Origin of the sequence: Alcaligenes sp., assembly GCF_050255915.1 — a bacterium.
GTDB classification, from domain to species: domain Bacteria; phylum Pseudomonadota; class Gammaproteobacteria; order Burkholderiales; family Burkholderiaceae_B; genus Alcaligenes; species Alcaligenes aquatilis.
This window is the reverse complement of the sequence record NZ_JBFWIQ010000007.1, coordinates 115,344-173,014: the sequence shown is the minus strand read 5'-3', so window position 1 is coordinate 173,014 and position 57,671 is coordinate 115,344. Positions and strand designations below refer to the sequence as shown.

At 55.9% G+C, this 57,671-nt stretch carries 51 protein-coding genes and 1 riboswitch (2 of these 52 cut by a window edge); of the genes, 22 read left to right on the top strand and 29 right to left on the bottom strand.

Annotated features, from left to right (window positions below; translation table 11 throughout):
* From AB7E06_RS10945 to AB7E06_RS10900, 10 genes are all read left to right on the top strand, one after another.
* Positions 1-641: the 3' portion of a helix-turn-helix domain-containing protein gene (locus AB7E06_RS10945; RefSeq protein WP_125277847.1), read on the top strand. The gene continues 337 nt to the left of window position 1, outside the view; 641 of the gene's 978 nt are visible here — the last part of the coding sequence; its start codon lies off the left edge, out of view; the stop codon is at positions 639-641.
* A 316-nt stretch (positions 642-957) separates the two neighbouring features.
* Positions 958-4,143: a TonB-dependent receptor domain-containing protein gene (locus AB7E06_RS10940; RefSeq protein WP_108727368.1), complete on the top strand. Its 3,186-nt coding sequence runs from the start codon at positions 958-960 to the stop codon at positions 4,141-4,143.
* A gap of 64 nt (positions 4,144-4,207) precedes the next feature.
* On the top strand, positions 4,208-5,086 hold the full coding sequence (locus AB7E06_RS10935; protein WP_094196484.1) for a Slam-dependent surface lipoprotein: 879 nt from the start codon (positions 4,208-4,210) through the stop codon (positions 5,084-5,086).
* 115 nt (positions 5,087-5,201) lie between these two features.
* Complete coding sequence (locus AB7E06_RS10930; RefSeq protein ID WP_125277848.1) at positions 5,202-6,689, top strand: surface lipoprotein assembly modifier; 1,488 nt, start codon at positions 5,202-5,204, stop codon at positions 6,687-6,689.
* 458 nt (positions 6,690-7,147) lie between these two features.
* The gene (locus tag AB7E06_RS10925) at positions 7,148-7,750 is read left to right on the top strand and encodes an ATP-dependent Clp protease proteolytic subunit (protein ID WP_094196482.1); all 603 of its coding nucleotides are present in this window, start codon (positions 7,148-7,150) and stop codon (positions 7,748-7,750) included.
* 21 nt (positions 7,751-7,771) lie between these two features.
* Positions 7,772-8,392 (top strand): glutathione S-transferase family protein, encoded by a 621-nt coding sequence (locus tag AB7E06_RS10920; RefSeq protein WP_125277849.1) that lies wholly within the window; start codon positions 7,772-7,774, stop codon positions 8,390-8,392.
* A 112-nt stretch (positions 8,393-8,504) separates the two neighbouring features.
* Positions 8,505-8,912 carry an NUDIX hydrolase gene (locus tag AB7E06_RS10915; RefSeq protein WP_125277850.1) on the top strand — a complete coding sequence of 136 codons (408 nt, stop codon included), beginning with the start codon at positions 8,505-8,507 and terminating at the stop codon, positions 8,910-8,912.
* A gap of 77 nt (positions 8,913-8,989) precedes the next feature.
* Positions 8,990-9,415 (top strand): DUF2946 family protein, encoded by a 426-nt coding sequence (locus AB7E06_RS10910; protein ID WP_108727364.1) that lies wholly within the window; start codon positions 8,990-8,992, stop codon positions 9,413-9,415.
* Positions 9,416-9,467: 52 nt separating this feature from the next.
* Positions 9,468-10,004 (top strand): YcnI family protein, encoded by a 537-nt coding sequence (locus AB7E06_RS10905; protein WP_108727363.1) that lies wholly within the window; start codon positions 9,468-9,470, stop codon positions 10,002-10,004.
* Positions 10,005-10,051: 47 nt separating this feature from the next.
* Positions 10,052-11,674 carry a copper resistance CopC/CopD family protein gene (locus tag AB7E06_RS10900; protein ID WP_125277851.1) on the top strand — a complete coding sequence of 541 codons (1,623 nt, stop codon included), beginning with the start codon at positions 10,052-10,054 and terminating at the stop codon, positions 11,672-11,674.
* Positions 11,675-11,762: 88 nt separating this feature from the next.
* Here the strand turns inward: AB7E06_RS10900 and AB7E06_RS10895 are convergent, their stop codons facing one another.
* Entirely contained in the window at positions 11,763-12,149 is a 387-nt protein-coding gene (locus tag AB7E06_RS10895; RefSeq protein WP_108727361.1) for a hypothetical protein, read from the bottom strand.
* Positions 12,150-12,305: 156 nt separating this feature from the next.
* Complete coding sequence (locus AB7E06_RS10890) at positions 12,306-12,560, bottom strand: hypothetical protein (protein WP_094196473.1); 255 nt, start codon at positions 12,558-12,560, stop codon at positions 12,306-12,308.
* A 93-nt stretch (positions 12,561-12,653) separates the two neighbouring features.
* Between AB7E06_RS10890 and AB7E06_RS10885 the strand changes: the two genes are divergently transcribed.
* Both AB7E06_RS10885 and AB7E06_RS10880 read left to right on the top strand, forming a co-directional pair.
* Positions 12,654-13,448 (top strand): AraC family transcriptional regulator, encoded by a 795-nt coding sequence (locus tag AB7E06_RS10885; protein WP_108727360.1) that lies wholly within the window; start codon positions 12,654-12,656, stop codon positions 13,446-13,448.
* An 88-nt stretch (positions 13,449-13,536) separates the two neighbouring features.
* Positions 13,537-14,505 carry a LysR family transcriptional regulator gene (locus AB7E06_RS10880; RefSeq protein ID WP_208393614.1) on the top strand — a complete coding sequence of 323 codons (969 nt, stop codon included), beginning with the start codon at positions 13,537-13,539 and terminating at the stop codon, positions 14,503-14,505.
* A gap of 4 nt (positions 14,506-14,509) precedes the next feature.
* Here the strand turns inward: AB7E06_RS10880 and AB7E06_RS10875 are convergent, their stop codons facing one another.
* Positions 14,510-15,442, bottom strand: coding sequence for an NAD(P)H-dependent flavin oxidoreductase (locus AB7E06_RS10875; RefSeq protein ID WP_125277853.1), 933 nt, complete (start codon positions 15,440-15,442; stop codon positions 14,510-14,512).
* A 3-nt stretch (positions 15,443-15,445) separates the two neighbouring features.
* Complete coding sequence (locus AB7E06_RS10870; protein WP_125277854.1) at positions 15,446-15,991, bottom strand: cytochrome b; 546 nt, start codon at positions 15,989-15,991, stop codon at positions 15,446-15,448.
* Positions 15,992-16,581: 590 nt separating this feature from the next.
* Here AB7E06_RS10870 and AB7E06_RS10865 point away from each other — a divergent pair.
* From AB7E06_RS10865 to thiD, 4 genes are all read left to right on the top strand, one after another.
* Positions 16,582-16,959 (top strand): hypothetical protein, encoded by a 378-nt coding sequence (locus AB7E06_RS10865; RefSeq protein ID WP_125277855.1) that lies wholly within the window; start codon positions 16,582-16,584, stop codon positions 16,957-16,959.
* Positions 16,960-16,965: 6 nt separating this feature from the next.
* A complete protein-coding gene (locus tag AB7E06_RS10860; protein ID WP_094196468.1) occupies positions 16,966-17,355 on the top strand; it encodes a tautomerase family protein in 390 nt (129 codons plus the stop codon).
* 45 nt (positions 17,356-17,400) lie between these two features.
* A riboswitch (TPP riboswitch) is annotated at positions 17,401-17,519 on the top strand.
* A gap of 44 nt (positions 17,520-17,563) precedes the next feature.
* Positions 17,564-18,037, top strand: coding sequence for an NUDIX hydrolase (locus tag AB7E06_RS10855; protein ID WP_108727355.1), 474 nt, complete (start codon positions 17,564-17,566; stop codon positions 18,035-18,037).
* Positions 18,034-18,840: a bifunctional hydroxymethylpyrimidine kinase/phosphomethylpyrimidine kinase gene (thiD, locus tag AB7E06_RS10850; RefSeq protein WP_125277856.1), complete on the top strand. Its 807-nt coding sequence runs from the start codon at positions 18,034-18,036 to the stop codon at positions 18,838-18,840. The genes AB7E06_RS10855 and thiD overlap by 4 nt, the downstream gene beginning before the upstream one ends.
* Positions 18,841-18,942: 102 nt before the next feature.
* On the opposite strand, the gene hisI is transcribed toward thiD, so the two are convergent.
* The 8 genes from hisI to AB7E06_RS10810 all read right to left on the bottom strand — a co-directional run bounded on the left by hisI (position 18,943) and on the right by AB7E06_RS10810 (position 25,354).
* Complete coding sequence (gene hisI, locus AB7E06_RS10845; protein WP_125277857.1) at positions 18,943-19,458, bottom strand: phosphoribosyl-AMP cyclohydrolase; 516 nt, start codon at positions 19,456-19,458, stop codon at positions 18,943-18,945.
* On the bottom strand, positions 19,448-19,906 hold the full coding sequence (gene fur, locus AB7E06_RS10840; RefSeq protein ID WP_125277858.1) for a ferric iron uptake transcriptional regulator: 459 nt from the start codon (positions 19,904-19,906) through the stop codon (positions 19,448-19,450). The genes hisI and fur overlap by 11 nt, the downstream gene beginning before the upstream one ends.
* 25 nt (positions 19,907-19,931) lie before the next feature.
* Positions 19,932-21,326, bottom strand: coding sequence for a dihydroorotase (locus AB7E06_RS10835; RefSeq protein ID WP_125277859.1), 1,395 nt, complete (start codon positions 21,324-21,326; stop codon positions 19,932-19,934).
* On the bottom strand, positions 21,323-21,784 hold the full coding sequence (locus tag AB7E06_RS10830) for a SufE family protein (protein ID WP_208393616.1): 462 nt from the start codon (positions 21,782-21,784) through the stop codon (positions 21,323-21,325). Before AB7E06_RS10830 ends, AB7E06_RS10835 begins: the two co-directional genes overlap by 4 nt.
* A complete protein-coding gene (gene yidD, locus AB7E06_RS10825) occupies positions 21,777-22,052 on the bottom strand; it encodes a membrane protein insertion efficiency factor YidD (RefSeq protein ID WP_108727350.1) in 276 nt (91 codons plus the stop codon). Before yidD ends, AB7E06_RS10830 begins: the two co-directional genes overlap by 8 nt.
* Positions 22,053-22,182: 130 nt before the next feature.
* Positions 22,183-23,124: a GTP cyclohydrolase FolE2 gene (gene folE2 / locus AB7E06_RS10820; RefSeq protein WP_108727349.1), complete on the bottom strand. Its 942-nt coding sequence runs from the start codon at positions 23,122-23,124 to the stop codon at positions 22,183-22,185.
* Positions 23,125-23,186: 62 nt separating this feature from the next.
* Positions 23,187-24,404 (bottom strand): zinc metallochaperone GTPase ZigA, encoded by a 1,218-nt coding sequence (gene zigA, locus AB7E06_RS10815; RefSeq protein WP_166727098.1) that lies wholly within the window; start codon positions 24,402-24,404, stop codon positions 23,187-23,189.
* A 248-nt stretch (positions 24,405-24,652) separates the two neighbouring features.
* Positions 24,653-25,354, bottom strand: coding sequence for a helix-turn-helix transcriptional regulator (locus tag AB7E06_RS10810; protein WP_125277861.1), 702 nt, complete (start codon positions 25,352-25,354; stop codon positions 24,653-24,655).
* A gap of 71 nt (positions 25,355-25,425) precedes the next feature.
* Between AB7E06_RS10810 and AB7E06_RS10805 the strand changes: the two genes are divergently transcribed.
* Positions 25,426-25,791 (top strand): VOC family protein, encoded by a 366-nt coding sequence (locus AB7E06_RS10805; protein ID WP_094196457.1) that lies wholly within the window; start codon positions 25,426-25,428, stop codon positions 25,789-25,791.
* A 108-nt stretch (positions 25,792-25,899) separates the two neighbouring features.
* On the opposite strand, the gene AB7E06_RS10800 is transcribed toward AB7E06_RS10805, so the two are convergent.
* The 5 genes from AB7E06_RS10800 to metE form a co-directional block, all read right to left on the bottom strand.
* Positions 25,900-27,612 (bottom strand): acyl-CoA dehydrogenase family protein, encoded by a 1,713-nt coding sequence (locus tag AB7E06_RS10800; RefSeq protein ID WP_427956916.1) that lies wholly within the window; start codon positions 27,610-27,612, stop codon positions 25,900-25,902.
* A 21-nt stretch (positions 27,613-27,633) separates the two neighbouring features.
* Positions 27,634-28,281, bottom strand: coding sequence for a TetR/AcrR family transcriptional regulator (locus tag AB7E06_RS10795; RefSeq protein WP_094196455.1), 648 nt, complete (start codon positions 28,279-28,281; stop codon positions 27,634-27,636).
* A 445-nt stretch (positions 28,282-28,726) separates the two neighbouring features.
* Positions 28,727-29,755 carry a methionine synthase gene (locus AB7E06_RS10790; RefSeq protein ID WP_108728699.1) on the bottom strand — a complete coding sequence of 343 codons (1,029 nt, stop codon included), beginning with the start codon at positions 29,753-29,755 and terminating at the stop codon, positions 28,727-28,729.
* A gap of 29 nt (positions 29,756-29,784) precedes the next feature.
* Positions 29,785-30,762, bottom strand: coding sequence for a DUF1852 domain-containing protein (locus AB7E06_RS10785; protein WP_321278335.1), 978 nt, complete (start codon positions 30,760-30,762; stop codon positions 29,785-29,787).
* A gap of 238 nt (positions 30,763-31,000) precedes the next feature.
* Entirely contained in the window at positions 31,001-33,292 is a 2,292-nt protein-coding gene (metE, locus tag AB7E06_RS10780; protein WP_321352427.1) for a 5-methyltetrahydropteroyltriglutamate--homocysteine S-methyltransferase, read from the bottom strand.
* Positions 33,293-33,403: 111 nt separating this feature from the next.
* Between metE and AB7E06_RS10775 the strand changes: the two genes are divergently transcribed.
* Positions 33,404-34,318 (top strand): LysR family transcriptional regulator, encoded by a 915-nt coding sequence (locus AB7E06_RS10775; RefSeq protein WP_108727343.1) that lies wholly within the window; start codon positions 33,404-33,406, stop codon positions 34,316-34,318.
* Between the two features lie 252 nt (positions 34,319-34,570).
* Here AB7E06_RS10775 and AB7E06_RS10770 read toward each other — a convergent pair whose 3' ends face one another.
* Positions 34,571-35,536, bottom strand: coding sequence for an alpha/beta hydrolase family protein (locus AB7E06_RS10770; protein WP_427956909.1), 966 nt, complete (start codon positions 35,534-35,536; stop codon positions 34,571-34,573).
* 587 nt (positions 35,537-36,123) lie between these two features.
* Positions 36,124-37,710: a glutamine-hydrolyzing GMP synthase gene (gene guaA, locus AB7E06_RS10765; RefSeq protein WP_094198327.1), complete on the bottom strand. Its 1,587-nt coding sequence runs from the start codon at positions 37,708-37,710 to the stop codon at positions 36,124-36,126.
* A 161-nt stretch (positions 37,711-37,871) separates the two neighbouring features.
* Here guaA and AB7E06_RS10760 point away from each other — a divergent pair, with 161 nt between their 5' ends.
* Complete coding sequence (locus AB7E06_RS10760; RefSeq protein WP_395029878.1) at positions 37,872-38,762, top strand: alpha/beta fold hydrolase; 891 nt, start codon at positions 37,872-37,874, stop codon at positions 38,760-38,762.
* A 751-nt stretch (positions 38,763-39,513) separates the two neighbouring features.
* On the opposite strand, the gene guaB is transcribed toward AB7E06_RS10760, so the two are convergent.
* The 9 genes from guaB to AB7E06_RS10715 form a co-directional block, all read right to left on the bottom strand.
* Positions 39,514-40,974, bottom strand: coding sequence for an IMP dehydrogenase (guaB, locus tag AB7E06_RS10755; RefSeq protein ID WP_094196447.1), 1,461 nt, complete (start codon positions 40,972-40,974; stop codon positions 39,514-39,516).
* 43 nt (positions 40,975-41,017) lie between these two features.
* Positions 41,018-45,079, bottom strand: coding sequence for a phosphoribosylformylglycinamidine synthase (gene purL / locus AB7E06_RS10750; protein WP_125278091.1), 4,062 nt, complete (start codon positions 45,077-45,079; stop codon positions 41,018-41,020).
* A gap of 232 nt (positions 45,080-45,311) precedes the next feature.
* A complete protein-coding gene (greB, locus tag AB7E06_RS10745; protein WP_094196445.1) occupies positions 45,312-45,905 on the bottom strand; it encodes a transcription elongation factor GreB in 594 nt (197 codons plus the stop codon).
* 17 nt (positions 45,906-45,922) lie between these two features.
* A complete protein-coding gene (locus AB7E06_RS10740) occupies positions 45,923-46,771 on the bottom strand; it encodes a PHP domain-containing protein (protein ID WP_094196444.1) in 849 nt (282 codons plus the stop codon).
* Positions 46,772-46,777: 6 nt separating this feature from the next.
* Positions 46,778-47,674: an alpha/beta fold hydrolase gene (locus tag AB7E06_RS10735; protein WP_094196443.1), complete on the bottom strand. Its 897-nt coding sequence runs from the start codon at positions 47,672-47,674 to the stop codon at positions 46,778-46,780.
* A gap of 121 nt (positions 47,675-47,795) precedes the next feature.
* A complete protein-coding gene (locus tag AB7E06_RS10730) occupies positions 47,796-50,264 on the bottom strand; it encodes a DNA internalization-related competence protein ComEC/Rec2 (protein WP_427956902.1) in 2,469 nt (822 codons plus the stop codon).
* Between the two features lie 406 nt (positions 50,265-50,670).
* A complete protein-coding gene (locus tag AB7E06_RS10725; RefSeq protein WP_427956899.1) occupies positions 50,671-51,504 on the bottom strand; it encodes a TatD family hydrolase in 834 nt (277 codons plus the stop codon).
* A gap of 78 nt (positions 51,505-51,582) precedes the next feature.
* Positions 51,583-52,296 carry an ABC transporter ATP-binding protein gene (locus AB7E06_RS10720; protein WP_427956896.1) on the bottom strand — a complete coding sequence of 238 codons (714 nt, stop codon included), beginning with the start codon at positions 52,294-52,296 and terminating at the stop codon, positions 51,583-51,585.
* Positions 52,289-53,563 carry a lipoprotein-releasing ABC transporter permease subunit gene (locus AB7E06_RS10715; protein ID WP_427956893.1) on the bottom strand — a complete coding sequence of 425 codons (1,275 nt, stop codon included), beginning with the start codon at positions 53,561-53,563 and terminating at the stop codon, positions 52,289-52,291. Before AB7E06_RS10715 ends, AB7E06_RS10720 begins: the two co-directional genes overlap by 8 nt.
* A gap of 42 nt (positions 53,564-53,605) precedes the next feature.
* Between AB7E06_RS10715 and AB7E06_RS10710 the strand changes: the two genes are divergently transcribed.
* Both AB7E06_RS10710 and recJ read left to right on the top strand, forming a co-directional pair.
* A complete protein-coding gene (locus AB7E06_RS10710) occupies positions 53,606-54,553 on the top strand; it encodes a hypothetical protein (protein ID WP_427956890.1) in 948 nt (315 codons plus the stop codon).
* Positions 54,535-56,244: a single-stranded-DNA-specific exonuclease RecJ gene (gene recJ, locus AB7E06_RS10705; RefSeq protein ID WP_094196437.1), complete on the top strand. Its 1,710-nt coding sequence runs from the start codon at positions 54,535-54,537 to the stop codon at positions 56,242-56,244. Before AB7E06_RS10710 ends, recJ begins: the two co-directional genes overlap by 19 nt.
* A gap of 58 nt (positions 56,245-56,302) precedes the next feature.
* On the opposite strand, the gene AB7E06_RS10700 is transcribed toward recJ, so the two are convergent.
* Positions 56,303-57,217: a DMT family transporter gene (locus AB7E06_RS10700; protein WP_094196436.1), complete on the bottom strand. Its 915-nt coding sequence runs from the start codon at positions 57,215-57,217 to the stop codon at positions 56,303-56,305.
* 347 nt (positions 57,218-57,564) lie between these two features.
* Between AB7E06_RS10700 and AB7E06_RS10695 the strand changes: the two genes are divergently transcribed.
* On the top strand, positions 57,565-57,671 hold the start of the coding sequence (locus tag AB7E06_RS10695; RefSeq protein ID WP_427956886.1) for a bile acid:sodium symporter family protein. 826 nt of this gene lie beyond the right edge of the window; only the first 107 of its 933 coding nucleotides appear in the window; it begins with the start codon at positions 57,565-57,567; its stop codon lies off the right edge, out of view.

Sequence of the window (57,671 nt, the reverse complement as noted above, 5' to 3'; positions counted from 1 at the left end):
GCCACTATCAAGAGGACCAATCCGTATCGCAATTACGGCTGGTCATCAGCGAGGCGGCCTTGAACAAATACGTGGGCCCGGAACGCGCCACCCAACTGATGGATTGCGTAGGACTGCATCGTCTGTCTTTTCATGCCAGCAGCCAGGCCACCATGGCCCATGCGGCGGCACTGGCACGCTATATGCAGCCGTGCACCCCGGAGCAGCCCATTCATCACCACAGGCTGAACCTGCAAATCCATGCACTAAGCTTGCTGGCCGAGCAGTTCAACCGCCTGGCTCCGCCCGACGCCCCCAACAGCGCCCCGCTGTCGGTAGATGATATTCAACGGGTTGAGCGAGCACGCGATTTGCTCAGCTCGCAACTGGATCAACCTATCACGGTGGAGTATCTGGCCACGACAGTAGGTATTAACGAGCACAAGCTTAAAGAGGGTTTTCGCTATCTGTACGACAACACGCCTATCGGCCTGCTGCTGGAACTGCGTATGCGCAAAGCCTATACCTTGCTGGAGTCCGGCCAACAAGTGGCCCAGGCTGCCTGGCAAGTGGGCTACAAATACCCCAATAATTTTTCCGTCGCCTTTACACGCTACTTTGGCCGCTCACCCAAATCCATTTTTGGCAACAAGCGCGCCTAAACCCTTGTATTTCCGCTGTTTTCGGCCTCTTTATTCATAGAGGCCCACCCTTCTTTTCGGGCCGCCCCCTGCGGCCCTCTCCCTGAAAAGTTCCCCTTCTGCTTTGACAAGTTCCTGCCATTGCAGCGGATTTCCGGTTCTGCATAGGAATTGCTCCGTCCCGCATATCAATCTAAGTGATAATTATTCTCATTAATAGGAATAATATCCCCGTGCCATTCCCCACCTTTTGAGACAAGGGGTGAACCTGGCCAGCAAACGGGAGCCTTTCCCCACGACAGATTGTTATTTTTCACACGGAGCCCTGGTTCGTTCTATGTCCGCTACCCTTTCCCCCCTACACAAAAAACACGCGCTCAAGCCGCTGGTGTATGCCTTGATTCTGGCCTCCTGGGCCGGGCAGACACAGGCTCAAAGCGTGGGCAGCGCCCCACCCTCTTCCCGTCAGGACGAGAGCCAGGAAGACACGGACCGAGCCACTCGCCTGGACACCATTACCGTCGTGCGTGAAACCCGCGATGAGGCGGGTAAAACCGATGTATTTGAGAAAGACGTCTCCAATGTGTACGCCGGCAAGGAAGAAATCGAGCTGTACAAGGGCAGCTCCGTGGGGGATTTGTTCAAGGGCCTGAACGGTGTGTATGCGGGCGACTCGCGCAATAGCGGCGCGCTGGACCCGAACATTCGCGGTATCCAGGGTGAAGGCCGCATTCCACTGACGATTGACGGCACGGAACAGGCAACATCGGTCTGGCTGGGACCGGCGGGGGTCGCCAACCGCAACTATGTTGATCCCAATATGATCAGCAGCATTCTGGTGGAAAAAGGCGTGTCGGCGACGTCGGGCGCCAGCGGGATTGGCGGATCGGTGCAGATCCGCACGCTGCAGGTGGAAGATATTGTCAAACCGGGCGAGACCTTCGGGATTGAGTTGAAGGCGGAGACAGCGACGAATTCAACCAAACCGAATGAGCGGGCTTTTGGGATTTTCGGAAAGGACTATCGCGATATTCCGGGGGCGGTCTTTGATAGAGGAGGCCTCAACAGCGTTGTTCTACCTGAGTACATTTCTGCAGACCGTATGCCGAAAGTCGGGAATAGCGGCAAGAACTTCAACTTTGAAGATCACTCCTATCGTCTGGCCATCGCCACGCAACAAGAACATTTTGACCTGTTGGCCGCCTACAGCTACCGCAGTCGCGGCAACTATTACAGCGGTAAAAAGGGTAGCGAGAAGTACGAGAACGACACTTGGCAAGAGGACGCAAATAGCGACTACAACCCGTCGTACTCCTTCCCCAGAGTGAGCTACATCGCCAAGTACTACCGTCCTGGTGAAGAAGTTCTGAACACATCCAGCGAACTGGAAACCACGCTGCTGAAAGGCACGTTGCGCCTACCTCATGATCAAGCCATTGATATGAGCTACATGCGCAGCAACCATACCTTTGGCGAAAACGTGCCATGGAACGTGGTCTGGGCCATCCACGCCCTGGATGGCTATGGCGAAAAAAATATCCTCCAAACCGAAAACCCGTATAGCAAGGTCAAACAAGACACCTGGAACCTGAACTACTCCTGGAATCCCGAAGGCAGTCGTTTCATCAACTTGAAGGCCGGAGCCTGGATTACCCAAAGCGATAGTGAGCGTCATCAGAATGGCGACGTCATTTATGGGATTCAAGGCCAAGGTCTTAATTACGGACGCGATGGTGACTGGGACAACTACACAAATTGCCATGTCCTGGGCACAAACGGCTCTGAATGCGCTTGGGTACCGCCTACCGCCCCAGAAAAGCTGCCCAATACAGACGGACGTTTCAACATCATCCCCAGAGCCTTGCAAATTACCGACCATAGGCGTAGCGGGCTGAACCTTAGCAACGCCATGACTTTGCACCCAACTCTGGATCTGAGCTTATCGGCTGATTTCACACGAGAAAAGCTCAAGCAGCATGACGCGTCGGAGAAGCTCGAGCACCTGAATGAATTGACCTGGGGCGTGAACCACATGGGGCCTCGCTCGGGGACACGTCAGCAATGGAATTTTGGTTTTAACTTCGACTGGCGGCCTGTGGACTGGCTGCAGGTGAATGCTGGTGCACGCTATAGCGACTACTGGTCGTACGACGACAAGCTGGCCGAAATGCGTAGTCAGCAGCATAAAAACTGGGCAATTCAGCCTGCTCTGAAAGGCTATAACTACCAGGTTCAGCGCTTAATGAGCAACCAAGAAGTTGCTGATTACGAAGGCCAAATCATTGAAAGAGAACTCCCCCTGTACAAGCAATATGAAGAAGACTGGCAGTTCATTTCCGATTTAGATCCGAGCATGCTGGAGGCCGTTTTCGGGCATACAAGCAAAAAATCATTTGAAGAAATACTAGGCGATTCATTTCATAAAGGAAAAATTAACGGCTATCGCTATACCGAAGAAACGGTTTTTGTTCCCTCTGGCGAAAGTCACAAAGGTTTTACTGCCAATAACCCCTTTACCAATGGCGAAATTGACTCAACAGAGCAAGTCACCGATGCGCAGGGACAAAAAGGCACAGTAGACAAATACATTGCCTCGATAAGCAATCGCAAACCTGTTTACCAAGACGAATCTGAAATACCCAACAAATGGGAAGAACCTAAAAAACAAAAAGACCATGCTTGGGTTCCTCACATCGGGCTGACAGCCTTCATTACAGACGATATTCGTCTTTATGCCCGTTACAACGAATTTGTACGCTTTCCAAGCCTGTTTGAATCCTCCATGGCATTGGCTGGCGGCAGCAAGCGCTCGACCGGGGCAGCTACTCGTCCTGAACATGCCTACAACTGGGAAATCGGCTATGTCCACAATCTGAGCAGCTACTTCCCAAGCCTGGAATATGCAGACGTCAAGATCAATTACTTCAACAACCGGATCAAAGACTATATAGACCGGGACTGGGACTTCAATACCGTGCAGTTTGCCGAGAAGAAAATGTCCGGTATTGAACTGCAAGCTCGCGTGGATAGCGGTAAATACTTTGCGAACTTTGGCGGCACATACCGCTTGAAGCAACAGCTCTGCGACGCCGACTACGCCCAGACGTTTATGCCCATCCCTGGAGCCGCAGGAAGCGACAACATTCCTGCCTGCGTTGATGGAGGCTTCCCTCGCACCTTTGCCAGAACCAGTCTGCAACCGCAGTACTCCCTGAATCTGGATGTCGGTGCACGCCTGCTGGAAAAGAAACTACTGCTCGGAGCACGTGCGGTGTATCACAGCGCTGCGAAAAACAAAGATGAAGGCCATTTTGGTGGCCTTGGCTGGGCATTTAACAGAACGAACTACTGGAACCCCATTTTGGTGTTCGATGCCTACGCCAGCTATCAGGTACAGAAAAACCTGAATGTGGACGTGGCAATCAGCAATCTAACTAATCAGTACTACCTGGACCCTATGGCCCGCACCTCTATGCCGGCCCCTGGACGGACAGTGCGTGTCGGTATGACAGCACGTTTTTAAGTTAATCGGTTTTTTTGGTCGTTTTCGTAAAAACGCCCTTTTTCTTCACTTAATGGAGTTCGTAATGAAAGCAAGTCTGAATGTACAAAAACTGGCTATTGTTTCGGCTTTCCTGCTGGCCTCCGCCAGCAGCTTCGCTGCCCCCGTCGCTGGTGGTTCCTCGAAAGCATTTGTAGTGGCTAATAAAGAGTCCACAATGATGGCTCAAGGCGAAGCTGGTATCTCCATGCCAGGTACTGACCCATATGACGCCACCAAACAATCGGGTGTGGTGAGCTTCAAAAGCGGTCCTCTTTGGCAAACCAATCAAGTGCTGGGTGGTGCTGATGGCAACGGATATATTCAAATGCCCTTGGGAACAAACATTGCTGAAACATGGCGCCATACCATCACCAGCGGTGTAGGAACAGGCACTCAAATTTACGCCTATCGCCAACTGAACAATCCTCTGCCGGGCTACCCCCACTTCGGTGGCGAAGTAGTTGCCAAGGTTTCCGGCCAGGAAGTGTATTTTGGTGAGTGGGCTCCCCGCATAGCCGGCACACCTCCAGCAAGCAGCACGGATCTGAACCTGAGCCATGCTGACCGCACGGTGTTCTACACTGGCGAAAACCCAACTACAGCCATGCCTAACCTGGTCAATGCCAAGTACGATGTTGTAGGCGTCAACCAGTACAACCCTGGCACTCAAGCAGGTATCTCCAAAGGCACCCTGACCGCCAACTACGGTGGTGGTACAGGTACCCTGGCTGGTCTGGTTGGTACTGTTTTGTTTAATGGCACAACCATTGCTTCCGATGGCTCTTTCGCTAAAAACTTTAGCGGTAGTACAGCCAAAATTGAGGGCCAATTCTACGGCGCAGCCGCTGACGCCTTGGCAGGTATTTACTACAACCCAGCCAACGGTGCCAATGACATGGCCTTCGGCGGTGCAAAACAGTAATCCGCCTCTGACAACACCCTAGTGTTGCCATAAGAAAAGGGGGATCGACAAGCTCGATCCCCTTTCTCTCCGGACCCTGCGTCCATCTCCCCTTTTTCTTGCAAGGTTTTCATTCATGCATGGGCGAGCCCTTCCCCTTTTGTGCCTGCTGCTGGCCATGGCATCCAGCGCGGTGCAAGCCAACGACGACGATACGCGCCGACTTTTGAATCAAATCGACCGCAATCTGAACGAACGCGAACGCTCCCATTTAGTGGAAGAAACCCCGCCCGATGGGGACCCCTCGGCCCTGATCACCATCAACGGCACAACCTATAGCGTCGATGCCACGCTGACCGATCTGGAACCGGCCATTTATGTCGCCATCAATCTGCAACAGTGGGCCAAGGTGGATCAGTTTGTAGAAAAGTATCAGGAGCTGCCCGGCCACAACCCTGCCCTGGTGCTGATGGCTCAAGGGATGGTGGCCCGTAGCAAGGACAATCACAGCCTGGCGATCAGCAAGCTGCGCCAGGCTCAGGAAAGCGATCCCACTATGATGCGCGCCAAGCTGGAGCTGGCACGCCTGCTGTTCGAGGACTATCAATCCAGCGAAGCCAAGGAACTGTTCAGCCAGATTTCCTCTGCCGGTATTCCGGATGAAGTGCGACCCGTGATCGAAGGCTTTCAGGGTGCCCTGCAAGACCGCAATGCCTGGCACGGTTCAGCCTCGATTGGACTGGGCTACAACAGCAATATCAACAAAGAAAACGGCCAGGAAGACACCTTCTTTACCTGCTATTTCTTTGGGTGCTTTCCGTCAGTGCGCAAGATGCCGGACCCGGTCAAATCCACGGCCATGGTCTACGACCTGACCTTGAACCGGCGTTTCCAGCTAAGCGGCAACCACAATCTGCTTCTGCGCGGCCTGAGCTACGGCAATCTGTACGACAAGCACAAGGAAGCCAAGCCCAAGAACATTTATTACAGCGACAACACCAGCATTATTTACGCGGGCTACAACTATCAGGACGCTAAAAACGATCTGTCGATTACGCCCTTGTTCGAGAACAATTACACCAACCGTCGCACCAGCTATCAGTCCTGGGGCGGGCGCGTGGACTGGAAGCACAATCTTAGCGACAGGCTGCAAGTGGGCATGAATGCCCAGCACAAGAGCCTGTCCTACAAAGGCGATTTACGGCAGTACTTTGAAGGCGTCAAAGAAAACCAGATAGGCTTGTACGGCTCGTATCTGATCGATGCAAAAACCGTGGTCTACGGGGGCCTGAATTACACCCGTAATCTGCAGTCTCAGCAAACCGCACAAAGCCGCAGCTATATGGCAAACCTGGGAATTTACAGGGCCTTTGATGCAGGCTTGAACATCAACGCCACGGCACTGTACCGGCAGACTCGTCACGATGCCCAAGACTTGTTCCTGGGTGGGCTGCGCAAGGACCGGCAACAGATTTATATCCTGAACGTGGGCATGCCACGCTTTGCGTTCCAAGGCATTACGCCCAATCTGTATCTGAAGCACACCTTCAACAACAGCAATATCGACTGGGCCTTCAAATACAAGCAAACCGAAGTCGCGCTGAAGCTGGAAAAGCGTTTTTAAGCAGGGACTTCTTCGACCTTGGCAACTGATCTGGTGCAGTCCCGTTTTAGCATCAAGCGCCTGAAGCGACAGGTATCTTTTTTAGTGACAGGGGGCGTCGTGTCACTGTTGAGAGAAGCGTTTCCAATGAGCTATCGGGGTTCTGTGGCAGGTCTCCAGGCCCAGCCACAGCTTGTAGATCAGCGCCTTTCTCGGATGCTGATCCAAGAAGCAGGACGATAGGGTCTTGTTCTCCCGATCAAATACCAAACAAGCATGAGACTATGACGAACATGCAGGGCAAACCACCCTGCTGTTGATTTGTCTGCCTGCTCGGAACGCGCTTGGGCGCCCCCAGCCCGGACAAAAAAAACCACAAAAATTGCCAAGTGAAAGCCCGGTTGATCATCAGTCGGGATATAGTCGAACAATCGATTTTCCTTAGCAGACAGAACACGTATCCCTTGGAGTCTTCACCCATGCTTGGCCAAGAAAAAGAAACTCGCTCTGATACCAGCCCTCAAGATAGCGCCTTTCTGGAAGAAAAAGCCTTCCGCGCCCGTACTGTGCTGGTCTTTGGCACCATCACGGATAAGCTCGCCTCGGAAACCGTGCGCAAGCTGCTGGCGCTGGATGCCGAATCCACCGCCCCCATCACCATGATCGTGTCCTCGCCCGGTGGTCACCTGGAATCGGGCGACGCCATCCACGATGTGGTGCGTTTTATTTCCTCGCCCGTCACCATGGTCGGTACCGGTTGGGTTGGCAGTGCTGCCACCCACCTGTTCCTGGGCGCGGCCCGCGAGCGCCGCGTGTGCCTGCCTCAAACCCGTTTTCTGATTCACCAACCCAGCGGTGGCGCCGGTGGTCAGGCCAGCGATATGGCCATTCAAGCCCAGGAAATCATGAAAGCGCGCGAACGTATCGCTCAAGTGATTGCCCGTGAAACCGGCCAACCTATCGAGCGTGTGCGCGACGATATCGAGCGCGACAAATGGATGAGTGCCGAGGAAGCCATAGAATATGGCCTGATCTCACGCATCATTGAACGCCGTGACGAACTGCTGCCTGCCAACAAATAATCTGCGCCTCAGAGCCCCCTCATGCTGACCATTCTTGGCAGAGAATCCTCCATCAATGTGCGTAAAGTCATGTGGACCTGCGCGGAGCTAAGTCTGGAGTTTGAGCGGCAGGATTGGGGCCTCGGTTTCAAGGACGTCAACACGGACGAATTCCTTGCGCTGAACCCTAACGCAAAGATCCCCGTCCTGCTGGATGGGGATCGCGTGCTGTGGGAGTCCCATACCATTGTGCGTTATCTGGCCAATCGCCAAGCGCCCACCGACTTGTATCCACAAGATGCCTGGCAACGGGCCAAGGTAGATCAATGGATAGACTGGCAGGCGTGTGAGCTGAACCCATCCTGGTCCTATGCGTTTATGAGCCTGGTACGGCAGTCACCTCAACACCAGGATGCGGGGCAGGTCCAGGCATCGTTATCGGCCTGGGCACAGATGATGTCCATTCTGGATAAACAGTTGGCTCAAACCCAAGCCTATGCAGCCGGACCGGCGTTCAGCCTGGCCGATATTATTCTGGGCCTGTCCATTCACCGCTGGCTGAATACGCCGTTTGATCGCCCGAAACTGCAGGCGGCCGAAGACTACTACCACCGCTTGGCCTCACGGCCTGCGTTTCTAGAACAATGTGCCGGTTTTCCCTAAGCGCTGCTTTGTCTTAGCTAAGCCAAGCCGCCCCCTGTGTTCGCGGCTTTTTTTACGTGTGATTGACGCTCGGGGCCACTTGACGCCCTTTTAACAAACTAGAGACGTAGACATGGACGAAACCATACGAGTGGGCTGCGGTGCAGTCATTATGCAAAACGAAAAAATCCTGCTGCTCAAGCGCGTACGTGAGCCGGAAGCCGAGCACTGGGGCATCCCTGGCGGCAAAGTGGATTGGCTGGAAACCCTGGAGCAAGCCGTCAAACGCGAAATTATGGAAGAAGTGGGGTTGCGTTTGGATAGCCTGGAGCTGCTGGTCAATGTGAACCAAATTGATGCCAACAAAGGAGAGCACTGGGTTGCGCCTGTCTATTGGGTGACATCTTTCACCGGCCAAGCGGTGGTGCAGGAGCCAGAAAAGCACAGCGGCATGGACTGGTTTGCATTGGACCAACTGCCAGGGCCTTTGACGGTGGCGACCCAACTAGCCGTCGCCGCTATTAAACAGCGTAAAGAGTGAAACACTTAAAGTTTGGCGCCAGATAACTGACAAACACCTCATCTGTCGGCCACCTCTTTTGTAATATACTTTTCCGCATGCGCGCCCTGGGTCCCCATTTCGTTTTTCGCGAAATCCGAGTCTGGCAATTTCTGTTTTGCCTGGCTCTGCTAGCCTACGTCTGTCGCGCCATCGTCCCAGCAGGCTATATGCCTAGCCACTCTGCACAAGATAATGGCTTTGCCATTACCTTCTGTACTGCGGGCAATTCAGCCAATACGCTCTGGATTGATCTGATCGGCCAGGATGGTCAAGCGGATTCCGATACACATCAAAACCAGCAGGATTGTCCCTTTGGTATCGCGGCGTCCCCCGCCTTGTTGCCGACCTTGGATGCGCCTGTCCTGATCAGCCTGATTACATATCGGCCGGTTTTGTTGGCCGAGAGCAATCAAACCCGGCCCCCGCTACCTGCACAAGGCCCGCCTTTAGGTTCACGCGCCCCGCCCTTACTCCTCGCTTGATAGGTCCCCGTCCTTTGACGGTCTCTTTTTTCTTATCTAGCCGAGGTTTTCAATGTCGATTTCTTCTATGTCTTCCCGTGCCATTCTGGGCATGGCTGCTGTGCTGTTCGCCTCTTGCGCTGTTGCACACGTTTCCCTGCAAACCAAGCAAGCCCCGGTGGGCAGCAGCTACAAGGCTGTTCTGTCCGTGCCGCATGGCTGCAAAGGCTCTGCCACCACCAAAATCCGTGTCCGTATTCCTGAAGGCGTGGTCGGCGTCAAACCACAACCCAAAGCAGGCTGGACGCTGGAAACCGTAAAAGGTGACTACAAGCAGGCCTATACGCGTTGGGGTGCCAAAGTCAGCTCCGGTGTTCAGGAAGTGGTCTGGGCTGGCGGCCCTTTGCAGGACGAGCACTATGACGAGTTCGTGTTCATCAGCTACTTAGGCGATGAGCTCAAACCCAATAGCACGCTCTACTTCCCGGTTGTGCAGGAATGCGAGCAAGGCGTGGAGCGCTGGATTGATCAAGCGGCACCGGACACCCAGAAAGCGGCTGACCATTCCGACGCCCCTGCTCCCGCGCTGCAACTGTTGCCCAAACCGTAGACACCCAGGCGGCGGCTGCCCTTGGACATCCGCCTAAAGGAGATCTTATGCAAACCCAGTCCCTGCATAGGCAGGCATGCTGCCACCCATTGCTTGTGCTGCTGATCGCCTTGCTTTTGCTGGCCTGGGTGCCAGCTCTGCATGCTCATGCGTCCTTGGTGGCCAGCAAGCCCGATAGCGGCACAATACTGGCCCAGTCGCCCAGAACCGCCAGCCTAAGTTTCAATGAGTCCGTCTCCCCCTTGCTGATGACCTTGATTCGTCCCGACGGTTCCTCCGAAGAACTGGGGGACGTTTTGATGCAAGACCAGCGGCTGGAACTGGCCTTGCCGCCCATGGAGACCGAGGGTACTTATGGACTGAGCTGGCGAGTCATCTCTGCCGACGGCCATCCCGTCGGCGGAACACTGACATTTGCCATTGGAACGCCCAGCGCAAACCTGATGGACAGCACCCGCAGCAATCCCGTCAGAAACGGCCTGATCTGGCTGGCTCGACTCTTGGGCTATCTAGGTCTGTTTACAGGGATAGGCTGGGTGGTCTATCGGGCGCTGACCTCAACATCAAACCAGACCTCAGCCCAGCAAAGTCGTCTCGCACCGCGCATGCTGGCTTTAGGTGCCATAGCCTTATTGCTAAACCTGGGTTTGGTCGGTGTCGATGCGCTGGACTTGCCGCTGTCCGCCTTGTTCGGCACGACGGCCTGGAAAACGGCTGTATCGACCTCGATGGGCGTGGCCGTGCTGCTGGGCTGGGTCGCCCTGGCCTGTGCCGCCCTTTCCTGGCAGGCAAGGAGTCCCACTAGCCAGAAATGGCTGGCCGCCTTAGCGCTGACTCTTTTGGGGGCTTCTCTGGCTTCCAGCGGTCATGCCAGCACGGCAGATCCCGCCTGCTTGTCCCGGCTCAGTGTCTGGCTGCATGTTGTGGCGCTGACATTGTGGATGGGTTCTTTCCTGCCTTTGGCCTACGCGCTTGAACAGGCTCAGGAATCCCGCTTGCTGACCCTGTTCTCGCGCTGGATTCCCGCCATCCTGCTGGTCCTGATCCTGAGCGGAGCCGCACTGATCTACGTGCAATTCGATCAGCTCGCCTCGCTATGGGAAAGCCGATATGGGCAAGTGCTCAGTGCCAAGCTGATTCTGGTTCTGCTCTTGCTGGCTCTGGGAGCCTACAACCGCTATCGCCTGACCCAAGCCGTCTTGCAGCAGCGTAGCAATGCTCGGCAAGCTCTGCGGCGTGTGGTTCGTCTGGAGTATGTGCTGGTGGTGCTGATCTTGGCCGTGGCCGCCTTGTGGCGCTTTACCCCACCTCCGCGCGCCTTGGCCCAGCTCGTCTCCCCCACCATTTCCAGTCATATCCATACTGAAGCAGTAAGGGCGGACCTGTTGTACATTCCGGCCACCGCCCAGCGCCCGGCCATTCTAACCGTCTCTTTATACGAGCCCGATTTCAGTCCCTTGAAGGCTCAAGAGGTGGAGGTCATTTTCAGCAACCCGCAGGCTGGAGTGGAATCCATTACCTTTCCGGCGAAACTCACGCGACAGGATCAATGGGAGGTGAGTAATGTCGAGCTGCCGCATCTGGCCAGCTGGGATATTCGTATTCAGGTGCTGATTTCAGACTTTGAACGCATACACCTGGATAGCACGCTGGATTTGCAAGCCAACTAAATCGCACACAAAAACAGGCCGCATCACACGGCCTGTGGTCCCTCTTTTGATCTGACTTCCTCTTTCTGGCAGCCATGCCGCCCGCAATTTAACGGGCCAGCAAACGGCTGGCTTCAAGCCGTGCCTCGCCCTCATCCACAACAAAACTGAATTGCAGGCCCAACACCCGGCCCAAGGTTTGCTGCGCCAAGCGTGCGGCGGCAGGGATGGTCCGCCCCTTGCTGATCACCACCATGCCAGCGCACAACGCCTTCAAACGCGGCTTGTTCTGCTTGAAAAACAGGGCACGTTGCTTGCGATCTTCATGGCTTTCTTCATGAGCAGGATCTTCACCGCCCATTCTGTCAGTCAGCAAGACAAAGCGTTGGCCCCGATTCAACAAGGCCTCTAATTGATCCTGCGCCTGTTGCGGTGTTTGCTGCGGGCTGTGTTCTCTTAAAAACACCAATGGAAACTGCGTGTCATCGACTTGCATAAGCGGCTCCTTGCCATCAATAAAGACAGCCACTATCAAAGCGGCGCACGCCTAAATAGGGGATGCCTCCAAAGGCACGCACCAAGCCGCCGGATAAATACAAGCAGGCGGTATCGCACAGCCAATACGGACGAACCGTTGCGCCTTCACCTCTCATCACAGCCTGGACTCCACAAAATCACGCAATTGAGGGTCCCGAATCTCCAAGGCATCAAACAAGCCCAAGGCTTTCAAGGCTGGCAAGGCCGCCACAATATCGTTCAAGGCACGCTGACGTTGCGCATCACTGACACCAGGCTGGCGCAACGTCGCTGCATTGGCCAGAAAGGCGCCAACCGTGCCTTTGCGAATAGTGGTGCCAGCAATCTGAACTTCGCTGGCGTGATCGGGAAGAATGTCATGTGCTTGCATGTATCGCTCCTTTGTTCATCAAGGCTTTCAGTGTAAGCACAAAGGTTTTGGCAGATGTACACTGTATCGGTCAATGAATAACAAAATTACGCCATGCCTGAACGAAAAATAGGTCTGCATGATTTTCTGAACTTCCCCGAGCATCCTGTGCTGTTCGCCGTCACCGGTAATCACGACTCGGAGCTATCCTCGCGCCCCCATCAGCACGCTCGCGGGCAGTTGTTCGGTTCTCTGCGCGGCTTGCTTTCCGTCGGGGTGGAAGACGCCGTTTGGGTGGTGCCCGCTATCCATGCCGTCTGGTTGCCGCCGCATGTCCTGCACTCGGGCCAATCGCACGGCCCTTATCATGGCTGGAGCGTTTATATAGACGAAGCGGCCTGCGCCGACCTGCCCGCCCACGCCTGCACCTTGCGTACCTCGGGCCTGTTGCGTGAAGCCGTGCTGCGCGCCTGCTCCTGGGAGTTAATTCCCGCTGCCCCCTTGCCCCAAGAACAAGCGCATATTGCCTCCGTTATCCTGGATGAAATCCGTACCCTGCCCGTCGAGCCTTTTGGGCTGCCGCTCCCCCGGGACCCGCGCTTGCAACGCATTGCTCGCGCCCTGATTGCCGACCCCAGCAACAACCAGGGCATGGAGCACTGGGCGAGCTGGGCAGCGGTCAGTCTGCGTACCTTAAGCCGCCGTTTCGTGACAGAAACCGGCTTTAACTTCACCGCCTGGCGGCAACGTGCCCGCCTGATGCGCTCCCTGGAAATGCTGGCGGCCGGTGTTCCAGTAGCCACCATTGCCTATGATCTGGGTTATTCCAGCCCCAGCGCCTTTATCAGCCTGTTTCGGCGCAGCTTTGGGCATACCCCGGCCAATTACCGTCACCAACTTTCAACCTAGCCCCTTCTGCGCTGTACGACGCATCGGAAATGTCATAAAGTGATTGAACGAAAACCAAAACATCACTTTTAGACATAGGACAGCCGGTATGGAAATGCGCCAATTACGGATTTTTTGTGCGGTTGCCGAGCATGGCAGCTTTACGGCCGCTGCCCAGAAGGTACACACCGTGCAATCCAATGTCACCATGCGCGTCAAAGAGCTGGAGGCAGAGCTGGAACAGCAATTGTTCATACGCCAGAAAAGCGGCGTGGTGCTAACTGCGGCTGGCCATACTTTTCTGGACTACGCCCGCCGTATCTTGCAACTGACCGACGAAAGCCGTGCGGCCCTGCAAGACACGGGCACGCCCAGCGGTCTGCTGCGCCTGGGTTCCATGGAAACCACGGCTGCCATCCGCCTGCCCCAGGTTCTGATCCAATACCGCGAGCGCTACCCCCAGGTTCAGTTGTCCTTACAAACCGGCACCACGGCAGAGCTGATTAAAGCCATCGAGACCCACCAGCTAGATGGTGCTTTTGTCGGTGGTTTTCATCAAAACCCGGCCCTGATTCAAGAAGAGGTGTTTGAGGAAGAGCTGGTGCTGGTCAGCAGCAAGACGGTGGAATCCTTGTCTGCCCTGATCGAAACAATCCCCCAACAAACGGTTCTGGTCTTTAGAACCGGCTGCTTTTACCGCTCTACGCTGGAACACTGGTTTTACCAGGCCGGGCTGGTGCCCAACCAGATCATGGAAATGGGGACGCTGGACGGTATTCTGTCCTGCGTGGCCTCGGGCATGGGCATTACCTTGCTGCCCAAAGCCATCGCCCAGAACAGCAGCTTGCGCTTGCCCGTGCAATGCCACGAGCTGCCGCCTGAGCTTGCGCGGGTGAAAACCGTGTTTATCCGTCGTGCCGATACCAATCCTGGCTCGGCCCTGCGCAGCTTTGTGGCCCTGGCTCAAGCGCAGTTCGCCCAATTGCCCAAGCCAGATCAAGGCCATGCCGAACTGTCTGATCTCACTGAGCAACCTGTGGATCTGTTCAACAGCGTCGCACAGACCTTGCCACAGTAAGCCATCAAGGCAGCCCCAAAACCAGCTCCGCAACCCGCTCTGCCGCTGGCACAATGCTGTGAATCTTGCCCACGCCCTGACCAGCATACAAAGACAGTTTCCTGGCCATTCTGTCCTTGTCAATCGCCCGCGCCCCGCCCCCGACCCAACGCAGCACATTCCACTTGTCGCGGTTGGGAATCACACGATGCGGGGTGCCATAGGGCCAGCCAAAGGAATAGCCGGTGCGATATTGCGTATCGTCCGTACTGGCTTGCAGAATCTTTTGCTTGTAGAGCGGGTGTGCATTGGACTCCTCGCTGGCCAGAAAGGCCGTGCCCACCAGTACACCAGAAGCCCCCAGAGTCATGGCCGCCCTGACATCCTGGCGGGTAACAATTCCGCCTGCTGCCAGTACGGGACGGCCCTGCGCACCGTCCAGAATTGCAGGTAGTAAAGACATCAGGCCAATCGTGCCGCGATTCAGGTGACCACCGCCCTCACTGCCTTGGGCGACGATAATGTCGGCCCCCTGCGCCATCGCTTGGCGAGCCAGTGCCACCGTGCCGGTTTGCACCATCACGATCATGCCGGCGTCTTTGGCGCGGGGAATCAGGTCGGCGCAATAGTCCTCGGCATAGAACAGCGACAAGATGCGGGGCCGCTCCTGCAAGATCACCTGGAACTGGGCCTCGAACACTTCCGGGCCACCAAACTGCGGCACGATATTCACCCCAAAAGGCCGGTCCGTCAGCGCTTTGGTTTCCCGCAGCCAGTTACGCAGCATCAAGGGAGCCAGACGCAAGCTGCCCAGCACGCCCACCCCGCCCGCATTCGCTACCGCCGCCACCAATGGTGGCCCTGAAATCGCAGCCATGCCCGCCAAAAAGATCGGGTATGGCACACCACACATCTGCGTGATGACATTGCCCGCAAAGACTCGGTTTGCTTCGCTCATGATTTACAACTCCACCTGTTTGCCCAGCATGCGCCGCAGGGCCAGATTTTTGAGCACAACATGGTTTTTGAATGCCCCGAAAAGGTGCAAGGCCAACCCCACTAAAAAGGCAGTGGCGCCAATATTGAACAACACATCGACCACGGCTTTGAGCTGCTCATTCGGGCTGATCAAGGTCGGCAAGGCCAGACCACCGGGCAGTTCCACCGCCACCCCCGCTGCCGCTCGGGACAGCCAGACAGCAACGGGCAGCAGCACCATCGCCAAGGCCAGGGCTATCGCCACTGAACGGGCCACTATCACCTCTACCGGATTGGGCGAGCCCACCGGCAAGGGATGAAAAGACGTCACCCGCGCCCAGAAACGGTAGATGGAGATCAGGAACAGCAGCGTCCCCAGCAGATTTTGCAACAGCACCAGCCGCGCCTCACCGGGGCTTTGGGCGATGGCCACCCCCAAACCCAGAATGGAAAACAGCAAGGCCGCAATAAGCCAGTGCAACACAATCGTGATGGGCGAGAACCTGAGTCCGTTGTCTCGCAGTTGCATGATTAGCTCCTTGAAAAGGTCATCGAGGACAAGTCCTTTACCGTGCAATACCCAACGTGATACGTCGTGGGCCGCCTACCCAACACGCACAAGCGGCCAGCTTCGGTCATCACCTTGCCTCCTGCTGGTCTGGGCCTGGGTCACGGTGTCCTCAGAGCCTTGGCTCTGCCAAGGACCGGCGTTTAAGAGCCTTGACGATAGGCGCAGCCATCAATCAAGTAAAATGATGAATATTGATAAATAAAATCTTTTTTAGTGATCGATGAACAGATAGTTTTCCTCATGCCCTCACGCGGCAGACGGGCAACCCTCATCATCTCAGCCCTCTGGCACTGGCTCCTACCTGCAGGCCGTCTGCAAGTACGCCTAAAGCTCGTCCAGACCACGCTTATAGGGATCGCCTTTTAATCATTATTAATGATCCATAAATTCACTATTCATCATTTTACTTGATCCACTCAGTCTTCTATCTTCCCTATGGATAGCGCCGCTATCTCAACCTCAAACTAGGAGACTGATACCGTGACTCACCCTGCTGCCTATCTCGTTGACTGTACAAATAGCCACGTCTTGCCTGGCTTTTGATTTGTATGTTGACAGACGCTCAACGCGACATCATCAAGGCGGCTGTGCCGCTGCTGGCAAGCGACGGTGAAGCCTTGACCACCTATTTTTATGAATTGATACTGCGCGACTCCCCACCGCTGAGTCCCTTGGCCAGCCAGATCACCAACAATCGCGTTGCTCTCCAAATCCAGTCCGAGCGTGCCCCACATGCGGACACTTTCCTGCTGCAAGCCCTACGCGAAGAGCTGAGCGAGAGAATGGCCAGCAACGAGCTTATCGATGAATGGGCCGCCGCTTACCAGCAACTATCAACCTTGCTCATCGAAGCCGAACGCCTGATGTACGACGATATGGCTATCACTCCCGACGGCCTTGCAGACCGCACTTCCTATCAAGAATGACCCACCATGCCACTACTGAAATTTGACCTGATCCAAGGCCGCAGCGACGACGAACTACGCCAGCTACTGGACACCACGCACCAAGCCATGGTGCACGCCTTTGATGTTCCTGCCAGCGACCGCTACCAATGCGTCACCCAGCACCGTCCCGGCGAGCTGGTGCTGGACGACACCGGCCTGGGTTACCCTCGCAGCGACAAAGTAGTGCTGCTGCATATCGTGTCCCGCCCCCGCAGCGAGAGTCAGAAAGTCCAGTTCTACCGTTTGCTGGCAGAGCGACTGGAACAAAACTGTGGCGTATCACCCGATGATCTGATCATCGCCCTGGTCGAGAACAGCGATGCAGACTGGTCCTTCGGGCGTGGGCGAGCGCAGTTTTTGACGGGGGAGTTGTAGGCGAAAGACAGGTATACTCGCCCAGACCGTTTTAACAAGAACGGTCTTTTCACCGAGGGGAGCCTGGCGAGCAGGCTGAGAAACTGCCCGAGCAGATTGCACCGCAGTGACCCGTTGAACCTGATCCGGGTCATGCCGGCGAAGGGACGGGTATGTACCTGCTCGCCGCTTGCTGCCGGATGGCTATCCTTGACTAGGAGTTGCTATCTTGTCGTCTGACCACTCTCCCGCCCCCGTCGGCCCGGTTGCCGCCACCCTGGCTGCCGTCATCCGTCAAGACCAGATTTTGCTGATACGCCGCGCCAATCGGCCCGATGCCGGACGCTGGGCCTTTCCGGGCGGCAAAATCCGCGCGGGCGAAACCATCATGGCGGCGGCCCATCGGGAGTTGGCCGAAGAAACCGGCATACAAGGCCAGGCCTTGCAGGTCTTTGATGCGCTGGATGTGTTTGACCGCGAGCCCAGCACCACACCCTTGGCCTATTCACACTTCATTCTGATTGCTGTGCTGTTTCGCTGGCAGCAAGGTGAGCCACAGGCAGGCGATGATGCCCTGGACGCACGCTGGTTCAGCAATGCGGAACTGAACAGTCTGGATGTGGCACACAGTTTTGACGTCGTCCGAGTTGCCCGTCAGGCATTGGCATTGGCTGCCACTCAAGATCAAGCAGGCCAAGCATGATTCCGAATGTATTGAGTATTGCGGGCACAGACCCGACCAGCGGCGCTGGTATTCAGGCTGATCTGAAAGCCATGTACGCCTTGGGCGCCTACGGCATGAGCGTAATTACAGCCGTGGTCGCGCAAAACACCCAGGGCGTGCGGCGTTTTGTGGCGCTGGAGCCGGACTTTGTGGCGGACCAGTTGGACGCGGTGTTTGAGGATGTGCGCGTGGATGCCATCAAGATCGGCATGATCGCCAACGTAGGGATTGCGGAAGCGATTGCAGACCGCCTGCACCATCACGGCCTGGACTGCCCGATTGTGCTGGACCCGGTCATGGTTGCCAAAAGCGGGAACCGTTTGCTCAGCCCCGAAGCCGTCTCCGTGGTGCGCGACAAGCTGCTGCCCATGTGTACCCTGCTCACCCCCAACTTGCCCGAAGCAGGCGATTTGCTGCAAAAACCGGAACCCGCCTCGCTGCAAGAAATGCACAGCACTTTAAAGGAGTTGTGCTTGCTGGGCCCTGAATGGGTGCTGCTCAAGGGCGGCCACCTGGACGGCCCGGACAGTGTGGATCTGTTGCAAGGTCAAGGGCAGAGCCATGCTTTTCAGTCGCCCCGCATCCCGACACGCAACACACATGGCACGGGCTGCTCACTATCTTCTGCCATTGCGGCCCTGCTACCGGGGCGCAGCGTGCCAACTGCGGTGGGTTTGGCCAAGGAATACCTGAATGGCGCTTTGGCCGCTGCCGACCAATTGCAGATCGGCCTGGGGCAAGGTCCGGTGCATCACTTCCATGCTTTATGGCCTCTCAAGTAAGCTCTCCCCCATTACAACTGATCGCTATGCGATATTCAGTCTGACTGCCCTGCGGTTTTACGAGTGCGAACAGTCAAGCGGCTCCATTGAATGAAACAAACACTACAGCACAGTGGGATTGGGCACATCCCCATACACTTCTTTGGGATCAAAGGTCTTGGCGGACTCCACAAAGACCAGATCCTGACCTTTGCTATGCTCGGCACCCACCGGCACCTGCCGGTAGAAACAGGAGTAATAGCCCACGTGGCAACTGGCTCCGGAACCGGCTACCCGCACACGTAGCCACACCGCGTCCTGGTCGTCGTCGATACGCATTTCCTCTACCGTCTGCACCAGTCCGCTGCTGGCACCTTTATGCCAGAGCATTTGACGCGAGCGGCTCCAGTAATGGGCTTGCCCTGTCTGTATGGTTTTTTCCAGGGCTTCCCGATTCATGTAACCCAGCATCAAAACCTCGCCATTGCTAGCGTCTGTCGTGATGCAAGCAATCAAGCCATGCTCATCAAACTTGGGAGCCAGTTCGTGGCCCTCTTCCACTTGCTCTACCGAAATTCGGCGTCTTATTTGTACTGCCGTATTTTCAGCAGACCTAGTTTCTTGTCCTTTAGTCTTCACGTTTCTTCCTTGTCATCATGGGTTCCGGGCGATATTCGCAATCCGGTGTCAGGCAACGGCCATACAGCACATGGCTATGTTCCAGAACCTGAAAGCCCCGTTCTTGAGCAATCGCTTTTTGTCGCTGCTCAATAGCTTGGTCATGAAACTCCTGCACACGTCCGCAGTCCGTGCAGATCAGGTGATCATGGTGTTCGCCGTCATCCAGCTCATACAGCGCCCGGCCAGATTCAAAATAAACCTGCTTTAGCAAGCCTGCCTGTTGCAACTGGGTCAACACACGGTAGACTGTCGCCAGGCCGATCTCGCTGCCTTGTCGTATCAATTGGCGATACACATCGTCTGCCGTCAAATGACGAATACCGGGGGCCTGGAATATCTCAAGAATCTGGATACGGGCTGTGGTCACCTTCAAGCCACGCTCTTTAAGCTCTTTTGAATCCGTCATGGCGCACTCCTGATTGAATGGGCGGCTAAGGGACGTCCAGAAAACGCAGCGGCCTGCCTTGCGCCTGCCCTTCCAAGGCTTCATCACGAACCACACAATGGCCGCGCACAATGGTGTGAATTGGCCAGCCTACAACGGGCATACCGTCGTAGGGAGACCAGCCGCTGACACTGGCAATCCAGTCATTGCGGATACGGCGGCGTGCCTTCAAATCCACAATGCTGAAATCCGCATCAAAGCCCACAGCGATGCGTCCCTTGCCTTCCAGACCAAAAATCCGGGCAGGCCCGGTACTGCTCAAATCCACCAGCCGTTGCAGACTCAAGCGACCTGCATGGACATGGTTCAACATCACGGGTAGCAAGGTCTGCACGCCGGTCATGCCGCTGGGTGAAGCGGGATAGGCTTGGGATTTCTCCAGCAAGGTATGCGGCGCGTGATCGCTACCAATGACATCCACCACACCCGAGCGGATCGCCTGCCACAGCGCATCTTGATGAGCTTGCTCGCGCACCGGCGGATTCATTTGCGCCAAACTGCCCAGACGCTCATAGCATTCAGGGGCTTGCAAACTGAGATGATGCGGGGTCACCTCTACGGTCACGCGGTGTTTGTGGGCGGCCAGAAACTGCATTTCCTCTGCACTGGACACATGCAGCACATGCAAGCGGCGATTCACCTCTGCCGCCAGACGAACAATGCGTTGCGTGGCCTTCAAGGCACTTTCCACATCACGCCAAACCGGATGTTGGCGCACGTCGCCGCTATCCAGAGCGATCTGTTTGCGCTCACGCAGCCTGGCCTCATCCTCCGCATGCACCGCCAGCCGTCTACGGCCATGACGCAAGATACGCCGCAGGACGTCGTCCTCATCCGCCAACAGGTCTCCAAAAGAGCTGCCCATAAAGACCTTGATGCCTGCGCAGCCTGGAAGCTGCTCCAACTCCTGCAAAGACTCGGCATTCAAGGCAGAGCCACCGATATAAAAGGCGTGATCACACCAGCTACGGCCTTGAGCAGCATCCAGCTTGGCTTGCAAGTCAGTGGCTCCCAAGGTCAAGGGATGGGTGTTGGGCATCTCGAAAACCGCCGTCACCCCGCCCAGGACCGCGCCCCGTGTACCCGCTTCCAGATTCTCTTTGTGCTCCAGCCCCGGCTCTCGGAAATGCACCTGGCTGTCGATTACCCCTGGCAATACGTGCAGGCCACTAAGATCCAGCACGCAGTCCGCACTCCAGCCGGGCTGCAAATCGCCCAGAGCCATAATCCGACCTTGCACACAGGCGATATCGATAGGCTCGGCCCCGTTAGGGGTCATTACCGTACCGCCACAGAGCAGCAAATCAGCATGGCGCAGATTATGCCGCTTGGTCGTTTCTGCGGTCCGGGAGAGAGGGGCCTTCGGGATTGCTGGTGTCATTGTTTTGCCTTTGCGGCTTCTGCATCCAAAGCGGCTTGCGCCTCCAAACGAATCCGCTCCATCATGTGAAACAGGCCATTGGCACGATTCGGTGACAAGTGCTGCTCCAGTTCAATTGCCTGTAAAAAGTCAGGGGGATGGGACAGGATTTCTTCAGGCAAACGCCCCGAATACACCTTCCTCAATAACGCCAACAAGCCGGTGACGATGGCGGAATCACTACGAGCTTGAAAAAACAGCTTGTGATCACGCAATTCAGAGATCATCCAGACCTGTGCCTGACAGCCATGCAAGCGGTTCGCCTGCGTACGCCATTTTTCTGGGAAGTCCGGCAAGGAGCGTCCCAGATCAATCAGATATTCGTAGCGCGCCACCCAGTTACCCAGGCACTGGAAACTGTCCACGATGGATTGCTGCGCCTGGAGTATGGACTCTTCTGGTACTGCCCCCTTATCCACGGCCATCTCCTGAATGCTTGGGCGTTTGGCTACCCTGATCGCCACGAGCCGGAACAGGGTCATGCCCGCCCGGATGCCAGGGGTGACAACGGACAATACGCCGTGCGGCCAGCCAGCTTCCTTTGAGTGGGCCGTGCGTCTGCAAGGCTTGGATCGCATATTGCGAACAAGTCGGATAAAAGCGGCAACGTGGCCCCAGCAATGGGCTGATAAAAAGCTGATAGCCGCGAACCAGCAAGATCAGGGCAGAGGCAAGAAAGGTTTTCATCGCCGCTCCGATACACGGAAGCGAACCACTCGCTCAGACGGATTAATCGTGATCTGGTTTGCCCTCTCCAGCGGCAAGGACGCCTGAGGGTGCAGTTGTGTTTGGCAAGGATTGATAAATACTAAAACACTCATGGCGCCACGCCCCCGTTCAATCGCGCAAAAGGCGTCTCTGACATCAAAGGCGTTTTAAACGCCACCGCATCATGGGGGTGCAAACTCTCCAGATGGCGGACCTGAATGCCAGCGTTCTGATAGTCCACCAAGGCCGCTTCTATACGACGCGCCGCGTCCTCCACAAACATCAGATTCTGGCCATTCAAGGCCGCAAAGGCTTGCTCATCGGCCCGTTTGACGGCCGTTTGCAAAGGTGTTGCCAGTGCCTTCTCGACACGATCAATCAAGGCTAAAAATCCGAAATCCTCGCTATCTTCCGATACCTGAACCTGAACCAGAGCCTGACTGCGCTGGCTGTGCGCAGTAGCCAGGCTGGCGTGCTTGTGCAGCCAGGCCGCTACCTCCTCAGCACGCAAGTCAGGCTGCCGTCCAAAGGCCTGCATAAAGCCCTGTTCAATCAATTGCCGAGCCAGCGCAGCGGAACAAGGACAGGTCGACGAATAGCCAATCTGAACCTGCATTTTGCACACAAAACTGCCGTCCACGAGACGGGCTTCCAGCACAACGGGATAGGACTTCCATCCTGCCAAGTCCTGCGTCACCAGGGCAGGCCGTCGCAGCAATAAATCAAAGCTGAAACCCAGTCGCGCACTGCGCGTGCCGCAGTCCTCCTGGCTATCCACCATGCTTTGCAAAAGACGCCGCAGCCCCAACAGCGACAAGGCCTGTTCTGGTGGCACGTCATTGAGCAAGCGATACAGCCTGGACATGTGTATCCCTTTCACATGTGCCAGCGGCAAATCAACCTGGGCATCGACACGCGCATGAAGTTGGCGCGTATAGCCCGGTTCGACCACGGTAATAGGTAAATCGATTCCCTCCATGCCCACCCAGGACAGCGGAGTCAGGCCATAAGTGGAATCGTTCAAAGCCGGGTCGGGAAGGACAACAGTCATACTCAACATCCAATCAAAAGGTCTTGCCCAAGCCGACAGGGACTAGGCAAGACCTCATTCCATCAAGGCCAGTCTGAGAACGGATTCGTCCATGTTGTCCAGGTGCTGGGACCGCTGGCCATTTCTTCATCACTTAACAGGCAGGCATCGAAACGGGCACGCAATGCGGCCTCGTCCATATCCATGCCAATCAGAACCAGCTCCTGACGCGCGTCCCCGACGCGCTCATCCCATTTTTCCTTGATCAGGGCTACCGCTTCGGGGTCTTCCGGCCAACGTTCGGGCGGCATGGAAGCCCACCAGTAACCCGCCACGTGATAGCGAGCCACCGCACCCGCCTGTGACCAGGAACCGGCCAAGGTCGGGAAATTCGCCAACCAGAAAAAGCCTTTGGAACGCACCACGCCGGGCCATTCGCTTTCAACGAGCTCCAGAAAACGCTGCGGATGGAACGGGCGGCGGGCGCGGTACACAAAATTGCCTATGCCGTACTCCTCCGTTTCCGGGGTGTGAGTGCCACGCAATTCCTGCAACCAACCGGGGGCTTTGGATGCCTCTTCAAAATCGAACAAACCGGTGTTAAGTACGCGATCCAAGGGCACCTTGCCGAACTCGGCTGTTTCAATACGAGCACGGGGATTAAGGCTATTCAGAATTGCCATCAGGCGTTCACGCTCTGGTTCGCTGATCAAGTCAATCTTGTTCAGAACCAGCACATCACAGAACTCGATCTGCTCAATCAGCAGGTCCACGACGGTGCGCGCGTCGTCTTCTCCCAGAGATTCGCCACGGGACTGAATACTGTCTTGCGAACTGTAATCGCGCAGAAAGTTAAAAGCGTCTACCACCGTGACCATCGTATCCAAACGAGCGACCTCACCCAGGCAACGACCATCCTCGCCTTCAAAGGTGAAGGTTTCAGCCACGGGCAGCGGCTCTGAAATACCGGTGGACTCAATGACCAGTTGATCAAAACGCCCTTCCTTGGCCAGACGGTCGACCTCCAGCAACAAGTCCTCACGCAAGGTGCAGCAAATACAACCGTTACTCATCTCCACCAGCTTTTCATCCGTGCGCGATAGCTCCGCCCCACCATCACGGACCAGAGCGGCATCAATATTGACCTCACTCATATCGTTCACGATGACGGCGACACGGCGGCCTTCGCGATTGTTCAGGATGTGGTTCAGCAAAGTCGTCTTGCCCGCTCCCAGAAAACCGGACAAAACCGTTACGGGAATGCGGGCCGAGGGATCGACCGGCGTGTTATCGGGGTTCATCGTCATTTCTCTTCGTCCTTGAGCCATCAATGGGCGGTTCCTTGCAAAGGACTCTCGCCAATTATGAGATGTTATAACATAACAATAATTGTTCAGGAAAAAACCCTCTTGTAAGGAGGGCTTGAAGAGCAGGACGGAGAAACTGGTTCTCACAAAGCGACGTAGCAGGGATCAGGAAGCAGGTGTCAGGTGTCAGGTGTCAGGTGTCAGGTGTCAGGTGTCAGGTGTCAGGTGTCAGGTGTCAGGTGTCAGGTGTCAGGCACATAGCTTAGCTCTGTTTGTATTGCGCGCCACTGCTTGAACAAATCAGCCCGATGCCGAGGATAAGACTCTTCCAGACTGACCAATCCTCGTATCCTGTCCGTGCGGAAGTGCCGGAAATCCCCTTTCAATTCACACCAGCCCACCAGAATCCGAAAGTGCTGAAAGTAGCCCAAGGAAAAAGGCCAGATCACTCTCTCCGATTCTTGCCCTGCCCCATCTATGTAGGTGATGCGCAGCTTGCGCTGCAAACGAATCGCTGTACGCGCAATGCCAAGATCAACACGCTCAGTATCCTGAATCACCCTGGGCCCAACCCGCAAAGCGGTACTGTCCAGGCTGTCTCTCAAGCTATCCGGCAAGACCGTCGAGATCTTGGCCATGGCATCGCCAGCCGCTTTGATCAGCGGTTCATCCGCGAACTTTTCTACCCAGCGAAAGCCCAGTATCAAGGCCTCCAGCTCCGCTTGAGAAAACATCAAGGGTGGCAGCATGAAACTGGGGCGTAGCACATAGCCCACGCCAGGTTCCCCTTCTATATCAGCACCTTGTGCCTGCAAGGAAGCAATATCTCTATACAGCGTCCGAATACTGATGCCCAGCTCTTGAGCCAGCCGCGCACCGCTCACCGGACGCTTATGTCGGCGTAGCACTTGTAAAAGGGAAAAAAGTCGTTCCGCTCGGGCCATGCTAGATACTGCCATTTTTTGGCAGTATGGTCACCCATAATGATCTGCTCAATAACCATGTTGGAGCGATCATGAATCACCCAAATCTTTTGCTACTCTACGTCCAAGACCCCGCCGCCAGCCGCCTTTTCTACGAAAAACTGCTACAAAAAGCGCCTGCTGAATCCTTCCCCACCTATGTCGCCTTTGAGCTGAACAAAGGCTTGACGCTGGGCTTGTGGTCTACCCAGGCAGCCAGCTTTGTATCATCCGGAACCGGCCATCGCTCCGAGCTCTCTTTTTTAGTAGACGATGATGCGGCTGTTGATCAACGGCATCAAACCTGGGTAACAGCGGGTATCCCCATAGAGCAGGAACCCAAGACAGCCGTTTTTGGGCGCACATTTGTCGCTCTGGATCCCGATGGGCACCGACTAAGGGTCTGCACGGCAGCGTAAAACGGAAGCTGCCTTGCCTGCAAAGCCGCCAAGATCAAGCAACAAGGGCTATCCAAGACTTAGTCCTGATAGCCCTTTGCTCACTCCATACTTAGTAAGCCGCACCAATCAATCTGCCACCATCGCTCTACGCATGATTTTCTGCGTGACTGACAAGGACGTTGTCATTCCCAAAGTGCCGTAATGCGCCCCCCAAGTTCCAAGCTCCCCGGAACTACGCGTACTTAAAAACACATCCGCCACTTCCTGCGGGCTATAGCGCAACAGCTCAGCGGCCTGCAAAACACGGGCGACGGCTTCGGTCATAGGGCGGGCCAGGAACTCATCCTCAATCGCGGCTCTCACCAGACGTTCAGTGTGCTGTACCAGGGCATCGAAGCGCTTGTCTTGCCCGGCCAAGGGTCTGATTTCATTGAAAACCGCCTCCACCGTGAGCGGATCTCTGATCATGGCGCGCCGCACATCCATACACATCATATTGGCCGTCCCTTCCCAAACGCTGTTCAAGGGGGACTCTCGATACACACGAGCCATGGGGTTTTCTTCAATAAAGCCATTGCCGCCGTGACACTGCAATGCCTCGTTCGCAATAGAGGGCGCGCGCGAGCAATTGAAGTATTTAGCCGCAGGCGTGGCCACCCGCGCCAGCAGCCTTTCGTGTTCACTGCCTTGCATCAGGTCAGTGGCCTTGGCGACTCGCAAGGACATCAAGGTTGCCGCTTCCACTTCTACCGCCATATCCGCCAGCACATTGCTCATCATGGGTCGGTCGGCAATAGAGGTCCCAAAAGCCTTGCGTGATGTGGTGTGACGCAGGGCCAAGGTCAGCGCCTGCCGCATTAACCCCGCCGAGCCAATCGCAAAATCCAGACGTGTCAAATGCGAGTGCGACAGAATTTCCCGAATACCGCGCCCTTCTTCCCCTACCCGAATTGCCAGCGTGCCCGCATACTCCACCTCACTGGATGCGTTCGAGCGATTACCCGCCTTGTCCTTCAGGCGCTGCACAAAAAAACGGTTATAGCTGCCGTCCGGCAAGGTACGGGGCAAGAAGAAACACGTGACACCCCCATTGACCTTGGCCAGCGTAAAAAAACCATCGGACTGCGGCACCGAACAAAACCATTTATGCCCCGTCAGCTCATACCAATGCGCCGTGGCACCGTGATAATCCACACTATGGGAGAAGCGCGCGGTCGTCTGCGTCTCGCGCAGATCTGAGCCGCCCTGCTTTTCTGTCATCGCATAACCAATCACCACCGAGGGCTTGTCCCCCACTTCGCGGCGACTGTATTCATAGCGTGTCCCTTTGAGCTTGTCCGCCCAGATCGCCAAAGCAGGCTCGGCCTCGAAACCGGCATAAGCCGCATAAGCCATGCCAGTCGGGCAGCCCGTACCGTGCTCCACCTGATTCCACAGATAGGACAAGACGGCGCGGGCGAAGTGGCCGTTTGCCTCTTGGGTACGCCAGCTTAAATTGGGCACCTCGTGCTGCCAGGCCAGGCCCATCAACTCATGCCAGCTAGGGTGAAATTCCAACCAATCAATCCGGTTGCCGAAGCGATCATGCGTTTTAAGCTCAGGAATATGGCGGTTCGCCAAACGAGCCAGTTCCTGCACATTCTCATCACCAGCTACCGCCCCCAAAGCCTGACAGCGCGATGCGGCCCAAGGGGCTTCACGGCTGATGGCATCACGTAAAACCTGATCGCCCGTAAAAGCATTGAAACCACTGGCGGGCAAGGCCTGATTCAAAACCTGATGTGTGCTGTAACGATCCTCGGGCGCATTCAACATGCTGAGGGAAAGCGGCTGGTTCATGGTTGTCTCCAAACTGTTTTTCTAAGACGTGGCAGAAAGGACTGCCACACTGGCACACGCCATCTGGGCAATCTGGTCAGCCAGCGCGGCCACTTGGCGCTGGTAACTGTCCGTGCCATCGTGCTGCTGACGGCTTAAAGGAGAAAGCGGGCCAATCAACCCTTCCATGAAACCGCCCACAATGACGGTCGCCGCAATATCGGGCTGCACATCCTGGCGCATTTCCTGCGCGTCCTGGCCTGTGGAAACAATGGAGTGGATGACCTGGCTGATCGCGGCGCGGTACACCAGACGAGCCGCGTCGATTTCCTTGTCGCAAGGCTCGGCAATCAAGGCATAGGCCAAACGAGGATTACGCATGGCACGTTTCACAAAAGTGGAGACAGCGGCATGCAGGCGCAACATGGAAGAACCATCGGCCTGTGCAATGTCCGTGAGCACATCGACCTCGCGCTGGGACACCAGCGACAGGACTTGCGCGAACAGCTCGGCTTTGGAGGGGAAGTAACGATAGACCGTCCCCGTGGCAATACCGGCAGCGGCCGCCACACTGGCCACCTGCGCTTCCTGCCAGCCTCCTTCACTGACCAAAGCGCGAGCGGCTTCCAGGATACGGCTGCGATTGTCTTGCAGACGGGCTTGAACGGCGGGGGTTTGACGGTAGGCCATAAAGAAGTGAACCAAAATTCATTACATGAGTGAATCCTAGTTCATTTCTTTGTCATGGACAAGAATTTCTTTAATCAGGGGTGTAAATAGACTCGCCTACTGGCATTGCAGGCTGCTCGGGAGCATCTGTTATTTGAAACCCAGTCCCTAGAGCCTAGGGTTTGGCGTTTGGGCAGTGGAATTACTCATCGCTCTGCCCTTTCTTCCGCCTGTCCTCCCTTTATGCCCGACCCGCCTTAACACCAGGAGCACTGAAGAAACAAACCCAAGACCCCCAGCAGACCTCCGAAACACGCAGCATTATGTTGCCAAGGCCGGCGCACATGGAAGGATCAACACAATCAGTCGCCCCAATAAAACTGCCCCCAGTCACAGCGATGGCAAAGCCATCAATACTGTTTGCTGAGGGCAGTCTGAACGAGCTAGCGTGCAGGCATCAAGCCTATCAGGCCGACAGTTCCTTACGAACGATTTCAGCACCGGCGCTCAGGGCGTGCAACTTGCCGCGAGCCACGGCACGTGGCAAAGGTGCCATACCGCAGTTGGTGCAGGGGTACAGCTTGTCCGCGTCTACAAACTTCAGCGCCTTGCGCAGTGTATTGGCCACTTCGTCAGCGGTTTCGATCACGTTGGTGGCTACGTCAATGGCGCCAACCATCACTTTCTTGCCACGGATCAGTTCGATCAAATCCATAGGAACATGGGAGTTCTGGCATTCCAGGGAAATGATGTCGATCTTGGATTGCTGCAGCTTCGGGAAGGACTCTTCGTACTGACGCCATTCCGAACCCAGCGTCTTTTTCCAGTCCGTGTTGGCCTTGATGCCATAGCCGTAGCAGATGTGCACAGCGGTTTCGCACTTCAGACCTTCAATGGCTCGTTCCAGAGTCGCAATACCCCAGTCGTTCACTTCGTCAAAAAACACGTTGAAAGCGGGCTCGTCAAACTGGATGATATCCACGCCTGCAGCCTCCAGCTCTTTGGCTTCCTGGTTCAGGATCTTGGCAAATTCCCAAGCCAATTTTTCACGGCTCTTGTAGTGGTTGTCGTACAGCGTATCGATCATGGTCATGGGGCCAGGCAGCGCCCATTTGATCGGCTGCGAGGTTTGCTGACGCAAGAATTTGGCATCATCCACAAACACGGATTTGGGACGAGTCACGGCACCCACAACGGTAGGAACACTGGCGTCGTAACGGTCACGAATACGCACAGTCTCGCGCTTTTCGAAGTCCACACCTTCCAGATGTTCGATGAAGGTGGTGACGAAGTGCTGGCGGGTTTGTTCGCCGTCGCTAATCAGATCGATACCGGCGTGCAATTGTTCTTGCAGGGACAGACGCAGTGCATCCTTCTTGCCTTCGACCAAGTCCTCACCGTCCAGTCTCCAGGGCGACCACAACTTCTCGGGTTCAGCAAGCCAGGAGGGTTTGGGCAAACTGCCAGCGGTGGAGGTGGGTAGCAATTTTTTCATAATTAAATAACCTTGTTGTTTTTGATGAATCAAAGCGCGTAACTGGCTGCCCATTGATCAAGAATCACTTTGTATGGCTTGATAAAACTTTCTTCGGTAAACCGGCCCTGCTCAACCGCCAGACGACTACGTTCTTCGCGATCGTAGACAATTTGCGTGATCGAGTGATCGGCATTTTTCAGGCTGGGCTGATAGCGCATTCCTGCGGCCGAGTTGGCATTGTAAATCTCGGGGCGATAGATTTTCTGAAATGTTTCCATCGTGCTGATGGTACTGATCAATTCCAGATTCGTGTAGTCACTGAGCAAATCACCACGGAAGTAAAAAGCAAAGGGCGCAACGCTATTTGGGGGCATGAAATAGCGAACCCGCAGTCCCATTTTTGCGAAGTACTCATCCGTAGGCGAAAACTCATTTTGCTGATACTCAATGCCCAATACCGGATGCTGGTTCCCCGTACGGTGGTAGACCTTGCTGCTGGACACGCTCAGGCAAATCACGGGGGACTTGTTGAAGTTTTCTTGGTACAGCGCAGAATTCACGAAAGACTTAAACAGTTTGCCGTGCAAATCACCAAAGCCTTCCGGGGCGCTGAAGCCATTTTTGTTCTTGTTGTGCTCCTGCAGAACCACGCTGAAGTCGTAGTCACGCACATACGAAGAGAAGTTATTGCCGACAATCCCGTCGATACGCTTGTTTTCTTTGTGATCGACGATATTGGTTTTCAGGATTTCAATGGTAGGGAAAGTGGAACCATTACCTTCAACATCAATATCAACAGAGACAATATCTAGTTCGACCGAATAACGATCGCCATTAGGATTGTCCCAATGTGCCAGATTGTTGAAGCGATTATTAATCATCGCCAGGGTATTGCGCAAGTTTTGCTGACGGCTTTCACCACGGGCCAGGTTGGCAAAGTTGGTGGTGATGCGTGTGTTATTGGATGGACGGTAGTTTTCATCAAAACGAATGCTCTTGATGCTAAACGCGAATTCTTTATTCATTTTTTATGTATGCCCTGATTTCTGATTTCAATCTCGAATTTATTTTTAGTTAATACGTTGATGTATAAAAATAAATTCATCTTATTTATGTATGCCTTGCGCTGATTGTCTGGCCGACTGCTGGGGCCACACTGTTTGCCCTCTTCTTCCTGGTAGAACCAGAACACAGTGTTGAATCGCCTCCAAAAAAAGTCCCGGCTTTGGCCGGGACTCACCGCCAAAACGGTTCCCGACTCAATCAGGCACTTGCCCGCAAGACTTTGGCTGCCGCCACCATATTGGTCAAAGCCGGAATCACCTCAGCCCATTGACGTGTCTTCAGACCGCAGTCGGGGTTCACCCATAGACGCTCTGCTGGCACGCGCTCGGCGGCTTTCTTCATCAAATTCACAATGTGCTGCTCGGTTGGAATATTGGGCGAGTGAATGTCGTACACGCCGGGGCCGATCTCGTTGGGGTACTGGAAAGTCTCGAAGGCTTCCAGCAACTCCATGTCCGAACGGCTGGTTTCAATGGTGATCACGTCCGCATCCATATCCGCGATGGAGGAAATGATGTCGTTGAATTCCGAGTAGCACATATGTGTATGGATTTGCGTCTCGTCACCCACGCCGTTGGCGGCGATGCGAAAGCTCTCCACCGCCCAGTCCAGATAGCTTTGCCATTGGGATTTACGCAGTGGCAAGCCTTCACGCAAAGCAGCTTCGTCGATCTGGATCACATGCACACCGGCCTTTTCCAGATCCAGCACTTCTTCGCGAATGGCCAGCGCCAGTTGCAGGCAAGAAGCCGAACGAGGCTGATCATCACGCACAAAGGACCAATTCAAAATCGTCACGGGGCCGGTCAACATGCCCTTCATGGGTTTTTGAGTCAGCGACTGGGCGTAGGTAATCCATTCCACCGTCATAGCCTGAGGGCGGCTGATGTCGCCAAACAGGATGGGTGGTTTCACGCAGCGCGAACCGTAGGACTGCACCCAAGCAAACTGAGTGAATGCGTAACCGTCCAGTTGCTCACCAAAGTATTCGACCATGTCGTTGCGCTCGGCTTCGCCATGTACCAACACGTCCAGACCCAGTTTTTCCTGCTCACGCACGCTGCGCTCAATCTCGGCACGCATGGCGGCCTGGTAGCTGTTTTCGTCCAGACGACCCGCCTTGAACTCACTACGAGCACGACGGATTTCTACTGTTTGCGGGAAAGAACCAATCGTGGTGGTGGGGAATGCAGGCAACTTCAAGAACTCAGCTTGCTTGGAAGCGCGCTGTGCGTAAGCACTCTTGCGCTTGCCCAGCTCGGCCGAAATGCGAGCCACCGCCGCCTTCACTGCAGGATTGTTCACTCGAGGCGAGTTGCGACGGGCCGTCAACGCGGCCAGGTTCTCGGCCAGCTCCTCCTTGACAGCCTCACGGCCTTGGCTCAAGGCTTTGCCCAATACGCGCAGTTCGTCCAGCTTTTGCAAGGCAAAGGCCAACCAGGACCTCACATCGGCATCCAACTGTTGTTCGCTGTCCAGATCAACTGGCACATGCAGCAGCGAGCAGGAAGGAGCAATCCACAGACGATCGCCCAATTGCTTGGCGATAGGCTCAACCCAGTCCAGTACGGCGGTCAAATCTGTTTTCCAGATATTGCGACCATTGATCACGCCCAGAGACAAGACTTTCTCGTCACCCAAAAGCTTAAGCAATGCCTCCACGCCATCACGATCGTTGATGGCATCCACATGCAGACCGGCAACAGGCAAGCTGGCGGCCAAAGCAGCATTTTCCAGCAGCTGACCAAAGTACGTCGCTACCAGCAACTTCACGTCAGCAGACTTCAACTGCTGATAAGCGGTCTTGAACGCTTGCTGCCAATCGGCATCCAGCTCGGTAACCAGAACAGGCTCATCAATCTGCACCCACTCCACGCCTGCTTTGGCCAGCGTATCCAGCAATTGAACATACACAGGCAACAAGCGATCCAGCAGGGCCAGCTTGTTGGATTCATCCTTGGCCTTGCCCAGTGCCAGATAAGTCACGGGGCCAATAATCACAGGCTTGGCTTTCACGCCTTGAGCCTTGGCTTCAGCCAGTTGCTCCAGCAAACGCGAGGCATCCAGCTTGAACTGGGTATCAGCCGTAAATTCAGGGACGATGTAGTGATAGTTAGTGTCGAACCATTTGGTCATTTCACCAGCAGCCACACCACCGCAGCAGGCGCCGTGATCTTCCAGACCTTTGGCCGATCGACCCCGTGCTACGCGGAAGTAGTTATCCAGCTCGTCACCCTGAAAGCCCTGAACACGCTCAGGCAAGTTGCCCAGCAAGAAGCTGGCATCGAGCACCTGATCGTAAAAAGAGAAATCGCCCACGGGCACCAGATCCAGACCGGCCTGATTCTCCCAATGACGCTGGCGCAGTTGGGCACCCAGAGCCTTGAGTTCGTCACGCGAAGACTCGCCCTTCCAGTAGGACTCCAAGGCGAACTTCAGTTCCCGTTTGGCGCCAATGCGCGGAAAGCCAAGATTATGAATCGTCGTCATGTGCTGCTCTCAATAGGCCAGTGGATTAAAGAATGACTTGCATTGTAGGAAGCCCAATCAATGAAGTAAAATGGTCTTATCTCACCAACCCATGAATCTCATTCACGTATCATGTTAGAGCGCATCCATCTGGCCGTCGTCCAGCAAGTTGACAAGCAAGGCTCCCTGACCGCCGCCGCCGGCGTGCTGCACGTTACCCAATCCGCCCTTAGCCACACCATGCGAAAACTGGAGCAGCAACTGGGCACCGAAATCTGGCGCCGCGAAGGCCGCAACCTGCAATTGACGCAAGCTGGGCAGTATCTGCTGGCCGTTGCCAACCGCGTCCTGCCCCAGTTGGATCTGGCCGAAGAACGCCTGGGCCAGTTCGCCCAAGGCGAGCGAGGATCACTGCGTATCGGCATGGAGTGCCACCCCTGCTATCAATGGCTGCTGAAGATCGTCTCGCCGTATCTCAGCGCCTGGCCAGACGTGGATGTGGATGTGAAGCAGAAATTCCAGTTTGGCGGCATCGGCGCGCTGTTTGGCTATGAAATTGATCTGCTGGTCACCCCAGACCCGCTCTATAAACCCGGTTTGAAATTTGAGCCCGTGTTCGACTACGAGCAGGTACTGGTGGTCAATAAAGACCATGCCCTGGCGAACGTGGACTATGCCAAGCCCAAGGACCTGGACCGGGAGGTGCTGATCTCCTATCCGGTGGACATAGATCGGCTAGACATCTACAACCAGTTTCTGCTGCCCGCCGGCATCGCCCCCCGACGCCACAAAGCGATTGAGACAACAGACATCATGATGCAGATGGTAGCCAGTGGACGAGGGGTCGCAGCCCTACCCCGATGGTTGGTGCAGGAGTATGCAGAGAAACTGGATGTGGTGCCGGTAAAGCTGGGCAAGCACGGCATCGCCAAGCAAATTTTCCTGGGAATGAGGGAAACGGAAGCAGTGATTGATTATCTGCAGGCGTTTATGGATCTGGCTCGGGGGGCTGGGCCGGACGGCGTGCCAAGCAGTCCTAACGCCTAAGCTCAGGCAGTCAACGCTAAGGCATAAGATGGGCTGCCAATGAGCGGGGTGGCCTCGTTACAAGCCCTCGGCGGGATAATCCGATTGTCAGCGTCCAGGATATTAGGTTTCGTTTGGCAAGATTGAGGGCCTGACGTTGCCAAAGAACAATAGCGATCTGTCAGCTTGCTAGGATGAGGCATTCCGTGTCCTGCACACCCATTAACATGAAACCATCACTGCCGTTTTCAACGATCGTATGCGCCAACGCAATCAGGGAACTGGCTTTTCATCGTTAGCGAGATTCTTGCGAAAGAAAGCAAGCACTGTGCTATTGAGCTCCGTATGGAAGACCTGACGGTCAAACCCAGGGGGATCTGAACAAATTTCGGGGGCCCGCTTCGCCATTTCGGGAGTGCACGGCGCTAAGAAAGCAAAATGTTCGGCAGCAGCCACGGTATGAAACTCGACTCTCTCTGACAATGCGTGAGCGATGGCAGCAACGCTTTCGGGCGTTACGCCATCACCACCCTGCTCAGAGCGCCAGAGTTGCACGGGCACCTTCACATTTTTGAAACTCTCAACCGTGAAAAAATCGCTGAGCGGATCAGCGACCACGGCAGCCTTGATGCGCGGATCATGGGTAAGTGTCAGCAATTCCCCCTGTTTCGCCTGCTCGCAGGCCGGGTTGTCTTTGTGTTTGCATAACAACTCACCAAGTGGATTGGCACCGATGCTAACCAACCCGGTGTAGCCGCCACGTGAAAACCCAAAAAAACCGACACGCTGGGCATCAAGCTTGGAAGCATCGGGCCATGAGTCAAGCATGAAGTCAATCAAACGCCTGATATCAGTTGGCCTTTCGATCAACACAGACAGGTCTCCGTAACGCCTTGGATTCAGTGCATTGTCACCATGATTAATGGCTGCAACGACAAAACCCGCATTCGCCAAGGTCTCGGCGATGCCCCAATGACCAAGAAACGTGCCACCCCAACCGTGCGAGATCACCACGAGCGGAAGATGGCGACCGACGACTGGGCAATCCTTGGCAACGGACATGACGTAAGGACCAATCTTTACCTCCTCCAAGGGCTGCGAACATGGATACCAGACAGCACCTTTTAGTGCAGGACTATCCGATTCGGCCGGAATTTCAATACGATGAAAGCCAGCCGCATGGGCAACGATCGTCGTAAAGCTCAAAGCAGCAGCAAGAACAAGTTTTAGAGGATGCATTTATGTATTTTATTCTGAATATGAATCATCCTTAGCGCAAAACTGGACTTCGATTTTTATCTATTTGCTCATGATGTAGGCTGTTCACAGGGAGCTAAATAATTTCACTCTGTCTGAACGCAGCTCACCCCGCGACGATAGGTGCCTATACCCGGCCCACCTCGCTACGCAAAGCTCTTGGCATGGATCGCAGACCTCGATGTCGCACTACCCTATTACCATTTCCGACGCCAAACAGCCCGCCATTGGCATTGGGTGACAGAAACCCAAAGGAGGCCTTTCTTTGGCGAAAGTGACGCACAACAGTTCCTGAAGGGTAAGAACACGCCGAGTCAGAAATGCAGACAAGTGCTCACACCGAGCTGCCCACCGCCTGGGCGCCTTCGCGTAGCAATGAAATTGATAAGCAGCCAAAAGAAAAGACAGGCAAGACGGGGAGCTGCTTGAAAACAGAGAAACAGCAACACTTATGTTTGAAACTGACTCACTCTGCCGAGCAGCACCACTCCAAACACAAAAAAGCCCGCAATTACGCGGGCTTAGCGGCTTTTTATGCCTTCAGGCGCCTAGCCGTGCCAGACGCGGGATCATTCCCACTCAATCGTCGCTGGCGGCTTGCTGCTTACGTCGTAGGTCACACGATTAATGCCGCGTACTTCGTTGATGATACGGCCAGAGGTACGCTTGAGCAGCGAGTATGGCAGTTCAGCCCAGTCAGCCGTCATGAAGTCGGTTGTCTGTACTGCGCGCATGGCAACAACGTATTCGTAGGTACGGGCGTCGCCCATCACGCCTACGCTTTTCACGGGCAGGAAAACAGTGAAGGCCTGAGAAGTCAGGTCGTACCAGTTCTTGCCGGTTTCTTGGTCGACGGTGTTGCGCAACTCTTCGATGAAGATGGCATCAGCTTGGCGCAGCAGGTCTGCGTATTCGCGCTTGATTTCACCCAGGATACGGACACCCAAGCCTGGGCCTGGGAAGGGGTGACGGTAGACCATTGCGGGTGGCAGGCCCAGGGCTACGCCCAGTTTGCGCACTTCGTCTTTGAACAGTTCGCGCAGGGGCTCCAGCAACTTCAGGTTCAGCGTGTCTGGCAGGCCGCCCACGTTGTGGTGGGATTTGATGCCAGTGGCTTTACCGGATTTGGCAGCGGCAGATTCGATGACGTCCGGGTAGATTGTGCCTTGGGCCAACCAGCGGGCGTTGCTGAGTTTCGCGGCCTCTTCCTGGAAGATTTCCACAAATTCGCGGCCAATGATCTTGCGCTTGGCTTCTGGGTCGGTAACACCGGCCAGTTTGCCCAGGAAGCGGTCGGAAGCGTCGATATGGATGATTTTCAAACCCATATTGTCGGCGAAGGTGCTCATGACTTGCTGGGCTTCGTTCAGACGCAGCAGGCCGTGATCCACGAATACGCAGGTCAGCTTGTCGCCGATAGCCTGGTGGATCAAAGCGGCAGCAACGGAGGAATCCACACCACCGGACAGGGCCAAGATAACTTCTTCGTCGCCAACTTGTTCACGAATATTGGCAATAGCCTCTTGCACGTAGTCCGGCATGTTCCAGTCGCCCACGCAACCGCAGATGTCGCGCACAAAGCGTTGGAACAAGGCAGCACCTTGGACGGTATGGGTGACTTCGGGGTGGAACTGGACAGCATAAAAGCCGCGATCTTCATCGGCCATACCGGCGATGGGGCAGGTGGGCGTGGAAGCCATGAGTTTGAAGCCAGGGGGCAGCGCGGTGACCTTGTCACCGTGGCTCATCCAGACTTTAAGCATGCCGTGGCCTTCTGCCGTGGTGAAATCCTGGATACCGTCCAGCAGCTTGGTGTGGCCGTGAGCGCGGACTTCGGCGTAACCGAATTCACGCTTGTCCGAGCCTTCCGTAACGCCACCCAGTTGGCGGGCCATGGCTTGCATGCCATAGCAAATGCCCAGAACGGGTACGCCGGCATTAAAAGCAGCAGCGGGCACTTGAAGGGCGTCTTCGGCGTAGACAGAAGCGTGGCTGCCCGACAGAATGATCCCTTTCAGGCCTTCTTGGGAACGGATGAATTCATCGCTGACATCACCGGGGTGAATTTCACAGTAAGCACCGGCTTCGCGTACACGACGCGCAATAAGCTGGGTGACCTGGGAGCCGTAATCAAGAATCAGAATTCGCTGGTGCATGAAAGTATCGAGCCAATAATAAAGCGGTAAAGGATCTATTTTACGCTGTGTAGCGCCGCTTAGGGAGCCGCAGAAATACTCCAGGCTGAAATTGTCCTGCATCACTGGTATTCATGCGGCAAGGCAGCTACAGTACATGCAGCCATTTTGGGAGTTTCAGCATGTCTTCGAGTCGTACCCCTCATCCGAGCGAGCTCAATGAACACCATGAATCCCGACCTGCACAGGCCGGTCCACAGCAAAGCGGCGGCAGCTATATCCCTGTTCCCGGTCCCGCCAGCGATCGCTCGCACAGCTTTGCCTACGAATGCCAGGAAGATACCGACGAGGTATCCGACAGCCTGACGTTTGTGCTGGTTCACGGCGCCTGGCATGGTGGTTGGTGTTGGTCCCGACTGGCCTCACGGCTGCAGGCCAAAGGCCATAAAGTCTATACCCCTACGCTGACCGGCCTGGGCGAACGCAGCCACTTGCTCAACCCAAACATCACCCTGAATACCTTTGTGGACGATGTCGCTAATTTGATACGTTGGGAGGAACTGTCCAATGTCATTTTGGTGGGCCACAGTTTTGGTGGACTGGTGATTAGTGGTGTGGCCGATGTCATGCCCCGTTGCATACGCCATCTGATTTATCTGGATGCCTTTATCCTGCCCAATGGTACGAGCACGTTTGATACCCTACCTGAAAAAATGGTGGAAAACATGATCGCCTCGGCCGGTCAAAGCACAATCCCCGCCGTCCCTCCTCCTCCCCTTAGCGCGTTGGGCTTGCATGCTACAGAGGATTTGCACTTCGTTGGAAACCGCCTGACGCCGCAGCCGCTTAGCGTTTACAAATCGGCTTTGCTATTGCAGAACCCGGTTATCGGCAATTTCCGGCCCTGCTCCTATATTTCCTGCACGCAGCCGACTTTTCGCGGCGTAGACACGTCTCGCGAGTGGGCCCGCCAGCAGAAGGATTGGGAGTTCCGTGAATTGGAAAGCGGACATAGCGCGGCGATTACCCACCCGGATCTGCTGAGCCGCTTGCTGTTAGAGATTGCAGACTAGTCAGCCTGTGGGAAAACCTGGCCGCCAGGACAATAGAATTTGCGTGGAGCACTTTCTCATGTCGCCGGACAGCGGCGGCCCTCATGCACTCAATGGTATCGACCTGGAGCCAAGCCTCTGAATAACAAGCTTACGGCCCAACTTTTCAAACCCTACCATAAGCGCTATTCCCCAAAACGGCTTCTTCAATAAACTAAAAAACCTGAGTCCTTGCACTGGACTCAGGTTAAAACACATCATGACCAGAATCGGCTATTGAATCGATTCAATCCTTCTCCCACGCAGCGTCTGCGATATGGAAAAGCAATCAAAGCGAAAGAAGCTATTTCTTAGGCTTACTAGGTTTAAGGGCTGACGTATTTCCAGGGGTTTGTTTGTTGTCACGACGACGCTGATCGAGCTTACCCGTTGATTTGGCAACAGGTTTAGGGCCAGGCTTAAGTTCCATACATACTCTCCTTTACATATCTGAATGATGAGTAAAAACAGGAAAACAAGGAGCGAAGCTAGTCATGAAAATCGCGTTAATTGTGCAGGCCGCTAGATACATTACCCGCACGGTGCTCCACACGATAAGCCATGGTAATAGAATTTGACTGTTGTGCCAGCATCTCCAAACAGTTAGCTAGCCACCTTCACGCCCTGATCAAAAACAAGACCACCCTCTATCATCCGATCAGCCAAATTTGACATAAAAAAAACCGCCAACCCAAAGGCTGGCGGTTTCTGGCATGCAAGAGACTGGCTAAGATCAGTCCGCGCGGTAGTTCGGCGCTTCCTTGGTGATCTGCACATCATGCACGTGAGACTCACGTACGCCCGCAGCCGTAATTTCCACGAACTCAGCCTTGGTGTGCAATTCCTCAATGGATTTGCAACCGCAGTAGCCCATGGAAGCACGGATGCCGCCAATCAGTTGGTAAATAATGGCAATAACACTGCCCTTGTAAGGTACACGGCCTTCAATACCTTCTGGAACCAGCTTGTCAGCGTTGTTCGAAGGATCCTGGAAGTAGCGGTCAGCCGAACCATCGACCATGGCACCCAAGCTACCCATACCGCGGTAGGACTTGTACGAACGGCCCTGGAACAGCACCACTTCGCCGGGAGACTCTTCGGTACCGGCAAACATACCGCCCATCATGCAAGCGGATGCACCCGCGGCCAAAGCCTTGGACACATCACCGGAGAAGCGGATACCGCCGTCAGCAATCAAAGGTACGCCAGTACCTTCCAGTGCCTTGGCAACGTCAGCAATTGCTGTAATTTGAGGGACCCCCACACCGGCCACGATACGAGTCGTACAAATAGAGCCAGGACCGATACCGACCTTGACGCAATCTGCACCGGCCTCGACCAGAGCGCGAGCGGCATCAGCGGTAGCAATGTTGCCGCCAATAACCTGAATGCGAGGGAAATTCTTCTTGACCCAGCGAACGCGTTCGATAACACCACGGGAGTGACCGTGGGCAGTGTCCACCACCACCACGTCCACACCGGCTGCGGCCAGTTTCTCGACACGTTCTTCGGTACCGTCACCCACACCGACCGCAGCGCCAACGCGCAACTGACCGTGGCTGTCTTTGCTGGCCAGAGGGTGCTCGGTGTTTTTGACAATATCCTTAACCGTTGCCAGACCACGCAGCTGGAACTGATCGTTAACGATCAGCACGCGCTCCAGGCGGTGGCGGTGCATCAGGGCCTGCGCCTCGTCCAGCGTGGCGCCTTCGTGCATGGTGATCAAACGCTCTTGAGGCGTCATGACATCACGCAAAGGCAGATCCAGGCGGTCTTCAAAGCGCAGATCGCGGTTGGTAACAATACCTACCAACTTGCCGGCTTCCACCACAGGCAGACCGGAAATTCCGTGCTGACGTTGCAGATTGATGGCATCGCGCACCTTCATGGTGGGCGTGACAGTAACCGGGTCAATCACGATACCGAACTCGTGACGCTTCACACGTGCAACTTCACGTGCCTGGGCATCAGCCGTCAGGTTCTTATGGATGATCCCGATACCGCCTTCCTGTGCCATGGCAATAGCCAAGCGCGCTTCGGTTACCGTATCCATGGCAGCCGAAACCAGCGGAATATTCAGGGTGATGTCCCGCGTAAAGCGGGTGAGCAAGGATGTATCACGAGGCAGAACCTCGGAGTAAGCGGGAACCAACAACACATCGTCGAAGGTCAGTGCTTTCTTGATGAGACGCATGCTTTTATAACTCCGTCCAAAAATCGATTATACGCGTAAGCAATTACGCAATCCAGACCCGAGCGTTGCGAAACATCCGCATCCAGGGAGTAAATCCACCATTTGCCATCTGATCAGCCCCCTGATCGGCGGCGCCCCACTGCTCTGGCGTCCAGGACATCATGACGTTACGCGTCACGCGTTCCGGGTGAGGCATCATGATGGTAAAGCGGCCATCTGCCGTGGTGACACCCGTCAAACCGTAAGGGCTGCCGTTGGGGTTCAGTGGGTATTGCTCGGTGTGTTGACCACGGTGATCCACAAAGTGAACCGCAGCGGCGACCTTGGAGACATCGCCTTGACGCTGGAAGTTGGCAAAGCCTTCACCGTGAGCAACAGCCACGGGCAGGCGCGTACCTTCCATGCCCTTGAAGAACAAGGATGGCGAAGCAGCGATTTCCACACTGGAGAACCGAGCCTCATACTTTTCCGACTGGTTACGGGTAAAGCGTGGCCAGAACTCCGCACCTGGAATCATGGGAGCCAAGGCAGCCATCATCTGGCAACCATTACAAATACCCAGACCGAAGGTGTCGCTGCGACCGAAGAAGGCTGCAAACTGGTCGGACAATTGATTGTTGAAACGAATGGTCTTGGCCCAGCCTTCACCCGCGCCCAGAACGTCGCCGTAGCTGAAACCACCCACAGCCACCATGCCCTGCATGCCTTCCAGCGATGCGCGACCCGACAGCAAGTCGGTCATGTGTACGTCCACAGCCTCGAAACCGGCGGTGTCAAATGCCCAGGCCATTTCGACTTGGCTATTGCACCCCTGTTCGCGCAAGATTGCCACGCGGGGGCGCTTGCCGGTAGCGATGAAAGGAGCAGCAATATCTTCCTGCGGGTTGAACAGGACGCGCGGCGTAATACCGGGGTCTTGCACGTCTTCCCAGCGATCAAATTCAGCCTGTGCGCAAGCGGGGTTATCGCGGCGCTCCATGATGCGGCGGCTAACTTCACTCCACTGTTGCGCCAGTTCCACACGAGGGGCCTGGTAAATGCAAGCGCCATCACGGTAGAACTCGACCTGATCGGTCTTGTTCAAGCCACCAATCACGTGGGAGTGGGCCGACAAGCCCGCTTCACGCAGGGTTTGCATGACCTGATCACGCTGGGCCAACGGCACCTGAATAACCGCACCCGCTTCTTCATTGAACAAAGCACGCAAGGTGATTTCATCACGCTGTACGGAAACCTGTTCGGCGCGAATCTTGTAATCACCCCAATCGGCAGCATGCGGATCGATGGTCAGCATATCCAGGTTCACGGACACGCCTGTGTGACCGGCAAAGGCCATTTCGGCCACAGTCGCGGCCAAACCCCCGTCGGAACGGTCGTGGTAGGCCAGAATCAGATCCTGATCGGCCAATTGGCGAATCACCTTTACAAACGCCAGCATGGCTTGGGCATCCTGCATATCCGGTACGGACTGGCCAACCTGATTGAAGGCATGAGCCAATACGGAGGCGCCCATGCGCTGCTTGCCCTGCCCCAAGTCGATCAAGACCAGCGCGGTGTCGCCCACATTGGTCTGCAGTTGAGGGGTCAGTGTGCGACGCACATCGGCCACTTGGGCAAAAGCGGTCACAACCAGGGAAACGGGCGAGATCACCTGACGGGATTCACCGTCTTGTTCCCAACTGGTACGCATGGACAAGGAGTCCTTGCCCACCGGAATGGACAGACCCAGGCTCTGGCACCACTGGCTGACAGCCTGAACGGTGTCGAACAAGGCAGCGTCCTGGCCATCTACACCGCAAGCGGCCATCCAGTTGGCGGACAATTTGACGTCTTTCAGGTCACGCACATCGCTGGCGACCAAGTTAGTCAGGGCTTCAGCCACAGCCATACGGCCCGAGGCAGCAGCGTCGATCATAGCGCTAGGGCTACGCTCGCCCATGGACATGGCTTCGCCACGCACGCCTTCAAAATCGGCCAGCGTCACAGCACAATCGGCCACAGGCACTTGCCAAGGGCCAACCATCTGATCGCGGCTGCACAGGCCACCCACACTGCGGTCGCCAATGCTGATCAGGAAAGTCTTGTTGGCCACGGTGGGGTGGCGCAGCACCCGGTGCATGGCTTCAGTCAAGGGAATAACGGTCAAGTCCAACTGTTCGGCCACGCCGTCCAGACGCTTGACGTCACGCTCCATGCGCGGGGCTTTACCCAGAATCACATCCATAGGCACGTCAACAGGACGCTCCTCGATGCTTTTGGGAGTGTGCACGTCGTCCACACCCGGCAGGCCCTCGCCGAAAGTTACGCGCAATTGACGCTCTTCGGTTGCCACGCCCACCACAGCAAAGGGACACCGCTCACGCTGAGCGATACGCTCGAAGCGCGACAAGTCCTTGGGCAGAATGGCCAGGACGTAACGCTCCTGGGATTCGTTGGACCAGATTTCAGCAGGCGACAGACCCGACTCTTCCAACGGAACGCGAGTCAATTCAAAAATGGCGCCACGCTCGGCATCGTTCACCAGTTCAGGGAATGCGTTGGACAGACCACCCGCCCCCACGTCGTGGATGGCAATAATGGGGTTGTTCTGGCCTTGCTGCCAGCAGCGGTCGATCACTTCCTGAGCACGGCGTTCCATTTCCGGGTTGCCACGCTGCACGGAGTCAAAATCCAGTTCGGCACGGTTCGCCCCCACACCCATACTGGAAGCAGCACCGCCACCCATACCAATACGCATACCGGGGCCACCAAGCTGAATCAGCAAGGCGCCCACGGGTAGCGGGTCTTTGTGAGTCAGGCGATCGTCAATCGAGCCCAGACCACCGGCAATCATGATGGGCTTGTGGTAACCCCAGCGCTGATCGCCTGCCGTTTGTTCAAAGGTACGGAAGTAGCCCAAGAGGTTGGGACGACCAAATTCGTTATTGAAGGCAGCACCACCAATCGGGCCTTCAATCATGATGTCCAGCGGGCTGGCGATACGGTCAGGAATGCCATGGGAGTCTTTTTCCCAAGGTTCCATTTGCTCAGGGAAACACAGATTGGACACGGTAAAGCCAGTCAAACCCGCTTTGGGCTTGGAACCACGACCGGTTGCGCCTTCGTCCCGAATTTCGCCACCGGCACCGGTAGACGCACCAGGGAATGGAGCAATTGCGGTGGGGTGATTGTGGGTTTCCACCTTCATCAAGGTATGCACCAGCGCGTCATGGCGCTGATACACGGGCTCGTTGGCCTGATCGTTGATACCAGCGTGGAACAAGGTGGCAGGGCCACCCGTCATGATGGCAGCGTTATCCGCATAGGCCACCACGGTGTTTTCAGGCTGAGCGGCGTGAGTTTCGCGGATCATGCCAAACAAGGTCTTGCCCTGGTTTTGACCGTCAATTACCCACTGCGCGTTAAAAATCTTGTGACGGCAGTGTTCGCTATTGGCTTGTGCGAACATCATCAGCTCCACATCGTGCGGGTTACGACCCAGACGTGTGAAGGCATCCATCAGGTATTCAATTTCGTCCTCGGACAGCGCCAGGCCCATTTCCTCGTTGGCCTGCTTCAAGGTTGCCACGCCACCGCCCAGCACATCTACGGTCTGAATAGGTTTGCCTTCCAACTGCGTGAACAGGTCCTGACCGTCAAAATCCAGGCCCACTACCGTCTCGGTCATGCGATCGTGCAGCAAGGCAGCCAGTTGCTCCAGTTGCGCCTGATCCAGCTCTTTAGCGCCTAACAAGCCACGCTTGGGAGTAATGATGTAGCGCACGCCACGCTCGATACGGCGTACCGCTTGCAAGCCACAGTTATGGGCGATGTCAGTCGCTTTACTGGCCCAGGGCGAGACGGTCCCCAAACGAGGAACGACTCGCAGAACCAGGGCGCCTTTAGGCGGCTCAGGGTCCAGCGCAGGCAGACCATCGTCCAGCAGATCGCTCAGGTGCTGGCGCGCACTGGCATCCAGACCGGACTCTTCAGTCCAGACATAGTATTCGTGCAAGGCAAGAATGTCGGCAACAGGCAGTTGGCGCTGCTCGACACGCTCTAGCAAACGCTCACGACGAAATGCGGAGAGCACGGACGAACCGGGGAAGTACAGGATTTGGCTCACGATACGGGAGGGGCAAAAAAGGTGGGAGAAATAGAAAACACGCCATTTTAACCGGAAGCGACACAAGAGGTCACATCGGCAAATGGCGTGCAGAAAAAGGGAAGATTCAGTTCAAACAAAGGTGACACGACCCGGGCTGAAGACACAGCGCACCCGACAAGCTCGACAAGACGTCTTGAGGGGCCGGAGCGATTGGCGCCCCGTAATCTCCAATACGGACCCGGTACGGCGTTCAAATCGGGCTGTCTCCATCCAGATCAGGGGCTGGCGCAGGCTCGGGATAGGACACTTCCAGAATATCCAGCTCTTCCTTGCCAGCCGGGGTGCGCAGCACCACGGTGTCGCCTTCACGCGCTTTGATCAGAGCGCGGGCCACCGGAGAAATCCAACTGATGCGGCCTTGCAGCGGCTCGGCCTCGTCCACCCCCACAATGGTGATGGTGAACTCTTCGCCCTGACTATCGCTATAAACAACCGTCGCGCCAAAAAACACCTGATCAGGATTGGGCTGCAAGCCGGGATCGACCACCTCGGCAATTTCCAGACGCTTGGTCAAGAAACGGATACGGCGGTCAATTTCCCGCAGGCGCTTTTTGCCGTACAGGTAATCGCCGTTTTCGGAACGGTCACCGTTGGAGGCAGCCCACGAGACAATCTGCACCACTTCGGGACGTTCTTTGTTCATTAAATGCGTCAGTTCGCCACGCAAGCGGCGGTAGCCCAAGACTGTCATGTAATTCTTGGTGCCACTGGGCAACGCACTGGCCGGGGAGTCCAGATCGTCGTCATCGTCCTGATCGGACTCTTTCACAAAGGCTTTATTCATCGCTTTCAAGGCTCCTGCTAGAGCCACTCCTGCCAAACGGGTTTCAACCCCGAGGGCAAAGGTGGTAGACCGCCTAAATCCACACGCCCTTCGTTGGGGCCATGAAAATCCGACCCACAGGACACTTCAAAACCATAGCGACGTGCTACCTGGGTATACACGCTGTATTCCTGCGGTGTGTGGCTGCCCGTCAGCACCTCAATACCCACGCCGCCCAGTTCTAGAAACTGGGCATATAAGGCATGACTGCGGGTATCGTCCAATTCATACCGTGCGGGGTGAGCAATAATGGCCTTGCCGCCAGACTCGCGTATCCAGCCCACCGCCTCTTCCAGCCTGGCCCAGACCGTTTCTACTGCGGCGGGCTTGCCATCTGCCAGATAGCGGCGAAAGGCTTCATTCATATCAGCGCAATATCCTTTCTGCACCAGGAAACGGGCAAAGTGCGTACGGCTGATCAATTCAGGGTTGGCCGCAAATGGGACGGCCCCTTCATAGGCATCGGGGAAGCCCAGATTTGCCAGGCGCTCACCCATTTGACGCGCGCGCTGTCCACGGCCAGCACGCACATCATGCAGCGCCTGCTGTAAGGCAGAATGATCGGGGTCCACCCCCAAACCCACAATATGAATGGTCTTATTTGCCCAAGTGACGGAGATTTCCACCCCATCCACAAAACACATGCCCAGCTCCTCGGCATAGTGCCGGGCCAGTTTCAAGCCACCGATTTCGTCATGATCCGTCAGGGCCCACAGTTTCACACCGTTAGCATGCGCACGCGCGGCTAGCTCCGCCGGGCTGAGCACACCATCTGAATAAATGGAATGGCAATGCAAATCAACGGGCAAGCGGGCCTGAACACTCATAAGGGGCTATCCAGCAAGAAAATAGTCGATGGGGTCGATTTGCTCGGCATTGCGCAGCATGGGCGCATGCCCCACATTGGGAATGGTCACCAGTTGCGAATTGGGATTGCGCTGCAACATGTCCTGTACCACTTCCGGTTTCAAAAGATCGGACTGTTGGCCGCGTACGATCAGAACCTTGTCAGGCAAACTCTCATAAGCGCCCCACAATAAAGCCTGTGCCGCGTCCAAATCCACGTCCGCCTGGTGAGCAAAGGCAAGCGACAGGCGCAAGTCGTAATGGCGGCGCCATTTGCCTTCATGCTCCACAAACACATGGCGGGACATTTCCGCCCACTCTTGGGCCGAATGCTCGCCAAAGGAAGCCGAAACAGAGCGTACATACTCCACCGCCTGCTCGAACGTATCAAACAGCACGGACTGACCGACGTACTCACTGATGCGTTGCAAGCCTGTCATATCCAGCACCGGGCCTACATCGTTCAGAACGACTCGACCCAAGGGCAATGTCAGTGGCTCGGTACCCAGACCGGGGCCGGGGCGAGCCGGACGCAACAAGGCCGACATCGTTTGCGCTCCGTGTAAGCCCAGGGCAATCAAACCGCCCATGGACGTGCCCACCCAATCCAGTCGCGCCGGTTGCAAACGGGCAATCAGCACCAACATGTCGGCGACGTATTGGGGGATAGCGTAAGCGGTCGGATCAATCAGCCAATCCGAGCGACCACGCCCGACAATATCGGGGGCTACTACGCGGTAGCGTTTGGACAGACGCTGGGCCAATTGATCAAAATCCCGGCCCGTGCGCGTCAAACCATGCACGCACATCAAGACGTGGTCGTTACTTGGATCGCCCCACTCCCAGTACGCCATACGGTGCGTACCCGAGGCACTGGCACACATAAGCCAATTAAGGCGCGGCTCCTGAAGATCAGTTGTCATGAACGCTCAGACCAGAATTTGACGGATAAAGAACCATTGTAGCCCAGCCCGAAGGCTTTACTGTGCCGTTTCTATCCTGCTGTCAGGGTGGCACAGGAGATTGCCAGTAGCGAGCATAGCGATCACGCTCTCCAAAATAATAGAGCGCCGAGGGGCGCGACTCCACCGTCAGGGCACCCCATTGATCAGTACGCAAGAATAAAGCGCCGGACCGTTCCCAACGCGCTTGTACCAACGGATACGGATGGTTAAAGCGGTTCCACCAACCCAATTGAGCAATCGCCAACCCGGCCTGCATCTGTTTGACGAAATGCGCCCCCGAGGACGTGCGGGACCCATGATGCCCGACCACCACGACATCAATAGGTCCCAAACCCGCCGCCACAATGGCCTGTTCCTGTGCCACGCCCGCATCGCCCAACAGCAAGGCACTGTGTCTGTGGCCCTGGACCTCCAGCACACAGCTAATGGCGTTTTTGTCTTCCTCGCGCCCATAGGCAGCCTTGAAACTGGCCTCGTCAGCAGGCGGCCACCAGAACCGGAAACGTACACCGTCTACCTCCCAGCTCACATCCTGCTCGCAACGCAAGGCCTGCTGCGGGCGCATAGAGGAGCCAGCAGGCACACTCAGTAAACGCTCCTCCCGACTCAAATGAGCGTCCAGGTCAAAGCTGCTATAGGAGCGACCAACCGGCACCGCCGCTAATACGCTGCGCGCTCCACCCACATGGTCCATATCCGCATGAGACAGTACCAGCGTGTCTACCCGCCCTATTCCCTTGGCCTTCAACCAAGGCGCAATGCTGCGCTTGCCCTCATCAGAATCGGGGCCATAGCGGTTTCCAACATCAAATAACAACACCTGACTTCGAGTACGCAGCACCACGGCACTGCCTTGGCCGACATCCAAGGCGAACAGGTCCCAATCCCCTTCCTGCAACAAGGAGGGGCGTAAGGTCAGTGCGGGCAACAACAAAGACAAGCCGCTCAAACGGGACACGAAACCTTTAGGCAAGAGCATCAACAAGACCCCCAGCAAAGCCAGAACCGTCCACGCCCAATGCTGGGCAGGCACGGGCACGCTGGCAAGACTGTGCTCGGCCAACCAGACCGTAGGCTGCATGGTGAAGTCCAACACCGCATGAGCAAAATAGGCGACAGATTCGCACCAGGTCGGCGGGGCCTGCAGTGCCGCCAGAAGCAGCAAGAGCAGCACCAAAGGCGTCACAATCGAACCAATCAAGGTGATGGCGTAGGCGTTCGCAGGCAAGGAGGCTAACGAAATCTCATGAAACAAGGGCGCCAGTGCTGGCAATAAAGCTAAAGTGATCAGCACTTGCAGTTGCGTCGCAACCCAGATTCGCCGCCCCCAGCGCTGCCACCACGATCCCGGCTGCGGCACTTGCCCCATCAAATAGCCAAAAGCAAACAGCACGGAAACAGCGGCGAAAGAAAGATAAAAACCCGTGGTCAACCCCGACCACGGATCGTGCAAAACCACACACAGGGCGGCAATCAGCAAGGTACGGCTGGCTCCCAAATGCAATCCCCGAATACGGCAGACGCCCAGCACCAGCAACATCAAAAACGTACGCTGCGCGGGGACGCCCCAGCCCGCTATCACGCAATACGCGCCCGCTGCAGCAATACCTATGTAAGTGGCGGCAACCGGAGCGGGTATCTGTTGGGCCAATACCCAGCGCCCCCAACGAAGCCGTCGCCAGCACCAGGACACGACCGCAGCCAGCAACACGGCCAGGAACGTTACGTGCGTGCCGCTGATGGACACCAAATGCGTCAGCCCAGTGCGATTGAAGATCAGCCAATCCGACGGGGCAATACTGGCCTGATCACCCAAAGACAAGGCCAGCATCACCCCGCCCCAGCGCCGTTCTTGCACATAGGGCCCCAACGTGCCGCGCAAATGGTGACGCAGGCGCTGCGTCCAGGTGGACCAGGACTGCGCCGGATCAAAGGCCAAGCGTTCGGGCTGACCTCGCACACTGCCCACCGCCCGCCAGCCCTGAATCATGGCATGACGTTCCGCATCAAATCCATGGGGATTGCGCGCCCCTTGAGGCGGGCGTACTAATAAAGACATACGCCAGCGTTGACCGGGCATCAACTCCGGAAAGTGCTGCACAGACGGTTCGCGGTATAAGGACCGATGACCTTGAGCCGCAGTCCAGCGAACCAGAATCTGCTCGGGCAGACCGGGGGGCTGAGAGCGCAAGACCTTGGCCTGAAACTGTCGGTAGTTCGATCCGGCCTGTATCAAGGACTGAATTTCCAGCTCTACCCGGCTGACTTTATTGATATCCGCTGCCGGGACAAATTGAGCAAGTCGATCTTGTATATGCCAAACGCTATAGCCTGCCCCCACACAGGCGAAGACCAACACGTAGAAAAAAGAAAAACGCTGGGCCAGCAAAAGGCTCAAAACAGCGCCACCCATCCACAGCCAAACAGGAAAAGCAAGATAAGAAGGCTTCAGGAAATGGGTGGATGTTGCTGCAAGCACAAAAGCGGCTAAACACGCACGCCCTATCATGGGCACTGCCCTGTCATCGCGAACTCCATGCAAATCTATAGCGTAGAGTTCAAGGCTGCTTCAGACCGCTGGGAAAAGGACTCTTTGCTCACATCGGCTTATACCCATAGACAAGAAGACCCTCTTAGCTAAAAGATGGACTATGTGCAAAGACACAGGCAAAAGTAGCAAGAAGAGGAGCAGGAAGTTTCACCGCAACCTTAGTGGGCAGAGTTAATGGCAGCGGCCTGCCCTAAATAGAGGCAGCGATAGAGCCGGGGGGAATGATGAGGCTGAGGAAAAGGTAAGAAACGAGAAAGCTAGATGGCTTGAGATGAAGCGATTGGACAAGCAAGCACAAAGTCAGCCTCAAACACCTCAGACTGCAGAAAAACAGTCCCGACAAGCTAAAAAAACTGAATTCAGCTTAAAGCCCTTGGCTAGCTAAAAACGCATCCAGTCGTGGCAAGACTCGTCGTGCTGTCGCCCCGGTCTGGGCAATAACGTCGGCCACGTCCATCCCTCTCAGTAGCGCCAGACTTGCCGCGATACCCTTCACTTCAGCCGGCTCATTACGAACCGAAGCCAGCGGCGTTCCCGGCTCCACCAGCCAGGACGGCGCCAGATCCGGCGCATCGGTCTCCAGCACCATATCAGCCAGGCTCATGTCCTGCGCCAGACGGCGAATCTGCTTGGCCCGGCCAAAGGTCATGGCCCCGCCAAAACCCAAGGCACAGCCCTGACGTACAAACATCTGCGCCTGCTGCTCGCTCCCGTTAAACGCATGAGCGATTCCGCCTACTCCCGGAAACTGCCGCAGATATTTCAATACCCGATCCTGGGAACGGCGTACATGCAGAAGTACAGGCAGGCCATAGCGTTGCGCCATGGCCAATTGGGCTTCATACAACCATTCCTGATGACGGCTGGCCTGATCGGTTTTCAGCTCTGGCACAAAGTAATCCAGACCGATTTCACCCAGAGCAACAAAACGCGGATCATCCAGACGCCGCTGGATTTCCTGCTCCAGGGCTTCCAGATCCGCTGCCCCCGCTTTAGGTGTAAACAGGGGATGAATACCCAAGGCATACACACCACCGGGCGCCGCCATGGCTGTCTCGCGGGCGGCCTGAAAATCGAATACCCCTACGGAAGGCACCACAATCGAACAGACGCCCGCCGCACGGGCACGCTCAATGACCTGCTCTCGGTCTTGAGCAAACTCGGGAGCATCCAGATGGCAATGCGTATCGATAAGCATAGCGAGACCCTCCCCCAAAATCAGGCCGAGCCGACAAGGAACGGGACGCGGCGCGACGGGCCACGGCCTTGCTAGCGATCAAGACCGACGATCGGCCTTGATTTCCTGAGTCAGGTAACCCTTGTCCATGACCAATTGACGATGGGCCAAAGAAGCCAAGGCCTGGTCATGGGTCACGATGACAAACGCCGTGCCGAACTCTTCATTAACCCGGCTTAACAGCTCAAACATGCCCTCAGCGGTGTAACGATCCAGATTACCGGTAGGCTCATCGGCCAGCACGCAGGCAGGTCGTGTCACCAAAGCACGCGCCAAGGCAACCCGCTGGCGTTCGCCCCCAGACAATTGGCCCGGATAGTGATGCACACGCTGCGACAAACCCACTTGCTCCAAAAATTGCTGGGCCTGTTCGCGTGCGTCTGCACGCTTCATGCGGCGCACGATCAAAGGCATGGCCACATTATCGAGCGCATCAAACTCAGGCAACAGGTGGTGGAACTGGTACACAAAGCCCAACACTTTGTTGCGCAAGTGACTGCGCTCGCTTTCATTCAAGCTTTCCGTCTGGGTGCCGTTGACCTCGATGCTGCCTGTATTGGGTTTGTCCAGCAGACCCAACGCATGCAGCAAGGTACTTTTACCCGAGCCGGAAGCACCAATAATGGCCACCATCTCGCCACGGCACACTTCCAGATTTACCCCGGAAAGCACGTGGATGGTGTTGCCGCCTTCCTCGTACTGGACGCTGACATCACGGGCGCGCAAGACGGTTGGAACGATAAGATCAGTCATGGCGCAGTACCTGTGCAGGTTGAAGCTTGGACGCACGCCAGCTTGGGTACAGCGTGGCCAGAAAGGACAGAACCAAAGAAACGATGGCAATCAGCACAATGTCGTAGACCTGCGGATTGGACGGCAGCTCGCTGATGAAGTAGATCTGCTGAGGCAGGAATTTACGGCCCATCAGGTTTTCAATAAAGGGCACGATGACGTCAATATTGTAGGCAATCAAGGTGCCCAAACCGACGCCCAGCAAGGTGCCCACCACGCCAATCAAGGCCCCTTGCACCAGGAAAATACGGGCAATCTCACTGGGGGTAGCACCAATCGTGCGCAAAATCGCAATATCCGACTGTTTGTCTTTTACCGCCATTACCAGCGAGGACAGCAGGTTGAACGCGGCCACGGCCACAATCAGCGCCAGGATCAGAAACATCATGCGTTTTTCAGTTTGAACGGCGGCAAACCAGGTGCGATTATTGGCTGTCCAGTCGGACACCAGCACGTTACGCGGCATTTTGCTGGCCAACTCCTGAGCCACCATCGGCGCCTGCTGCATGTCTTTGATACGCAGACGCACGCCGCTATTGCCGCTGTCGCGGAAAATCTTGGAAGCGTCTTCCACGTTTACAAAAGCCAGGCTGGCATCGTATTCGTAATAGCCGGAAGAAAACACGCCGCTTACCGTGAACTGGCGCATGCGGGGCGAAAAACCGGCCGGTGAGATCGATCCTTGCGGAGCCATCAGCATGACCGTATCGCCCGTGTTGACACGCAACTGATTGGCCAACTGCTCTCCCAACACAATGCCGAACGTGCCTGGCTGCAGACTTTCAAGTCTGCCCGCCACCATTTGCTGGGCCAGCTCGGACACCTTGCTTTCCTGGTCAGGCTCAATGCCACGGACCTGCACACCCATCAATTGATTGCTTCGCACCAGCATGCCCTGCCCGGCCACATAAGGGGCCGAGCCCACCACCGCCGGATTGGTCTGGGCGTTTTGGGCCAGCGTTTTCCATTCATTCAACACTTGTTGATGGTCTGCATTGCGCACAATCAATTCAATATGCGGCAAGACCGACAGCATGCGATCGCGCACCTGAGTCTGAAAACCGTTCATGACAGACAGCACCACAATCAGCGCGGCAACACCTAAGGCAATCCCCGCCATTGAGCTGCCCGCAATAAAGGAGACGAAACGGTCTTTTCGTCCCCCACGCCGTTTGCGACCCTTAGCCAGGCCGGCATACCGCGCCCCAATCCAAAATTCGTATCCCATGCGAGCTGCTATCGCCTCAAAGAAAACACTACAATCGCTATCATGCAGATCGTAATCAACGGTGCGCTGCCGGAACCGGCCATCGCGCGCGAACTCATCAAACACTTGCCCCAGACGGCCCCTTCACTGGTTCAGTTACTGACTCAGGGCAAGGGGACGCTGTCGGTACGTGATCCGTCCGAGGACCTGTGCACGCCAGCACAATCCTGGCTTTTGCACGCCCATCACTTTACGGCGCACCAAGCCCAGCATCTTAGCGCAGGTCTGGCCCCTTTGCGGCTACGCCAGTTGAAACAAATCCACTCAGTGGCACCGGACCAAGCGGTCTGGCTGGCAGAGCTGGTTCACATCGCCCCTTCTCGCGAGGGCGCCATGCTGATACCGGCGCCACAGCTGACCTTGTCCGAGTCCTATAGTCGGGCCCTGCTGGCGGCTATTGGCCCCTATCTTGAGGACACCGGCTTTCAGTTCGAGTACGTTAGCCCCGAGTTATGGCGCGTCACTCCACCGGCTGATTTTACGGTGCATGCGGCCTCTACAGAATTGGTCAGCCAAAGCAATTTGAATAATTGGTGGACACAGGATGTGCAAACCCGCCCCTGGCGCCGCCTGATCAATGAGTTCCAGATGCTGACCTTTGCGCTCCCGGACAATCAGGAACGCGAACAAGCGGGCCTGCCCAATGTGAACAGCTTGTGGCTGTTTGGCGGGGCCACCCCTCAACAGCTAGGCCCCGAGCCTGCCGGGCTGCGCATTATTGATGATTTGCAAGCCAGCCTGATACGACAAGACTGGGGGCTTTGGCTGCAACAACTGGCCGAGCTGGATCGTACCGTGCTCGCCCCCCTCACGGCAGGGCCCATGCCTGAGCTGGTGCTGACCGGACTGGACCGCTACGCTCACGTCGGTCCTGCCTCGCGCCGTCTCTGGCCTCTGTCCCTGTTCAAACAAACCTCTAACTGGAGTCAGTGGTGGTCACCCCTATCCTGAAAAACCGTCCCGCCCAAGAAGCCGCCAGCCAAGCCCTGAAGCAGGCCGGGATTCACGATTTAATGGCCCGCTTGCTGGCCTCTCGAGGTGTGACCGATGCCGCCCAGATCGATCCGGCCTGGCGCAACATGATTCCGCCCAATATGCTGACCCAGGCGCGTGAAGCCGCCGTCTTGCTGGCCGATGCCATTGCCCGTCGGGATCGCATGCTGATCATTGCCGACTACGACTGTGACGGCGCTACCGCCTGTGCCGTGGGCCTACGTGCGCTACGCAGCATGGGCGCTGTCGTGGACTTTCTGGTGCCAAACCGCTTTGAAACCGGCTATGGCTTATCACCCGCCGTGGTGGAACTGGCTGAGCAACACCCCTCGGGCAAGCCGGATCTGCTGATTACGGTGGATAACGGCATTGCCAGTATTGATGGCGTGCAAGCCGCCCATATGGCGGGTATGAAAGTTCTGGTCACAGACCATCACTTGCCTGGTGATGAATTGCCCGATGCTCTGGCGATTGTGAACCCCAATCAGCCCGGCTGTGAATTCCCCTCCAAGAACCTGGCCGGTGTGGGCGTTATTTTTTACCTGATGCTGGCTTTGCGTGCCGAGCTGCGCCAGCGCGGAGTGTATGAAGCCAACGCCGGCCCACGCCTGAACGAGCTGGCTGATCTGGTCGCCCTGGGTACTGTGGCCGACGTGGTCAGCCTGGATGCCAACAACCGCCTGATCGTCACTCAAGGGCTGGAGCGCATGCGCAAGGGCCAGATGCAAGCCGGACTGCGCGCCCTGTTCCAGGTTGCAGGCCGCGATCCGCGTCAGGCCAGTGCCTTTGATCTGGGTTTTGCCTTGGGCCCACGCATCAACGCCGCTGGTCGACTGGCCGATATGGCCTTGGGCATACGCTGCCTGATCACGGACGACGAGGATGAAGCCGCCAATCTGGCCCGCGAACTGGAAGAAATGAACCAGGATCGCCGCTCGATTGAGCAGTCCATGCGCGAAGAGGCGCTACGCGCGGCCGAGCTGGCTGAACCGGACACCAGTGCCACGGTGTGCGTGTTTCACCCGGAATGGCACCAAGGCATCGTCGGACTGGTCGCCTCACGTCTGAAAGAAAAGTATTGGCGCCCTACCCTGGCCTTTGCCCAAGGTGACGAAGGCGAGATCAAAGGTTCGGGCCGTTCTATTCCCGACGTGCACCTGCGCGATGCGCTGGACTTGGTCTCCAAACGCTATCCCGGTCTGATTCTGAAGTTTGGTGGTCACGCCATGGCAGCCGGCCTGACCATTGAAGAGGACAATTACGATGTATTCGTGCAGGCTTTTGAGGAAGCAGTGCAGGAACTGACAGGCCGCTTTCAATTTGACCCTATCATCGAAACCGACGGTTCGCTGGAACCTGAACACATCAATATTACGGTGGCGGGCATATTGCAAAAACAAGTCTGGGGTGCAGGTTTTCCAGCGCCAGTATTCCGTGACCGGTTCTTTGTGCGCCAGCAGCGCCTGCTGAAAAACAAGCATTTGAAACTGAGCCTGGAGCGTAACGGCGAATACTTCGATGCCATTTGGTTCAATCGCGATACCTTGCTGCCCGAGCATATCGAGGCGGCTTATCGTCTGGATCAGAACGAATGGAATGGAAACGTCAGCGTGCAATTCATTATTGAATTTGCTCAGGGACAAGACTAGGCCTTATCGCTTCCACCAATATTTCTCTTCCTGAACCGCTGCTTATGCAGCGGTTTTTTTACGATTTCACCCGGGCCGGCAAAGTCGCCAACACCAAGCCCGCCAAAGCCAGGATGAAAGCGTATACATGCACGGTGGTAAAGCTCTCGCCCAGCACCAGCACACCCACTGCCGCCGTGCCTAAAGGCATCAAAACCATAAATACGGCGGCTTGCGAAGCAGGCACGGAACGCACACCCGTCATCCACAGCCAAACCGTCCAGACACTGGCGGCCAGGGAATAAAACACCAGCAAAGGCCAGATCCAGCCTGCCGGTGCTGTGAAATCAAAATCCCAGGCGGCGTATAAGCCTAGCGGCGTAATCAGGGCCAGACTGCACAGATTGATAATGGCGCTGATACGCTTGGGGCTAAGCACGGCGGTCAAACGCTTGCCAATGACGGCATAGGCTGATTCGCACAAGACGGCACAAAAAATCAGTGCATTACCCAACCACATTTTCCCCGGATCCAGTTGATCCACACCGTGGTCATCAGCCTGCACCAAAGCGAGCAAGGCAATACCGCCCATACCCAGGGCCAGCGATGCCCACGTACGCGGGCCTATGCTTTCTTTCAGAAAATACCAACTAAACAAGGCCACCATGCCGGGGATAGCTGACAAGATCACGCCTGCCGACACCGCGCTGGTCATGCTGATACCCGTCACCATGCACAGGGTGAACAGAAAATTGCCCAGGAAAGACTCCAGAAAGATCAAGCCACGGGTGCGCAAATCCAACGTCGGTTCATTCGCGGGTTTACGTAGCCAGCGCAGCATCGCTAACCCACCAATCCCAAAGCGCAACCAAGCCAACAAGAACACCGGCAGTGCCGTCACCAAGGGCCGAGTCAAGGCGATATAACTACCTACCAAAGACATGGACAAGGCCAAACAGGCGTAAGCCGCCAGACGTGATCCCGCTCTATTCACCCACCTTCTCCCAATACACACATTTGCAAGCAAGCTAATCAAAATACCCTGGTGACCAGGGTCTACAATACGCTCGAGCCCGGCCTTCCAGGATAAAAAAACATGGCCTGCCATGTTGCCCGTTTCGCCCACCACCCCCTGTACAACTGACCTTACCCAGATCTGCCCGTACAGCCCCGTGCTGCCAGCGCTTTATCCCACCCTACCGGAAAGTCGTATCGCCAGTCCTTAAGCAGGTCTGCGATGGACGGTCTACACCTGGCCCGCCCCATGCTGCTCCCCATAACAGACTAATCCGCACCAAGCCGGCCTACCGGCCTGCCGTGCTCCTTGAAGGATATTTCATCATGCAGGCTATCGCCCGCCTGAGCCGTTTTGTTGGCAATACCTTTGCCATCTGGGTTCTACTGTTTGCCATTTTGGCCTTTTACTTTCCCGACCACTACCGCTGGTT

Coding starts and splice junctions, on each gene's coding strand:
- AB7E06_RS10880 (WP_208393614.1), top strand. CDS start 13,537: ATGGAAATGCGCCAATTACGGATTTTTTGTGCGGTTGCCGAGCATGGC.
- AB7E06_RS10875 (WP_125277853.1), bottom strand. CDS start 15,442: ATGAGCGAAGCAAACCGAGTCTTTGCGGGCAATGTCATCACGCAGATG.
- AB7E06_RS10860 (WP_094196468.1), top strand. CDS start 16,966: ATGCCACTACTGAAATTTGACCTGATCCAAGGCCGCAGCGACGACGAA.
- AB7E06_RS10800 (WP_427956916.1), bottom strand. CDS start 27,612: ATGAACCAGCCGCTTTCCCTCAGCATGTTGAATGCGCCCGAGGATCGT.
- AB7E06_RS10725 (WP_427956899.1), bottom strand. CDS start 51,504: ATGCTTATCGATACGCATTGCCATCTGGATGCTCCCGAGTTTGCTCAA.
- yidD (WP_108727350.1), bottom strand. CDS start 22,052: ATGAAAACCTTTCTTGCCTCTGCCCTGATCTTGCTGGTTCGCGGCTAT.
- AB7E06_RS10785 (WP_321278335.1), bottom strand. CDS start 30,762: ATGAATAAAGAATTCGCGTTTAGCATCAAGAGCATTCGTTTTGATGAA.
- zigA (WP_166727098.1), bottom strand. CDS start 24,404: ATGAACCCCGATAACACGCCGGTCGATCCCTCGGCCCGCATTCCCGTA.
- AB7E06_RS10770 (WP_427956909.1), bottom strand. CDS start 35,536: ATGCATCCTCTAAAACTTGTTCTTGCTGCTGCTTTGAGCTTTACGACG.
- greB (WP_094196445.1), bottom strand. CDS start 45,905: ATGAATAAAGCCTTTGTGAAAGAGTCCGATCAGGACGATGACGACGAT.
- AB7E06_RS10810 (WP_125277861.1), bottom strand. CDS start 25,354: ATGGCCCGAGCGGAACGACTTTTTTCCCTTTTACAAGTGCTACGCCGA.
- AB7E06_RS10885 (WP_108727360.1), top strand. CDS start 12,654: ATGCCTGAACGAAAAATAGGTCTGCATGATTTTCTGAACTTCCCCGAG.
- AB7E06_RS10710 (WP_427956890.1), top strand. CDS start 53,606: ATGCAGATCGTAATCAACGGTGCGCTGCCGGAACCGGCCATCGCGCGC.
- AB7E06_RS10895 (WP_108727361.1), bottom strand. CDS start 12,149: ATGCAAGTCGATGACACGCAGTTTCCATTGGTGTTTTTAAGAGAACAC.
- guaA (WP_094198327.1), bottom strand. CDS start 37,710: ATGCACCAGCGAATTCTGATTCTTGATTACGGCTCCCAGGTCACCCAG.
- fur (WP_125277858.1), bottom strand. CDS start 19,906: ATGACGGATTCAAAAGAGCTTAAAGAGCGTGGCTTGAAGGTGACCACA.
- AB7E06_RS10805 (WP_094196457.1), top strand. CDS start 25,426: ATGAATCACCCAAATCTTTTGCTACTCTACGTCCAAGACCCCGCCGCC.
- AB7E06_RS10775 (WP_108727343.1), top strand. CDS start 33,404: ATGTTAGAGCGCATCCATCTGGCCGTCGTCCAGCAAGTTGACAAGCAA.
- AB7E06_RS10930 (WP_125277848.1), top strand. CDS start 5,202: ATGCATGGGCGAGCCCTTCCCCTTTTGTGCCTGCTGCTGGCCATGGCA.
- AB7E06_RS10715 (WP_427956893.1), bottom strand. CDS start 53,563: ATGGGATACGAATTTTGGATTGGGGCGCGGTATGCCGGCCTGGCTAAG.
- thiD (WP_125277856.1), top strand. CDS start 18,034: ATGATTCCGAATGTATTGAGTATTGCGGGCACAGACCCGACCAGCGGC.
- AB7E06_RS10760 (WP_395029878.1), top strand. CDS start 37,872: ATGTCTTCGAGTCGTACCCCTCATCCGAGCGAGCTCAATGAACACCAT.
- AB7E06_RS10900 (WP_125277851.1), top strand. CDS start 10,052: ATGCAAACCCAGTCCCTGCATAGGCAGGCATGCTGCCACCCATTGCTT.
- AB7E06_RS10865 (WP_125277855.1), top strand. CDS start 16,582: ATGTTGACAGACGCTCAACGCGACATCATCAAGGCGGCTGTGCCGCTG.
- guaB (WP_094196447.1), bottom strand. CDS start 40,974: ATGCGTCTCATCAAGAAAGCACTGACCTTCGACGATGTGTTGTTGGTT.
- folE2 (WP_108727349.1), bottom strand. CDS start 23,124: ATGACTGTTGTCCTTCCCGACCCGGCTTTGAACGATTCCACTTATGGC.
- metE (WP_321352427.1), bottom strand. CDS start 33,292: ATGACGACGATTCATAATCTTGGCTTTCCGCGCATTGGCGCCAAACGG.
- AB7E06_RS10925 (WP_094196482.1), top strand. CDS start 7,148: ATGCTTGGCCAAGAAAAAGAAACTCGCTCTGATACCAGCCCTCAAGAT.
- AB7E06_RS10720 (WP_427956896.1), bottom strand. CDS start 52,296: ATGACTGATCTTATCGTTCCAACCGTCTTGCGCGCCCGTGATGTCAGC.
- AB7E06_RS10735 (WP_094196443.1), bottom strand. CDS start 47,674: ATGTGTGCCAGTGCCTCGGGTACGCACCGTATGGCGTACTGGGAGTGG.
- AB7E06_RS10795 (WP_094196455.1), bottom strand. CDS start 28,281: ATGGCCTACCGTCAAACCCCCGCCGTTCAAGCCCGTCTGCAAGACAAT.
- AB7E06_RS10905 (WP_108727363.1), top strand. CDS start 9,468: ATGTCGATTTCTTCTATGTCTTCCCGTGCCATTCTGGGCATGGCTGCT.
- AB7E06_RS10790 (WP_108728699.1), bottom strand. CDS start 29,755: ATGAAAAAATTGCTACCCACCTCCACCGCTGGCAGTTTGCCCAAACCC.
- AB7E06_RS10870 (WP_125277854.1), bottom strand. CDS start 15,991: ATGCAACTGCGAGACAACGGACTCAGGTTCTCGCCCATCACGATTGTG.
- AB7E06_RS10740 (WP_094196444.1), bottom strand. CDS start 46,771: ATGAGTGTTCAGGCCCGCTTGCCCGTTGATTTGCATTGCCATTCCATT.
- AB7E06_RS10910 (WP_108727364.1), top strand. CDS start 8,990: ATGCGCGCCCTGGGTCCCCATTTCGTTTTTCGCGAAATCCGAGTCTGG.
- AB7E06_RS10940 (WP_108727368.1), top strand. CDS start 958: ATGTCCGCTACCCTTTCCCCCCTACACAAAAAACACGCGCTCAAGCCG.
- AB7E06_RS10730 (WP_427956902.1), bottom strand. CDS start 50,264: ATGATAGGGCGTGCGTGTTTAGCCGCTTTTGTGCTTGCAGCAACATCC.
- AB7E06_RS10920 (WP_125277849.1), top strand. CDS start 7,772: ATGCTGACCATTCTTGGCAGAGAATCCTCCATCAATGTGCGTAAAGTC.
- AB7E06_RS10935 (WP_094196484.1), top strand. CDS start 4,208: ATGAAAGCAAGTCTGAATGTACAAAAACTGGCTATTGTTTCGGCTTTC.
- AB7E06_RS10915 (WP_125277850.1), top strand. CDS start 8,505: ATGGACGAAACCATACGAGTGGGCTGCGGTGCAGTCATTATGCAAAAC.
- AB7E06_RS10835 (WP_125277859.1), bottom strand. CDS start 21,326: ATGACACCAGCAATCCCGAAGGCCCCTCTCTCCCGGACCGCAGAAACG.
- AB7E06_RS10890 (WP_094196473.1), bottom strand. CDS start 12,560: ATGCAAGCACATGACATTCTTCCCGATCACGCCAGCGAAGTTCAGATT.